At 57.2% G+C, this 57,671-nt stretch carries 55 protein-coding genes and 3 tRNA genes (1 of these 58 running past the window's edge); 27 read left to right on the forward strand and 31 right to left on the reverse strand.

Annotation, left to right across the window (positions count from 1 at the left end; translation table 11 throughout):
* The 3 genes from tuf to GH722_18520 all read right to left on the reverse strand — a co-directional run.
* Positions 1-124 (reverse strand): elongation factor Tu (tuf, locus tag GH722_18510; protein MRG73760.1); only part of this gene is annotated, 124 nt, incomplete at its 3' end.
* A 56-nt stretch (positions 125-180) separates the two neighbouring features.
* A tRNA-Gly gene (locus GH722_18515) sits at positions 181-254 on the reverse strand.
* A 37-nt stretch (positions 255-291) separates the two neighbouring features.
* Positions 292-376, reverse strand: a tRNA-Tyr gene (locus GH722_18520).
* A gap of 147 nt (positions 377-523) precedes the next feature.
* Between GH722_18520 and rlmB the strand changes: the two genes are divergently transcribed.
* Genes rlmB through GH722_18535 form a run of 3 tightly spaced genes read left to right on the forward strand, consistent with a single transcriptional unit; the run spans position 524 to position 2,856 of the window.
* Positions 524-1,348 carry a 23S rRNA (guanosine(2251)-2'-O)-methyltransferase RlmB gene (rlmB, locus tag GH722_18525; GenBank protein MRG73761.1) on the forward strand — a complete coding sequence of 275 codons (825 nt, stop codon included), beginning with the start codon at positions 524-526 and terminating at the stop codon, positions 1,346-1,348.
* A 9-nt stretch (positions 1,349-1,357) separates the two neighbouring features.
* Positions 1,358-2,137, forward strand: a complete 780-nt coding sequence (locus GH722_18530) for a phytanoyl-CoA dioxygenase family protein (protein MRG73762.1) — start codon at positions 1,358-1,360, stop codon at positions 2,135-2,137.
* A gap of 14 nt (positions 2,138-2,151) precedes the next feature.
* On the forward strand, positions 2,152-2,856 hold the full coding sequence (locus tag GH722_18535) for a DUF1194 domain-containing protein (GenBank protein ID MRG73763.1): 705 nt from the start codon (positions 2,152-2,154) through the stop codon (positions 2,854-2,856).
* Between the two features lie 43 nt (positions 2,857-2,899).
* On the opposite strand, the gene GH722_18540 is transcribed toward GH722_18535, so the two are convergent.
* From GH722_18540 to GH722_18560, 5 genes are all read right to left on the reverse strand, one after another.
* Positions 2,900-4,450, reverse strand: a complete 1,551-nt coding sequence (locus tag GH722_18540; protein ID MRG73764.1) for an ABC transporter substrate-binding protein — start codon at positions 4,448-4,450, stop codon at positions 2,900-2,902.
* A gap of 117 nt (positions 4,451-4,567) precedes the next feature.
* Positions 4,568-5,737, reverse strand: coding sequence for a hypothetical protein (locus GH722_18545; protein MRG73765.1), 1,170 nt, complete (start codon positions 5,735-5,737; stop codon positions 4,568-4,570).
* Positions 5,738-5,751: 14 nt separating this feature from the next.
* On the reverse strand, positions 5,752-6,048 hold the full coding sequence (locus GH722_18550) for a DUF1244 domain-containing protein (GenBank protein MRG73766.1): 297 nt from the start codon (positions 6,046-6,048) through the stop codon (positions 5,752-5,754).
* Positions 6,049-6,112: 64 nt separating this feature from the next.
* Complete coding sequence (locus tag GH722_18555; GenBank protein ID MRG73767.1) at positions 6,113-7,249, reverse strand: carboxylate-amine ligase; 1,137 nt, start codon at positions 7,247-7,249, stop codon at positions 6,113-6,115.
* Positions 7,249-8,070, reverse strand: a complete 822-nt coding sequence (locus GH722_18560) for an N-formylglutamate amidohydrolase (protein MRG73768.1) — start codon at positions 8,068-8,070, stop codon at positions 7,249-7,251. Before GH722_18560 ends, GH722_18555 begins: the two co-directional genes overlap by 1 nt.
* A 147-nt stretch (positions 8,071-8,217) precedes the next feature.
* Here GH722_18560 and pyk point away from each other — a divergent pair, with 147 nt between their 5' ends.
* Positions 8,218-9,636 carry a pyruvate kinase gene (gene pyk, locus GH722_18565; protein ID MRG73769.1) on the forward strand — a complete coding sequence of 473 codons (1,419 nt, stop codon included), beginning with the start codon at positions 8,218-8,220 and terminating at the stop codon, positions 9,634-9,636.
* Between the two features lie 42 nt (positions 9,637-9,678).
* Here pyk and GH722_18570 read toward each other — a convergent pair whose 3' ends face one another.
* From GH722_18570 to GH722_18595, 6 genes are all read right to left on the reverse strand, one after another.
* Positions 9,679-10,287, reverse strand: coding sequence for a hypothetical protein (locus tag GH722_18570; GenBank protein MRG73770.1), 609 nt, complete (start codon positions 10,285-10,287; stop codon positions 9,679-9,681).
* Positions 10,288-10,339: 52 nt separating this feature from the next.
* Positions 10,340-11,626 (reverse strand): glycolate oxidase subunit GlcF, encoded by a 1,287-nt coding sequence (gene glcF, locus GH722_18575; protein ID MRG73771.1) that lies wholly within the window; start codon positions 11,624-11,626, stop codon positions 10,340-10,342.
* Positions 11,626-12,828, reverse strand: coding sequence for a glycolate oxidase subunit GlcE (gene glcE, locus GH722_18580; GenBank protein MRG73772.1), 1,203 nt, complete (start codon positions 12,826-12,828; stop codon positions 11,626-11,628). The genes glcF and glcE overlap by 1 nt, the downstream gene beginning before the upstream one ends.
* 2 nt (positions 12,829-12,830) lie before the next feature.
* Positions 12,831-14,318 (reverse strand): FAD-binding protein, encoded by a 1,488-nt coding sequence (locus GH722_18585; GenBank protein ID MRG73773.1) that lies wholly within the window; start codon positions 14,316-14,318, stop codon positions 12,831-12,833.
* Positions 14,319-14,453: 135 nt separating this feature from the next.
* The gene (gene rpmJ, locus GH722_18590; GenBank protein MRG73774.1) at positions 14,454-14,579 is read right to left on the reverse strand and encodes a 50S ribosomal protein L36; all 126 of its coding nucleotides are present in this window, start codon (positions 14,577-14,579) and stop codon (positions 14,454-14,456) included.
* 91 nt (positions 14,580-14,670) lie between these two features.
* Positions 14,671-15,666 carry a methyltransferase domain-containing protein gene (locus tag GH722_18595; GenBank protein ID MRG73775.1) on the reverse strand — a complete coding sequence of 332 codons (996 nt, stop codon included), beginning with the start codon at positions 15,664-15,666 and terminating at the stop codon, positions 14,671-14,673.
* A 184-nt stretch (positions 15,667-15,850) separates the two neighbouring features.
* Between GH722_18595 and GH722_18600 the strand changes: the two genes are divergently transcribed.
* The 3 genes from GH722_18600 to GH722_18610 all read left to right on the forward strand — a co-directional run bounded on the left by GH722_18600 (position 15,851) and on the right by GH722_18610 (position 19,228).
* Positions 15,851-16,765, forward strand: a complete 915-nt coding sequence (locus tag GH722_18600; protein ID MRG73776.1) for an EamA family transporter — start codon at positions 15,851-15,853, stop codon at positions 16,763-16,765.
* 13 nt (positions 16,766-16,778) lie between these two features.
* A complete protein-coding gene (locus GH722_18605; protein MRG73777.1) occupies positions 16,779-18,533 on the forward strand; it encodes a tetratricopeptide repeat protein in 1,755 nt (584 codons plus the stop codon).
* A gap of 86 nt (positions 18,534-18,619) precedes the next feature.
* Complete coding sequence (locus GH722_18610; protein ID MRG73778.1) at positions 18,620-19,228, forward strand: hypothetical protein; 609 nt, start codon at positions 18,620-18,622, stop codon at positions 19,226-19,228.
* Here the strand turns inward: GH722_18610 and GH722_18615 are convergent.
* The gene (locus tag GH722_18615; protein MRG73779.1) at positions 19,217-19,729 is read right to left on the reverse strand and encodes a hypothetical protein; all 513 of its coding nucleotides are present in this window, start codon (positions 19,727-19,729) and stop codon (positions 19,217-19,219) included. The two genes, GH722_18610 and GH722_18615, sit on opposite strands and share 12 nt — an antisense overlap.
* Before the next feature lie 161 nt (positions 19,730-19,890).
* On the opposite strand from GH722_18615, the gene dgoD reads away from it, so the two are divergent.
* On the forward strand, positions 19,891-21,054 hold the full coding sequence (dgoD, locus tag GH722_18620; protein MRG73780.1) for a galactonate dehydratase: 1,164 nt from the start codon (positions 19,891-19,893) through the stop codon (positions 21,052-21,054).
* A 60-nt stretch (positions 21,055-21,114) separates the two neighbouring features.
* Here the strand turns inward: dgoD and GH722_18625 are convergent, their stop codons facing one another.
* Complete coding sequence (locus tag GH722_18625) at positions 21,115-22,077, reverse strand: GNAT family N-acetyltransferase (GenBank protein MRG73781.1); 963 nt, start codon at positions 22,075-22,077, stop codon at positions 21,115-21,117.
* A gap of 17 nt (positions 22,078-22,094) precedes the next feature.
* Between GH722_18625 and GH722_18630 the strand changes: the two genes are divergently transcribed.
* Positions 22,095-22,292 (forward strand): hypothetical protein, encoded by a 198-nt coding sequence (locus tag GH722_18630; GenBank protein ID MRG73782.1) that lies wholly within the window; start codon positions 22,095-22,097, stop codon positions 22,290-22,292.
* Positions 22,293-22,295: 3 nt separating this feature from the next.
* On the opposite strand, the gene GH722_18635 is transcribed toward GH722_18630, so the two are convergent.
* Complete coding sequence (locus GH722_18635) at positions 22,296-22,889, reverse strand: amino acid synthesis family protein (protein MRG73783.1); 594 nt, start codon at positions 22,887-22,889, stop codon at positions 22,296-22,298.
* 212 nt (positions 22,890-23,101) lie between these two features.
* Between GH722_18635 and GH722_18640 the strand changes: the two genes are divergently transcribed.
* From GH722_18640 to GH722_18650, 3 genes are all read left to right on the forward strand, one after another.
* Complete coding sequence (locus GH722_18640) at positions 23,102-26,287, forward strand: MMPL family transporter (GenBank protein ID MRG73784.1); 3,186 nt, start codon at positions 23,102-23,104, stop codon at positions 26,285-26,287.
* 191 nt (positions 26,288-26,478) lie between these two features.
* Positions 26,479-27,957, forward strand: coding sequence for an alkaline phosphatase (locus GH722_18645; GenBank protein MRG73785.1), 1,479 nt, complete (start codon positions 26,479-26,481; stop codon positions 27,955-27,957).
* A gap of 140 nt (positions 27,958-28,097) precedes the next feature.
* Positions 28,098-28,781, forward strand: coding sequence for a hypothetical protein (locus GH722_18650; GenBank protein MRG73786.1), 684 nt, complete (start codon positions 28,098-28,100; stop codon positions 28,779-28,781).
* A gap of 44 nt (positions 28,782-28,825) precedes the next feature.
* Here the strand turns inward: GH722_18650 and GH722_18655 are convergent.
* Both GH722_18655 and GH722_18660 read right to left on the reverse strand, forming a co-directional pair.
* A tRNA-Val gene (locus tag GH722_18655) sits at positions 28,826-28,900 on the reverse strand.
* Between the two features lie 79 nt (positions 28,901-28,979).
* Positions 28,980-29,645, reverse strand: a complete 666-nt coding sequence (locus tag GH722_18660) for a hypothetical protein (protein ID MRG73787.1) — start codon at positions 29,643-29,645, stop codon at positions 28,980-28,982.
* Here GH722_18660 and GH722_18665 point away from each other — a divergent pair.
* The 8 genes from GH722_18665 to GH722_18700 all read left to right on the forward strand — a co-directional run bounded on the left by GH722_18665 (position 29,644) and on the right by GH722_18700 (position 38,363).
* Entirely contained in the window at positions 29,644-30,189 is a 546-nt protein-coding gene (locus GH722_18665; GenBank protein MRG73788.1) for a hypothetical protein, read from the forward strand. The genes GH722_18660 and GH722_18665 overlap by 2 nt on opposite strands.
* A gap of 167 nt (positions 30,190-30,356) precedes the next feature.
* Positions 30,357-31,064, forward strand: coding sequence for a cobalamin-binding protein (locus GH722_18670; GenBank protein ID MRG73789.1), 708 nt, complete (start codon positions 30,357-30,359; stop codon positions 31,062-31,064).
* A 21-nt stretch (positions 31,065-31,085) separates the two neighbouring features.
* Entirely contained in the window at positions 31,086-31,742 is a 657-nt protein-coding gene (locus GH722_18675) for a DUF1638 domain-containing protein (GenBank protein MRG73790.1), read from the forward strand.
* Positions 31,743-31,755: 13 nt separating this feature from the next.
* Positions 31,756-32,664 (forward strand): methyltetrahydrofolate cobalamin methyltransferase, encoded by a 909-nt coding sequence (locus GH722_18680; protein ID MRG73791.1) that lies wholly within the window; start codon positions 31,756-31,758, stop codon positions 32,662-32,664.
* Between the two features lie 3 nt (positions 32,665-32,667).
* The gene (locus tag GH722_18685) at positions 32,668-34,695 is read left to right on the forward strand and encodes a DUF4445 domain-containing protein (GenBank protein MRG73792.1); all 2,028 of its coding nucleotides are present in this window, start codon (positions 32,668-32,670) and stop codon (positions 34,693-34,695) included.
* Between the two features lie 11 nt (positions 34,696-34,706).
* Positions 34,707-35,639, forward strand: coding sequence for a metFprotein (locus GH722_18690; GenBank protein ID MRG73793.1), 933 nt, complete (start codon positions 34,707-34,709; stop codon positions 35,637-35,639).
* A 20-nt stretch (positions 35,640-35,659) separates the two neighbouring features.
* The gene (locus GH722_18695) at positions 35,660-37,222 is read left to right on the forward strand and encodes a trimethylamine methyltransferase (protein ID MRG73794.1); all 1,563 of its coding nucleotides are present in this window, start codon (positions 35,660-35,662) and stop codon (positions 37,220-37,222) included.
* 106 nt (positions 37,223-37,328) lie between these two features.
* Positions 37,329-38,363 carry a helix-turn-helix domain-containing protein gene (locus GH722_18700; protein ID MRG73795.1) on the forward strand — a complete coding sequence of 345 codons (1,035 nt, stop codon included), beginning with the start codon at positions 37,329-37,331 and terminating at the stop codon, positions 38,361-38,363.
* A 39-nt stretch (positions 38,364-38,402) separates the two neighbouring features.
* Here the strand turns inward: GH722_18700 and GH722_18705 are convergent, their stop codons facing one another.
* The 4 genes from GH722_18705 to GH722_18720 all read right to left on the reverse strand — a co-directional run bounded on the left by GH722_18705 (position 38,403) and on the right by GH722_18720 (position 42,935).
* Positions 38,403-39,464 (reverse strand): isocitrate/isopropylmalate dehydrogenase family protein, encoded by a 1,062-nt coding sequence (locus GH722_18705; GenBank protein ID MRG73796.1) that lies wholly within the window; start codon positions 39,462-39,464, stop codon positions 38,403-38,405.
* Positions 39,465-39,582: 118 nt separating this feature from the next.
* On the reverse strand, positions 39,583-41,328 hold the full coding sequence (locus tag GH722_18710; protein ID MRG73797.1) for a HAMP domain-containing protein: 1,746 nt from the start codon (positions 41,326-41,328) through the stop codon (positions 39,583-39,585).
* Positions 41,329-41,657: 329 nt separating this feature from the next.
* Positions 41,658-42,584, reverse strand: a complete 927-nt coding sequence (locus GH722_18715) for a 3-phosphoglycerate dehydrogenase (protein ID MRG73798.1) — start codon at positions 42,582-42,584, stop codon at positions 41,658-41,660.
* A gap of 3 nt (positions 42,585-42,587) precedes the next feature.
* On the reverse strand, positions 42,588-42,935 hold the full coding sequence (locus tag GH722_18720; GenBank protein ID MRG73799.1) for a DUF427 domain-containing protein: 348 nt from the start codon (positions 42,933-42,935) through the stop codon (positions 42,588-42,590).
* 71 nt (positions 42,936-43,006) lie between these two features.
* Here GH722_18720 and GH722_18725 point away from each other — a divergent pair, with 71 nt between their 5' ends.
* Both GH722_18725 and GH722_18730 read left to right on the forward strand, forming a co-directional pair.
* Positions 43,007-43,477 (forward strand): winged helix-turn-helix transcriptional regulator, encoded by a 471-nt coding sequence (locus tag GH722_18725; protein MRG73800.1) that lies wholly within the window; start codon positions 43,007-43,009, stop codon positions 43,475-43,477.
* Positions 43,478-43,632: 155 nt separating this feature from the next.
* Complete coding sequence (locus tag GH722_18730) at positions 43,633-45,027, forward strand: aminotransferase class III-fold pyridoxal phosphate-dependent enzyme (GenBank protein ID MRG73801.1); 1,395 nt, start codon at positions 43,633-43,635, stop codon at positions 45,025-45,027.
* A 141-nt stretch (positions 45,028-45,168) separates the two neighbouring features.
* On the opposite strand, the gene GH722_18735 is transcribed toward GH722_18730, so the two are convergent.
* The 3 genes from GH722_18735 to GH722_18745 all read right to left on the reverse strand — a co-directional run bounded on the left by GH722_18735 (position 45,169) and on the right by GH722_18745 (position 47,608).
* Complete coding sequence (locus GH722_18735; protein ID MRG73802.1) at positions 45,169-46,407, reverse strand: hydantoinase/carbamoylase family amidase; 1,239 nt, start codon at positions 46,405-46,407, stop codon at positions 45,169-45,171.
* Positions 46,407-47,372 (reverse strand): agmatinase, encoded by a 966-nt coding sequence (speB, locus tag GH722_18740; protein MRG73803.1) that lies wholly within the window; start codon positions 47,370-47,372, stop codon positions 46,407-46,409. The genes GH722_18735 and speB overlap by 1 nt, the downstream gene beginning before the upstream one ends.
* A 74-nt stretch (positions 47,373-47,446) precedes the next feature.
* Positions 47,447-47,608 (reverse strand): hypothetical protein, encoded by a 162-nt coding sequence (locus GH722_18745; protein ID MRG73804.1) that lies wholly within the window; start codon positions 47,606-47,608, stop codon positions 47,447-47,449.
* Between the two features lie 172 nt (positions 47,609-47,780).
* On the opposite strand from GH722_18745, the gene cobA reads away from it, so the two are divergent.
* The 4 genes from cobA to GH722_18765 are packed head-to-tail and all read left to right on the forward strand — an operon-like array spanning position 47,781 to position 51,678.
* Positions 47,781-49,217: a uroporphyrinogen-III C-methyltransferase gene (gene cobA / locus GH722_18750; GenBank protein MRG73805.1), complete on the forward strand. Its 1,437-nt coding sequence runs from the start codon at positions 47,781-47,783 to the stop codon at positions 49,215-49,217.
* Positions 49,218-49,219: 2 nt separating this feature from the next.
* Positions 49,220-49,519 (forward strand): DUF2849 domain-containing protein, encoded by a 300-nt coding sequence (locus GH722_18755; GenBank protein MRG73806.1) that lies wholly within the window; start codon positions 49,220-49,222, stop codon positions 49,517-49,519.
* A 1-nt stretch (position 49,520) separates the two neighbouring features.
* A complete protein-coding gene (locus tag GH722_18760; GenBank protein ID MRG73807.1) occupies positions 49,521-51,176 on the forward strand; it encodes a nitrite/sulfite reductase in 1,656 nt (551 codons plus the stop codon).
* Complete coding sequence (locus GH722_18765; protein ID MRG73808.1) at positions 51,163-51,678, forward strand: DUF934 domain-containing protein; 516 nt, start codon at positions 51,163-51,165, stop codon at positions 51,676-51,678. Before GH722_18760 ends, GH722_18765 begins: the two co-directional genes overlap by 14 nt.
* Before the next feature lie 116 nt (positions 51,679-51,794).
* Here the strand turns inward: GH722_18765 and GH722_18770 are convergent, their stop codons facing one another.
* The 4 genes from GH722_18770 to potA form a co-directional block, all read right to left on the reverse strand.
* Positions 51,795-52,646, reverse strand: a complete 852-nt coding sequence (locus GH722_18770; GenBank protein ID MRG73809.1) for an ABC transporter permease subunit — start codon at positions 52,644-52,646, stop codon at positions 51,795-51,797.
* 15 nt (positions 52,647-52,661) lie between these two features.
* The gene (locus GH722_18775) at positions 52,662-53,894 is read right to left on the reverse strand and encodes an ABC transporter permease subunit (GenBank protein ID MRG73810.1); all 1,233 of its coding nucleotides are present in this window, start codon (positions 53,892-53,894) and stop codon (positions 52,662-52,664) included.
* A gap of 121 nt (positions 53,895-54,015) precedes the next feature.
* Positions 54,016-55,110, reverse strand: a complete 1,095-nt coding sequence (locus tag GH722_18780) for an extracellular solute-binding protein (protein MRG73811.1) — start codon at positions 55,108-55,110, stop codon at positions 54,016-54,018.
* 86 nt (positions 55,111-55,196) lie between these two features.
* Positions 55,197-56,291: a polyamine ABC transporter ATP-binding protein gene (gene potA / locus GH722_18785; protein MRG73812.1), complete on the reverse strand. Its 1,095-nt coding sequence runs from the start codon at positions 56,289-56,291 to the stop codon at positions 55,197-55,199.
* Between the two features lie 235 nt (positions 56,292-56,526).
* On the opposite strand from potA, the gene GH722_18790 reads away from it, so the two are divergent.
* Positions 56,527-57,309 carry a DUF1194 domain-containing protein gene (locus GH722_18790; GenBank protein ID MRG73813.1) on the forward strand — a complete coding sequence of 261 codons (783 nt, stop codon included), beginning with the start codon at positions 56,527-56,529 and terminating at the stop codon, positions 57,307-57,309.
* On the opposite strand, the gene GH722_18795 is transcribed toward GH722_18790, so the two are convergent.
* Positions 57,303-57,671: the final stretch of an amidase gene (locus tag GH722_18795; protein MRG73814.1), read on the reverse strand. 1,053 nt of this gene lie beyond the right edge of the window; the window shows 369 of its 1,422 coding nt (coding positions 1,054-1,422); its start codon lies off the right edge, out of view; it ends in the stop codon at positions 57,303-57,305. The two genes, GH722_18790 and GH722_18795, sit on opposite strands and share 7 nt — an antisense overlap.

Raw genomic sequence — 57,671 nt, forward strand, 5'->3', positions numbered from 1 at the left:
CACCACCGGCTTCCGCCAGTACCTTCGTGATCGCCGCCGTCAGCGACGTCTTGCCATGGTCAACGTGACCAATCGTGCCGATGTTGCAATGCGGCTTCGTGCGCTCAAACTTTGCCTTACCCATGTGTCAATTCTCTCGTTTTGGCGGCCGATACAAAAATACGAATCTACCCGGGGAACTGGAGCGGGTGATGGGAATCGAACCCACATAACCAGCTTGGAAGGCTGGGGCTTTACCACTAAGCTACACCCGCCCAAATACCGGGCTCCGCACACCAGGTCGAAAGGCGATGGTGGAGGAGGTTGGATTTGAACCAACGTAGGCATAGCCAACGGATTTACAGTCCGTCCCCTTTAACCACTCGGGCACTCCTCCGCACGCCGCGCTTTCGTCCAGCGAAACGGAATGGCGCAATATGATGATTTCGGAAGTCATGTCAACAGACAAAGGACACTTGCATGCCGGATATTCCCGGATGTATTTGCGGTGGCGATTCAGCGCCCTTTCAGCAACATTACCGTCATGGCTAAACGATCAAGATCTTCTCACAAATCCGGCGGTGCTCATAGGCAGGCCGGTCGTGGCAATTCTCCCCGCAACAGTCGAGCGGCCTCAGACGGGCGGATAATGCTCTATGGCCAGCATGCGGTACTGGCTGCGCTCGCAAACCCGAAACGCCGCAACTGCCGCCTGTCAGCGACCCGTCCGGCACTGGCAAACCTGTCAGTTCCCGACAACTGTGAGGTACAGGTCGTCGAACGCAGCGATCTGGACAGCATGCTGCCGCCGGACACCCCGCATCAGGGGCTGGTTCTGCAGGCGACACCTCTTGAAGACGATTCGCTGTATGACGTTCTCGAAGCTCTGGGTGAAAATGAACCGGCGCTGATCGTTGTACTTGATCAGATCACAGACCCGCAGAATGTCGGCGCAATTCTGCGCTCTGCCGCAGCATTTGGCGCGACGGCTGTCGTCGCGACAGAACGCAACAGCGCCCTTGCCGGAGGTGCCCTGGCCAAGGCTGCATCCGGGGCTCTGGAAATTGTCCCCTTCTGCCGCGAAACCAATCTGGCCCGGGCCCTTGACCAGCTTGCAGATGCCGGTTTCTGGCGGATCGGGCTTGACGGTGAAGCCGGAAGGGTTTTCAACGGCGATGCAAAAACCACACGGCTGGCTCTGGTTCTTGGCGCAGAAGGTGCCGGATTGCGCCGGCTGACACGTGAACATTGTGACGAATTGGCCGGATTACCGATGTCCGGGCATATGGAAAGCCTGAATGTCTCTAACGCAGCAGCAGTTGCAATGTATGAAGCCCGGCGGGACAAGCTGCTCAACACTGATGATTGATTGCCGACAATGACGATCCAGCAAGACCTCAACACCCACCCCACCCTCACCGATGAACAGATCCATCAGTTCCGCGCTGACGGCTACCTGATCGTTCGCGGTCTGTATAATCCCGAGACGATGAAGGCAGTCTCCGACTGGTCGGATGAATTATCTGCCGGACCGGAAGAACCGGGAAAGCAGTGGTTCTACTGGGAACAGGATCAGCGCGGGGGCAACCAAAAGGTACTCTGTCGAATCGAGAAGTTCCTTGAAGTCCATCCCGGCTTCAACCGTTTCAATGACGGCCTGACCGGCATGGTCAGCCAGTTGCTGGAAGAACCTGCCCTCCTGTTCAAGGAAAAGATCAACTTCAAGCAACCGGGCGGAGACGGATTCAAGCCACATCAGGACAGCCAGGCCGGATGGGAACGCTATGCCGGATTCTTCGTCTCCGTGCTTGTCTCCATCGACAAGGCGACGATTGAAAATGGCTGTCTGGAAATCGCCCGTGGCTTCAACAACAGTGGATTGCTGAAGCGCGAGTGGGAGCCGATGACGGATGCAGATATCGCCGGCATGAACATGACCCCGGTTCCAACAGAACCCGGTGATGTCATATTCTTTGATTCCTATGCACCGCACGGGTCAAAACCGAATCTCTCGGACAAACAGCGCCGTATCCTCTATTTTACCTATAACAAGGCCGCAGAGGGCGATCACCGGGCGCAGTATTACGCTGACAAGTTCGAGAGCTATCCCCCGGATATCTGCCGCAAGGCCGGCGAGGAGTATATTTTCAGAGTCTGACATGCGGGGTTCAAATGCGCCTGACTGCCTTACTGCTGTTTCTGATCATTCTGTTCAGTTCGACAGGGTCGCGGGCACAATCCGCTGTGGATCAGGTGGATCTGGAACTGGTTCTGGCCGCTGACGGGTCGGGATCAATTGATGCCGGTGAATTCGCCTTGCAGCGCGCCGGGTATGCTTCCGCCATTACTGACCCTGATGTGTTGTCCGCCATCCAGTCCGGACGTTTTGGGCGTATTGCGCTGGCCTATATGGAATGGGGTGCGCCCGAAAGTCAGGAAACCATTGTCGACTGGATGGTTATCTCAGACCTGGCCAGCGCACAGGTTTTTGCCGACAGATTGCTGGCCGCGCCCCGCGTCGTCTACGGTTACAACTCCATTTCCAATGCTATCATCCATGCCAATGCCATGATCGTCGCGAACCAGTGGGATGCCCCCAGAAAGATCATCGATATTTCCGGTGACGGGCCGCAGATCAATGGGGAACCACTGGGGCCGGTTCGTGACGAGGCTATGAATCAGGGAATTACCATCAATGCGCTGGTGATCAAGACAGCCGGCGGCGGGTTTCGCGGCCCCGGCGGACTGGCCCTGATCGAACATTACCGCCGGGATGTCATTGGCGGTTTCGGCGCTTTTGCCATGGTTGCCGAAAGCCGCGAGGAATTTGCTCTCGCCATCCGCAACAAGATGATTCAGGAAATTGCCGAACGCTGAAAAGCCCTCCCCCGGAAACCGGAGGAGGGTTACTTCAGGTCCGTCAGTTGATCTTCACCCAGCGCAGGATGAAGAAATTATCCGTGCGCTGTGCCAGATCGATATTGGCCTTTGTTGCCCAGACCAGCGGCTGGATATGCAGCGGGACATAAACCGCGTCCGCCTTCAGGATATTGTGGACTTCATCCACCATTGCCTGGCGCTTTTCCGGATCGATCTCGCTCTGGATTTGCGGCAGAAGTTCATCAACCCGGGGGTTTGAATAGGCACCAAAATTCCAGGAACCGAGTTTCTTCTCGGAATTCGGTGTCGCCATCAGGAACCGGAAAGGATGTTCGGCATCGAAGGTTCCCGGTGACCAGCCCAGCAGATACATATCAAACTGGTCTGCCCGCAGTTCCTTCCAGTAATTACGTACCGGGACCGCCGTCAGTTCGACCTTCAGGCCAACCTTTGCCAGCATTCCCACTGCGGCGGCACAGATCGATTCGTCGTTGATATAGCGGTCATTCGGGCAGCGCATGCCAAATGAAAAGCCGTCCGGATACCCTGCTTCAGCCAGCAGGGCTTTCGCTTTGGCCGGATCATAGGCAAGCCGTGTGTCTTCTTCTTTGCGGTATCCGTTATTACCCGGTCCGATCAGCAGACCCGCCGTCTTGGCATTGCCCCGCATGATCTTCTTCACAATCGCATCGGCATCAATCGCGTGATAGACCGCCTGACGCACCCGTGCATCCCTGAACGGATTTCGATCCGTGATGTTGGAATATCGCAGGGCATCCGCTTCATGTTCAAAGCCGAAGAAAATCACCCGCGATTCAACACCTTCGACAACCTTCAGTCCGGACTGCGCCTTGATACGCGGAATATCCTGAAGCGGAAGCGGCTCGAAGAAATCAATTTCGCCGGACAGCAGTGCCGCGACAGCGGTCGCCGCCGAGGTGATCGGCGTAAAGGTTGCCCTGGTGATGTTATGTGCAGGCGTATCCCACCAGCCGTCGAAAGGCACCAGAACGGTCTTCACCCCGGCCTCGCGACTCTGGACTTTGAAGGCCCCTGTACCATTGGCATTCAGGGTGGCGTGATTACCCGTTTCCCGGCTCGGTTTCTCGGACTTGTTGGCCGTCGACCAGCCTTCATCCATCATCATCCAGTTGGCAATGGATCCGGGAAACAGCGGATTCGGCGATGTCGTCATGAAATCGACAGTATAGTCATCAACCTTGCTGACAGCCGTCACCGGGGCAAACCAGGAGCGGACATCGGAATCTTCTGACGAAGCCCGCTGGTAGGAGAAGATGACATCATCGGCGTTGAAATCTTCGCCGTTATGAAACTTCACACCCTTGCGCAGGTTGAACCGCCAGCCCTTGTCGCCGAGAGGTTCCCAGCTTTCCGCCAGTGCCGGTTCAACTCCCATATCCGGGTTTCGCCGAACCAGACCTTCATAAACATTATTCAGAAACCCCAGTACCGGCGATGTGTTCGTCGCATGGGGGTCCATCGTCACCGGGTCGGTTGTCGCCGCCCAGCGAAATTCCTTGGCAAAAGCCGGACCAGCCACCACCGAGCAGGCCAGTGCAGCTGCTATCATTACAGTCTTTCTCAGAGCCATATTGCCCTCCTTTTCACGTTTAAGCGGATGCTACTGCCGGATGCTCATGAAGACCATCCATCGGACATCACAAATCTGTGCAGAGGTCTGTCAGGATCAGTCGCCGGATTGCTGAAGTTCCAGTATCTGTCGCAGATAGTTGGTGTTCGATCGCTGGAGATTGCCGACGCTTGTTTCCAGATGAGCCTTTTCCATCTCCAGCCGTTCCAGACGCTTTTCCAACTGGCGCTGTTTCCGGAACAGCTTCTGATGGCTTCTCTCCGACAGCGAGTCAGCGGCCCTGACTGCCTGAACATCACCTTCATCCGCCAGATAAGGCGCCATCACCGAGCGGACGATAAAATCAACCGCGTCATCCTGAATATGAACCCGGTCACCGGCCCAGACCGCCCAGGGGTCAGACAACAGCGCAATTTCAAAACTTGGCAGGTAATCAACATTCTGATGCTTCTCGACAAACGCACCCGCTGCCGCCCGCAGAATCGATTTCGAATGCATATTCGCAACGGAAGCGTCCATCGGCCGGAAGGTCGCCATCATCTCAATCGGTGAGACTGTCAGCAGGATCTGAAAGTCGGGGTGCCCGTGGATATCCAGCAGAGCATAGATTGATTCGAGTGCTTCACAGACATCTTCAGAGCCTAGCAGATGAAACTCGAATCTGTCCGGTTCCTGATCTATCCAGCGCATCTGCGGTGACCAGTTCAGATAGAGACCAAGTTTGCTGTCCCACCAGGCTTCCGCCAGACCAAGGGTCATGATGATCGTCCGGCACCGGGTAATCGACCGGTTACATTCGTTCAGATAGTCCCGGCGCCCCAGCGCCGTCGCGACCGGAAACCGCCGCATCGCATAATGCATATGGGGATCAAAACAAAGACCGCGGCCAACCTTGTAGAGAGCCGCTTCGTAATCAGTCCGGAAATCCGGGTCGAGCGCCCAGCGAAACTCGTTCAGCATCGAAAACGGTGTGTAGCGGTTATCAATGCCCGGCAGAATCGCCAGACGCTCGGCTTCATCATAAATCCGGCGATTGATGACATCGAAGCCCATCATATCCAGATGACGTTCGACGTTACGGGCAAAGCAGGAACCGATCGTGAAAATCGATTCACCTGCACGCAACCGGTGCGAAGTGGACTGCACCGGTGCCAGCATGAACCGGTCCTCGGCCTTCACATCGCCGTCTCTGAGATGGTTCGTGCGACGGCTGTTATGCTTGAAAGTCCGGATGGCGTCAGAGGCGGATTGTTTCAAAATCGGCATGACGCATCCCCGGGTCAGCTATGTTTGTCGGCTTCCGCAAACTTCTTCTTCTGATCGGCTGTCGCTTCCGTCTGGTACTTATCCTTCCAGTCAGCATAAGGCATACCATAGACGATTTCCCGCGCATCGTCGTAAGACAAATCCAGCCCCTTGTCTTCTGCCGCCGCGCGGTACCATTTCGACAGGCAGTTCCGGCAGAAACCCGACAAATTCATCAGATCAATATTCTGCACATCTGTACGTTCACGCAAATGCGCGACAAGGGTGCGAAAGGCTGCGGCTTCAAGTTCAGTCTGTGTCTGTTTATCCATGATCATTTCCCCGGTTATATCAGCGGTAATCCTTTAGGTAATCGCTGCAATGATATCGACAAGATCAGAGCCCGGTCACCGTTTCCGCCATCAGCATATCGACGATGGCCTCAAGTGCCTCCTGGCGACTGGCACCGGCTGCAATGGCGGCATCAAACGTCTCGATCTGGCGATGTGCACTGGTGCCGCGTGTCAGGATATTCCGTGCATTGTTGACTTCCTCAACACAATCCAGCGCTTCAGCATCTTCGCTGATGAGATCGAGGATTTCATCCAGCAGCGCATCATAACCAATGACCGCCCCTGCCCCGAAATCGATCAGGCCCCCGTCAAAGCCGTAACGCTGGGCACGCCAGCGATTCTCTGCCACCAGCATGCCGCTGTAAATACGCCAGCGCTGATTCTGGGTCCGCAGACGGAACAGCATTCGCAACAGACAGACATAAAGTGCAGCAATCGTGATGGTATCTTCGGCCCGCGTCGCAATATCCGACATCCGCATCTCAAGTGTCGGATAGCGGGCAGATGGCCGGATATCCCACCACAGACGGGTCGCATCCTGAATGATCCCCGCACTGACCATCGAATCCACATGCCGCTCATAGGCCGAGAATGAATCAAAACGGTCCGGCAATCCGGTTCGTGGCAATTCCTTGAAGACGCTCAGCCGGTACGACATCAGCCCGGTATTCACCCCGCGCCAGAACGGTGACGAGGTCGACAGGCACAACAGGTGCGGCAGGAAATAACTGACCTGATTCATCAGATCGATCCGCATATCTGCATCTTCGATACCGACATGCACATGCATCCCGCAGATCAGCAGACGCCGGACCACAGTCTGTAATTCTTCCGCCAGCGCGTTATACCGGTCCTTGTCTGCATGTTCCTGGTCTGCCCATTCCGCAAAGGGATGGGTGGAAGCGGCTATGGGGGCCAGACCAAATTCCCCCGCTGTCTCTGCAACACAGGCCCGAAGGCTTTTCAGTTCGGTAGCCGCCTCCTTGATTGTCCGGCAGGGATTGGTCCCGATCTCAATCTGCGACTTCAGAAATTCCGGGCTGACCTCGGCACAGGCCGACGCATTGCAGCGTTCGACCAGGTCGGCCGGCGGGTCTGACGCCAGATTCCGGGTTTCCTTGTCGACCAGCCAGTACTCTTCCTCAATACCGACGCTGAATGCAGGTTCCGCATGTGCCATCAGAAATGCCTTTGCTGATAGAGACCGGGATCAGCCAGAACCGGCCCGAGGGAATCGAGCAGAATCATTGCCCATTTTTTTGCCCCTTCAGGCGTGGACACCAGATCCTGCCGGATCTCGATTCCCACATGAGGCAGATCATTGGAAAATCCGTGGCTGTTGACCGTATAGGCGACGTTACGTCCGCTGTAGGGCACATTATCCCCGACAATCAGCCCGTCGACCTGCGCCAGATTATCCATCAGCGGCTGTGCGATACGGCCATCATGTCCCCACAGAATACATATCTGCCAGGGCCGCCCGACCCCGGTCTCCCGCAGGGCCGGGGTGAAGGTATGAATTGAGACCAGCGCCGGCGGGCTGGCCTGCTGCCAGCGTCCGGTTATCTGGTCCCGGATCGCCTGATGATAAGGCTCCAGAATTTCCTTCTCCCGGAGACGCTTTTCAGCCGGGGACAATCCCTCGTTGCCGGGGATGGCGATAGCGTCACTGATTTCCGGTATTGACGCCGGTGACCCCGGAGGGCGATTGCAGTCGATCACCAGCCGGGAATAGCCGCAAATCACGGCTGCCGCATTCAGTTCGGCAGACAGATGCCGGGCAATGGCTTCCGCACCGATATCCCAGCCGACATGATCTTCAATCACCGAGCGGTCCAGGCCCAGATTGCCCAGACTGGCGGGAATGCGATTACTGGCATGGTCGCAGCACAATACCGTGCGGGACAGCCCGTCAGGATTAACCACGGTAACGGCCGGACCGTCTTCTGCGCCAAGGAGTGATGACCCGATTGCGCTTAGCTGATCGATATTTCCATCCATCTGAAACAGATAACCCGACTAACAGAGAATTGAAAAGCCGAGGAGTGTGGAGACACAACCGGAAGCCGTGTTATATAGCGTCCGCCCCATCGTAAATAACCTCTCCGCCGGACATTCTCCTGCGGGGTACTGACATGAGGAATTCCTATGCGACGTGCGAGAAATACGAAAATCCTTTCTACTCTGGGGCCGGCAACTGCCAATGAAAAAAGTATCCGCGCCCTCTATGAAGCCGGCGCTGATGTCTTCCGGCTGAATTTCTCGCATGGTTCACATGCCGACCACCGGGCGAATGTCGACACGATCCGCCGGATTGAAGCGGAGGTACAGCGACCGATTGCCATTCTGATGGATCTGCAGGGCCCGAAGCTTCGGGTCGGCAAGATAAAGGATGGCAAGGTTACCCTGAAAGAAGGTCAGAAATACCGTTTCGACCTCGACCCGACAGAAGGTGACGACAAACGCGCTCCCCTGCTCCATCCGGAAGTTTTCGCCGTACTCACGAAAGGTTCAATCCTGCTTCTTGATGACGGAAAGCTTCGGGCACGGGTCGACAAGGCCCTTGATGATGGTGCCGAGGTTACGCTCATGAATGGCGGCGTCCTGTCGAACCACAAGGGACTGAATGTGCCGAATGTGGTGCTGCCATTGTCTGCCATGACCCAGAAAGACCGGGATGACCTGCAGTTCGGTCTGGATATCGGCGTCGACTGGGTTGGCCTGTCCTTCGTGCAGCGCCCCGACGATGTTGCTGAACTGCGCAAGCTGGTTGCCGGTCGTGCCGCAATCATGACGAAAATGGAAAAGCCTGCGGCAATGCTGCGACTGGATGAAATTGTCGACCTGTCCGACGCTGTCATGGTTGCCCGGGGTGACCTTGGTGTCGAATGCCCGCCCGAAGATGTGCCGGCTCTGCAGAAAAAGATCGTCCGGGCCTGCCGGGCCAAGGGGCGTCCGGTCGTGGTCGCCACCCAGATGCTTGAATCAATGATCAATTCTCCGGCCCCAACACGGGCCGAAGCCTCGGATGTGGCAACCGCCGTTTATGACGGTGCCGATGCGGTGATGCTTTCTGCCGAAACCGCCGTCGGGGAATACCCGATTCAGGCCGTGGAAATGATGGACCGGATCATCTGCAAGACCGAGAACGATCCCTATTACCGGGATATCCGGTCTCATGAACAGATCGATCTGGAACGTACAGCCGCCGATGCCATAACCGCTGCCGCCCATCAAGTCGCCAATACGATTGATGCCGCTGCGATCGTCACGTTCTCCAGTTCCGGTTCCACCACCCTGCGTGCAGCCCGCGAACGTCCGGAAAAACCGATCCTCGGGTCAACCCCTTATGAGAACATTGCCCGTCGCATGGTGCTGGTATGGGGTGTCCATTCCAAGATCATGCCGGACGTGGACAATATGGCCGATATGGTGAAAAGCGCCTGTGCCGCAGCCCGTGACGAAGGCTTTGCCCGTCCCGGTCAGCGACTTGTCATTACCGCCGGCGTGCCCTTTGGCACCCCCGGTGCAACCAATACCCTGCGCATTGCCTGGGTTGGCGACTGACCTGCCTCATCCGGGGCCTGCCTGACAGGCCCCGGAATAGTCTCAGATACGCTCGCGCTTCTGAGCTTCCCGGAGCATTTCAATATTCTGGCGTGCGCCGGTGGCGTGTGGATTAACCGCGATTGTCTGCTCAAACGCCGCGATGGCCGCATCCTTGCGATCCAGCGCCATATTGATCAGACCAAGACCCGACAGCGCTCCGAAATGCCGGGGCTCCAGTTCCAGTGTCTTCTGAATATCCAGCACCGAGCGGTCATAGTCACCCATCAGGTAGTACAGTGTCGCCCGCTTGTTCCACCCCTCGGCAAACTGATCGTCCAACTCAGTCACCGCATCAAAAGCGGCCAGTGCAACGGGGTAATCTGCTTCATGCATGGCGCGAATACCGCGATCCATCAGCCTGCTGACATCCGGATCGTCATGCTGATGCCAGATCACCCATATCTGATTCTGAAGTATCTGAGCCTGTATGCCCTCAGTCGAGGTGCGCAGCAGCTTGAAAAGACCCGCAAGAGCAGGATCGTCCTGCCCCGCACTCGTGGGCATCAGCGGGGCGCTGACGAGGGCGAAGACCGCAATCCCCCGTATTGCCACCCTGCGAAGTCGATGAAGCATGGCCTGTATCTGTCCCATGACAGAATAGTTGGTCATGACGCTGTAAATCTCCAAGAAGGAAATTCAGCTATTCACGAACTTATGAGTTTTATCCGGCATTGAGCGGATCAGGCCCGCCCGTTCGCCAGTCGAGCAACTGAACCGTATGAACAATGGGGATTTCCGTGCCGGAACCGATCTGGGTCATGCAGCCGATATTACCGGCGGCAATGATGTCTGGATCAGTGCTCTCGATATTTCGTAGCTTGCGTTCCTTCAGCTGCCCGGCGATTTCCGGCTGCATCAGGTTATAGGTACCGGCTGATCCACAGCACAGATGCGCCTCCGGCACGTCCAGTACGGTGAAGCCCGCACGGGTCAGCAGATCCTTCGGCAGCCGGGTAATCTTCTGGCCGTGCTGTAGCGAGCAGGCCGAATGATAGGCAACCCGCATGGGTTCCGGCGAAGCGTCAACTTTCAGGTCAAGCTCGGCCAGAACTTCGGTAATATCACGGGCCAGTCCGGCGATCTGTTCTGCCGGCCCTGCCATCTCCGGGTCTTCGCGAAACATGAAGCCGTAATCCTTGACCGTCGTCCCGCAGCCCGAGGCATTGATGACAATGGCATCAACCCCGTCGCCTTCGATTTCCCGCATCCAGGCTTCGATATTTGCGCGGGCAGATGCATGGCTGTCATCAATCCGGCCCATGTGATGGGTCAGCGCACCGCAACAACCGGCACCACTGGCGATCACCACCTCGCAGCCATGACGGGTCAGCAGGCGTATCGTGGCTTCGTTGATCTCCGGTGCCAGAACCTTCTGCGCACAGCCGGTCATCAGTACCACCCGCTTGATCCGCTCACCTTCCGCGGGAAAGACATTCGGCTGATCGAAAGACGATGGAGACGGAATCGAGCGGGGCGCAATCCTGACCATACTTTTCAGACGCCCCGGCAGGAATCGGGCAAACGGTCTGGCCAGCATTGCCCCGATCAGCGACAGCCGGAACAGGGTCGGATTCGGCAGCGTGAAGGCCAGCAGGTCACGCAGACGCCGCTCCCAGAATGGCCGGCTGTAGGTCTTCTCGATATGCGCCCGGGCATGGTCCACCAGATGCATGTAGTTCACACCGGACGGACAGGTCGTCATGCAGGACAGGCAACTCAGGCAGCGGTCGATATGCTTCACAAAGCGCGGGCTTGCAGGCCGGTCATTCTCCAGCACATCCTTGATCTGGTAAATGCGTCCCCGCGGGCTGTCCAGCTCATCGCCCAGCAACACAAAGGTTGGACAGGTGGCCGTGCAAAACCCGCAATGAACACATTTCCGCAAAATCGAGTCAGCGACCTGGATATCCGGGTCATTGAGTTGGGTAATCGAAAAATTGGTCTGCATCAGACGCCCTCATACATCCGGCCGGGATTCAGAATTCCCTTCGGATCAAACTGCTGTTTCAGACTGGCCGTGATCTTTGCTGCGACACCGGACAAAGGCTCAAACGGCGGGACATTACGGCGTACCGGGTCCGGAGCACGCATCAATGTTGCATGACCTCCGCAACCGGCAACGGCGTCGCGTATAGCCGATGCACCGGCATCACCCGTCGCATCAACCGCCATCCAGACCAGACCACCGGCCCAGTCGAAATAGACTTCGCCCGGACAGGTTTCGCTGATGGCCGCCGCTGCAGTTGGCGGTACAGAGACGCGCCAGATTGCCTTATCGCTGCCAGCGAACCAGCTGGCGTCACGGACTTCGGTCCATAATGTTGCTGAGTTGTGACTGTGAAGTTCTTCCACCTCGCCAAATGTGCCCAGCAGCGCCTTCAGGGCAGCACATCGTGCCAGCACCGAGGGTGCGAAGCCTTCCACGCGTATCGCTGTCACGGCGCCACCGGCGCCGGAAACATAGGATACCCCGCTGCGTGCTGCGACCGTCGCCGGAAGATGAGCTGCCGATGAGACTTCATGCGAGCTTTGTATGGCTGCGGTCATGGCCGCGATACCACCTGCCCTGTCGAGTCCTTTGACAAGAACCGTGTAGGTCTTCTCCGGTGCTGGCAGAACCTTTACCGTGACATCTGTCATCACCGCCAGCGTGCCCCAGCTGCCGGCCATGACTTTCGGCAGATCAAAGCCGGTCACATTTTTCATGACACGGCCACCGGACTTGAAGTTCTCTCCCCGTCCGCTGATGCCGTGAAAACCGAGGAAATGATCCCGGGCAGCACCTGACTTGATCCGCCGGGGACCGGACAGGTTCGCCCCCAGAATACCCCCGATGGTACCGGCAGAGCTGCTGCCGAGCAGCTTGCTGAAATCAGGCGGGTCGAAATCAAGTTGCTGGTTGTTCTCGACCAGCAGCTGATTGATTTCCGCCATTGTGGTGCCTGCACCTGCCGCCAGAATCAGTTCCCCCGGCTCATACAGCGTCACACCGCTCAGCCCGGACAGGTCAAGCCCGTGTCCCGCATCGACGGTACGCCCAACGCTATCCTTGCTGCCTGTGCCGTGCACTGTCAGCGCCTGCTCGTTTGCCAGCGCCCACTGGATCATTTCCAGCACGGTTTCGGCATTCTCCGGTCGTAATGTCTGCATCTTCAGAACCTCGGCAGGTCAGCGAAGGGGATCTTGCCCCCGGTGATATGCAGACGGCCCATTTCGGCGCAACGGTGCAGGGTCGGATAGACTTTGCCCGGATTCAGCAGCCCGTCCGGATCAAACACACATTTCAGACGTTGCTGATGCTTCAGGTCGTCCTCATCAAACATCTCGCCCATCAGGTCACGTTTTTCCACGCCAACCCCATGCTCACCGGTCAGCACCCCGCCGACCCGCACACAAAGCTTGAGAATATCGGCCCCGAAATCCTCTGCCTTCCGCAGGTCATCCGGCTTGTTGGCATCGAACAGGATCAGCGGATGCAGGTTTCCGTCCCCTGCATGAAACACATTGGCGACGCCCAGACCGTATCTCTTCGACATCTCCCCCATCTCGGAGAGCACCCGCGGCAGCTCGGAGCGGGGAATCGTGCCATCCATACAGAAATAATCCGGCGACAGGCGACCGACCGCCGGGAAAGCGGCCTTCCGGCCCGCCCAGAAGGCCATGCGTTCTTCTTCGCTCTCACTGATTCGCACAGAGGAAGCACCACAGCTCTCGGCAATCTCGCGCACCCGCTCGATCAGATAGTCGACTTCAACCTCCGGCCCGTCCAGTTCGACAATCAGCAGGGAGCCGGCATCAGTGGGATAGCCGACATTCACAAAAGCTTCCGCTGCAACAATAGCCGGGTTGTCCATCATCTCCATACCACCGGGGATAATCCCGGCGGATATGATGTCACCGACACATTTTCCGCCTTCACCCACTGTCGGGAAAGCGATCAGCAGGGCGCGGGCGGTTGACGGTTTCTGGAGAATACGGACCGTCACTTCGGTAATGATGCCCAGCAGCCCTTCGGAGCCGGTGATCATGCCGAGGATATCGTAACCGCCCGAATCGAGATGACGGCCACCGACGCGCATCACCTCGCCTTCCATCGTGACAAATTCCAGCCCCAGAAGGTTATTCGCCGTCAGGCCGTATTTCAGGCAATGCACCCCGCCGGAATTTTCCGCGACATTGCCGCCGATCGAACAGGCGATCTGGCTCGACGGGTCCGGTGCATAGTAAAATCCGCGATGTTCCACCGCCTTGGTAAGCGCCAGATTGGTCACGCCAGGCTGGGTTACGACGCAGCGGTTCTCCCAGTCTGTCTCCAGAATCCGGTTGAACTTGCCAAGGCCCAGCGTAATCGCATCAGCCAGCGGCAGCGAGCCGCCGGACAGCGAAGTGCCCGCACCCCGCGGGACAATCTTGACCTTGTGTTCGTTGCAGTAGCGCATGATCCGGGCCACCTGATCGGTGGTCTCCGGCAGCACGACGATCAGAGGCAGTTGCCGATAGGCGCTGAGACCATCGCAATCATAGGCCCGCAGCTCGTCTTCATCGACGATGACCCCTTCTCCCGGCACGATATCGCGCATTGCGGCGATGATCTGATGTCGGCGGTCAAAGATCGACTGATCTGGTTTGGGCATCTGCATGGTCTGTTCTCCCGACGATGGCCTGAAACTGTAGCCATATTTAGACGAGAGAGATAGGCCACGACATTAATGGCCCCACAAACAAAAAACCGCGCCGTAAGGCGCGGTTTCCGTTCTGCGGAAGGATCCAGCAGTTCAGCCCTGACGAGCCTTGAACCGTGGATTGCGCTTATTGATGACATACACCCGACCATGGCGGCGGACGATGCGGCAATTCTTATCTCGCGCTTTCGCAGACTTAAGCGAATTCCGTACTTTCATTGCAAACCCCTGCGTCAAAACGCGGCTGTGTTCGAGAGCGGCGGAAAATAGGGGGTCGGCCTCGGGCTGTCAACGCCCACTTGACGGAAAGTTACATTACTTCCGCAGATGGCTTCATTGCATGATACCGATAGACCCGCAAAGCCCCGCTATCGAGCGCACTGACACGCGCCATCCAGTATTCACATTCCCGGATCATGTTCATCGCGAAACTGCGGTCAACCTTCCCCGGTGTCAGGCTGTCCAGCAGACGAAGCCAGCCAGTCAGCACCATCGAACGGTACTGATCGGTCATATCCTCGGCTACACGGACGTCGAAATCGCGTTCTGCCAGTGCCGCATGGACCTGTTTTGCCGTCCAGAGCGGGTTAACCACCCGGTCAGCGCTCATCCATTTACGTACCGTCTCTCCGGGATCGCCGGGATGCGCCAGAACAAAATCAGTGAACATGAGATGCCCGCCATGCCGGAGCGTCAGATGGCAGGCATCGAATACAGCCCCCTTATCGGCAAATTTGTAAAAAGTCTCGAAAGCATAAACCCCGTTATATTTCCGGGCTTCAAGCCTGATCCGGTCCGGATCGTACCAGCTGACCGGGGCGCGCCGGCCAAGGCCCTGCTTGATTGAAGTTTCCTTGCCGATTTCCGCCAGCGCCTCGCTCGGCTCCATCCCGGTCATCCAGACCCCGAATTCCTTGTTGATGCCGCGTACTGCGCCACCAATTCCAGCCCCGAGATCAAGAAAGCTTTTCTCTGAAGCCGGCATCATCGCCTTTACGAAATCCGTGGCGTAGCTGAGCCCGCCGGGGGTCAGCAAACCATCACCCCAAAGCCGTTCGGCCATATCCAGACGCCACTCGGGCCAGCGATCATCAAGGTCCGCGACGGAAGGAAATTCAGGTGCAGGCATCGGCAGATACCCGGCAGCCCGGGCCGCCTCGTCATGTTCCGACACTTCCGGCGGACGGTTCTTCGGCGTAAAAACCTCGACCGGCTGTCCGTTTTGCCAGACCGGATCCTGCTCTTCACCTTCCCACCAGGCGCGAAGCCGATCAACAAATCCTGGTCCATCACCTGACAGTTCCATCTGGAGTCGTAACCTTTCCTCTTCTGTCACCGTGTTTCAGGGTAACCCGACCTGCCGGATCATCTTTCCGCACGATTACGGAATCAATAGGGATGATCCACAATCTGCCTTGCAGGCTTGCAGGCCATCATCCGCTCATGCATGGTTTACGAGGTCGATCCCGACCCGCAACCGGATATATATCTTGTCACAGACTGAACCGAATAAGCGCGGATTTTCCGGCGCGGCCAAAGGCGCGCTGTTGATGATCGTGGCGACATTGTTTTTCGCCAGCATGCATACTTCTATCAAATATGTCGGTGAAATGGGAATCCATCCCTTTCAGATTGCCTTTTTCCGTAATCTTTTCGGCATGCTGATCATCATCCCCTGGATTATTCGCTTTGGCCTGCTGCCCTTCAAAACCGAACGGGCCGGGTTGCACGGGCTGCGCGCGATCATCAATGCAGCAGCCATGCTCTGTTTTTTTACCGCCCTGACCATCACACCAGTAACGGAAGTCACCGCACTCGGCTTCTCTGTCCCGATCTTTGCGACAATTCTCGCAACGATCATTTTCGGTGAAAAGGTTGGTATCCGGCGCTGGTCAGCAACCATCGTCGGGTTTCTCGGTGTGCTGCTGATCCTTCGCCCCGGCTTTCAGGAAATCGGCCTGGGTCAGTCGCTGGTCATCTTTGCCTCCCTGGTATGGTCGGCCGCACTGATGGTCATCAAGGTTCTGGGCAAAACCGAATCCAGCGTCACCATCACAGCCTACATGTCTTTGTTCATGACGCCCCTGACCCTTATCCCGGCGCTGTTTGTCTGGGTCGCACCGGAACCGCATCATTACATCTGGTTTATCGGGATCGGGCTCTGTGGCGGGGCCGGACAAATGCTGATGGCTGAAGCCCTCAAATCTGCATCGACCAGCGTCGTCATGCCTTTCGACTTCTTCAAACTGATCTGGGTCGCTGCAATTGCCTTTGTCGTGTTCGGCGAAATCGCCGACGTCTTTACATGGGCGGGCGGGATGATCATCTTTGCTTCGACGGCCTATATTACCTATCGCGAACGCAGGCAGGAACAGGTCATAGCGCCAAAGGCTGACCTGTCCTGAACCGGGAAGCAGAATGAATCGAAAACAACGCAGAGCACTGGAGAAAAAAGGCGGTAGCCCCACCGCCCGGCAACCGGGACAGTTTACCCCCGGCAGCACCGGTGGAACCCTGTCACATCTGCTGGCCGGCACACCGTCAAACACAGGCCCGTCGATTGCCGAAGCCATGGCCCGGGGCTATGCGCTTTATCGTGAAGGGCGGCGTGGCGCTGCAGAAAAACTGTTCGACCAGATTCTTGCCCGGCAGCCGGAAAATGCAGAATCACTGCATATGAAAGGCGTCCTTCGGTATCTCGAAAATGACTTTAACAATGCCGTTCAGTTTATTGAAAAAGCCGAACAATTACAGATTAAAAAAGACCCGAACATTCCTAACAACCTTGGCCTTGCACTGGTTGGCATGAAGAATTTCCGGGAGGCAAGGCATGCCTTCGACCGGGCCCTTTCCCTTGCACCGGACTTTGCCCAGGCCTGGCATAACAAGGCAGCCGCCCTGATCCCCGACGAACGGTATGAAGATGCCATCACGGCCCTCAAGAAAGCGGCCGGACTGCTGCCCGATCACCCGGAAACAGAAGCTGCCCTGGGCGATATCCTGCTCCGTCTGGGACAGCAACAGACCGCAGAGATCCATTTGCGCCGGGCGCTGGAACTGAAACCATCGCTGACAGAAGCACGGGCCAACCTTGCCGCCTGCCTGATCGAACAGATCCGGCTTGATGAGGCTGTTGGCGAGCTGGCAAAAATTATCGCAGCCGAACCTGCACATGCAAAAAGCTGGTTCATGCGCGGCACGGCCGAGGCTCTGGCAGGTCGTAAGGATGACTCGACCAACGCCTTTCAGATGGCGCGCGAACTCCAGGTTCAGGAGTTTGAGCAAAGAGGGTTTCAGCGCGAGAAGGTCTATATTCAGCTTTCCCGCCGCTGCAATCTGCGCTGTACCATGTGCGGCCATCACATATGGGAATCAAATGAAGGCTTCATGACTATGGAGCTGTTCGAGCACGCGCTTGATGAATGCGCGGCAAACGGGCTGTTCGACATTGTGATCCTTGCGGCACAGGGTGAGCCTTTCCTGCATCCGAAGATCTTCGAATTCCTCGAATATGCTGTCGGTCGCGGCTTTCATGTCGGTATCGTCTCAAACGGCACGCCCTTCACGGAAGAGCGTGCCGACCGGCTTGCCGGTACCGGTATCGATTTCATGCAGTTTTCCTTCGCCGGCTGGGACAAGGAGAGCTATGAGACGACCTATGTCGGCGGCAAGTTCGAACAGGTTACCCGGAATCTGCGTCACATCGCCGATGCACTGCAGAAGAAACGTTCCCGAACCCAGCTCACTGTCAAGGCCGTCACCTCCACTGACTCTTCAGACTTTGTCCGCAAGACACAGGAATTTCTCGATAGTCTTGGTGACTTTCGCGTACTTCCGGTCACACCGAACAATTTCGGCGGGACCATGAAAATCGGCAAATATGATGAGGAAACGGAACTCTACAGCTATCGCGACGTGAAACATTCGTCGCTTTCAGTCTGCAAGATCCTGACCCAGTCCGTCGGTATCTATTTCGATGGCCGGGTCACCGCCTGTGGCTGTTACGACGCCAACGGGCAATTGGAGATCGGCAATATCACGCAGGAAAGCCTGAAAGACATCATGCAGGGGAAGAAGTTCCGGCGCATCCTCAAGGCATTCGAGAAAGGCTCCGTCGGGCATATCCCGCTCTGCAACAAGTGCGATGACCCTTACGGCACGGCAAACTTCTGACGCGTGACACGGGCGGCAGCGAAGGAAATTATTTGGTTCTTCCCGGTAGTCTCCTGCCCCGATACCGCTATCAATGGAGATACTGAATGTCAGATGGACTGAATCAGGAACTGCGTGCGAATACATTGCTGTTTGTCTCCTCCAAATTCATGACCGCTTCCGGGATTGCCGGACTGGACGCAGGCAGTGCCCCGTTCAACCTGCACAAGCATACAATCGACGGAAATGTCGTCGCCCGCCTCGCTCCCTGGAGCGCCAATGCCGGCGAATTGCCGCTGCTGGGCTACTGGGTGCCACAGGGCGGGTCCTGTCTGGTTCCCGTGGATCCGGGTGCCCGGATCTTCGTCTTCACGCCGGATTTCAGTGGTTGTCACATCCGTGTCGACCAGATCGATGCCGGAAGCTACCGTGTCTATCATGTCCAGGGCGGCGGAAATTATATGCAGACGGAATATCAAAAGGGTCCTCATGACCACGGCCTAGGACTCGCCGGACAGTTGGATTTCAAGGATTACGGAACGGCACAGTTGCCCCGTGCGTTCGCTTTCCTGAAATTCGAAAATACCGAGTGGAAAATTTACTATCAGAGCCAGAACGGTGTCGGACTCGGATTTGCGGAGGGCGTGTTACGCGCCATCGGGCAGCAGACTGTGCGCGGTGGCGGCATCAAGAATGTGGCAAAGCTAAATGCCTGAACTGTCAGGTCCGGCATTGATCAGGGCGTCGATCTCTGCCTGGGTATTCGGCGGCGCCGCACCGTTGATAATCGACGCAATCTTCTCAAGCAGTCGCTTGATCAGGGTCAGTCGCTCATTGACCAGCAGGCGCAGATGCTCTGGCGGAAGGTCAGCCGGTGCGGCACTGATATCCTCGATGGCCTCAAGGATATATTTATCGACCCGCGCGACCAGTTGTTCAAACGGACCGATGACGATTTTCGGTGCGTTTTCATAGGCCCAGACAGCCAGTTGCCGGTCAGAGAAATTGCTGTCGTTAAAATGGTCGCAATAGCTCTTAGGCTGCCAGTCTCTGGCATCCTCAAGGATTTCAGGCATGTCCGGTGCCATTTCCAGCAACATGACCACCTCGTTAAAATGATTGAGGTAATCTGTCGCCAGCAACGACGTCCGGTTGATGTTCTTCCCTTCCACCAGACGCCGGTAGGTTCTGGTAAAGCGGAAGTCCCCGGGTTTCATGAGGAGACCATAGAATGAGGCAGCATTCCCCGCCATTGTGGAAAACCGTTCATCACGAACCGCATCATGGAAACGTCTGATATGAGTCTTTGTTCTGGCTGCAGCGATAGATTAGGTTCTTCTCAAAGGATATAATGACCGTACAAAAGGGAGGTTACCGAATGAAAATTACCAGCGTAAAGCCACTGCATATTGGCCAGTTCATGTTCGTCCGCATCGATACCGACGCAGGTATCCATGGTGTTGGCGAGGCCGGGGCCTGGGGACAGACAGAAGCATCAGGCGCCGCAATCGCCCGCTTTGCCGAATATCTTGTTGGCAAGGACCCGCGCGCTATCGAGCATCACTGGAACGTCATGCATCGTTTCAGCTATTTTCAGGGACTGGCCATCAATGCCGGCATTTCGGCAATCGACATTGCCCTCTGGGACATCAAGGGCAAGGCGCTGAATGCGCCGGTTTACGAGCTGCTTGGCGGACCAACCCGCGACAAGGTCCGGGTTTATGGCCATGTCTATGGTGAAACCATTGATGACGTGCTGTCCGAATGTGTCCGCAGAAAAGAGGCCGGTTTCACGGCACTTGGTCACCTCAATCCGTTTCTCGATGAAAAAGAAGACGCGACTTATTTCAAATCACATATCACCAAGATGCGGGACGCCATCGACAATGTCCGGCGGATGCGCGAAGCGGTCGGTGATGATGTGGATCTCTGCATCGAACTGCATCGCCGCCTGACCCCGGCTGAAGCCGTCGTCTTTGCCCGCGGTGTCGAGGAATTCACGCCGATGTTTCTCGAAGACCCGATCCGTCCGGAAGGCCCTGACGGAATGGTCCGGGTGGCTGACAAAATTCATATTCCCATTGCCACAGGTGAACGTTTCTCGACGATCTATGAATTCCAGGCGCTGATCGCCAGGGGTGGTGTTGAATATGCCCGCGTTGATCTCTGCCTCTGCGGCGGCATCACCGGTGCCCGCAAGGTTGCGGCACTTGCCGAAGCCTTCCATGTGCAGGTTATCCCGCATAATCCGCTGTCACCGATTGGCCTTGCTGCCTGTCTGCAACTCGATGCATCAATTCCGAATTTCGCCATCCAGGAATATGCAACCGGGTTTGAGGCCGGCATCATGAAGTCAGGGGACACCCATCTCGGGGCCGACATTGTCGATGATCTGCCGGTGCCGGAGAATGGTTTCGTTTCCATTCCGGACCGTCCGGGAATTGGCATTGATCTGGTGGAAGACGCAGAAACCCGTCGTCCTCCCTACGTGAAGCCTATCGTGATGCGGCCGCATCGCGACGGCTTTGTTGTCGATCAGTAAGCAACACTGAACAGCCGCTCCTCATTCCGGGGGGCGGCGTTCATCTCACCCCGGAGATATCTACATCCAGGTTCCGGCCGTCATATAGACGCGACCGCCGGTCCCGATCTTGAAGCGGGCAATTCCCGGCTCGCGCCAGGTATCAATTCCCCCCATATCAAGACTGGTAAAACCGTCTTCTGACAGCTTCAGCATCCCGCGCCACAGAGCCAGATTCTGTGAATTAACCGCCCTGCCGGCTTTCGCGGTCCAGCCCATATAATAAGTTGCTGTCTGGCCATGCCCCAGAAACAGGGCCCCGGACAGAACATCACTCCCCCGGGAGACTGTGACCGCCAGCAGGTCACGCTGGCGACGGACCAGCTGATGGAACGCCGTTGCAGTGGCCCCGGACGGACCGGAGAACCGGCGCTTGCGGCGCATCGCATCATAATGACGGACCGCCTTTTCAACGGCCTTTCCACCACGCGCAAACTTCACCTTCAGCCCGGATTTCTCAGCCTGGGACAGGGCGTTCCGCCACTTCCCGTCCAGTCCGGCCCGCATCTGAACCGTTGATGCCGTCAGGTCGACCAGAACCGTCGGGTATCCGGTGACGACCTGTCGCACACCCAGTTGCCGCAGCAGACTTTGAGCCTCCGGAGTATCCGGCAACTCCGGCATCCAGCGGGGAAACTGCACAAAGCCCCGCCGCCACTGCTGCCTGACCAGCGAGAGTGCAGCCTGTTTCTCATCCTCACTGGTCTCCGGCAGAAATACCGGGCCGCGCAGAATTTCCGGGATGGCAATACAGCCAAAAAATTTATGGATAAAAACCTGCACCAGACCAACCGGGGCCTCACCGGACATGATCAGCCCCCGCGTCACGGACCGGCCAGCCGCCAGCCGGACAGCCTCGCCATATGTCCAGCTCTGCTCCAGAACACTGTCCGGGATGGCATCGAACAGACGTTCCCATGCCGCCTGCCCGATGGCATCGAGTTCAAGCCTGACGGAGGCAGGATGGACAGCACCGCCACTCATGCGATACTGCTCCCGACATGTCGCGCAAACAGACCAAAGCCATCAATGGGGTCATCGCCCCCGGCCCCAGATTCACCCGTTGGGCGCTCTGGTATTTCACACTGCATGTGGCGATTCCCGTGATGTCCGTCGCCAGCCTGCTGGATATCGGTCTCTGGTATCTCTCCCGCTCCGCAGGAACGGGATGTTACGCCCTGCTTTGTTTTTTCCTGTAGCGGTCAACGCAGGCCGTCTTCACCAATAATATCCTCAACCTCAAGGCCCCCAACTCTCGGATGCGGGCGACCACCTGTGGTCATGGCCAGCCAGAATACGATTTCATCCGGTTTCGGGCCATCCGGCACCCCGACCTCAATCGCATCGAAATGACTGCGGACATAGCAGGCATCCTTATGATGCAGCGGAATATCAATCCGTACACCGGCGCCACCCATTTTGACCGACGACGGCACCAGCGACTTGGCGCTCCCCAGCAATTCACGCATGCCGTAGCCACCCGGCACATGCCAGAGCGCACAATGCTCCAGCTCACCGTTCACGCCAACAACCGCGGCCTTGCCATAGCTTTCAATGGCCGAGACATCACCGCCGAGAGCACTGACCAGCCGTTCCGACATTTCAAGGCCGAGCGGGTTCAGTGCCCCCATCATGCCCGTTATGTCCTCGACATACTCACCTGCGAACGGGTTCGCCAGAACCGCGCCTATGGCACCCTTGAGGATCGGGTCATCCCGTTCCGGACCCCCGTCATGGTTGATTTCCTCAACCGTCAGCAGAATTTTTCGGACATTGATCAGGTCACTGGACGTCATGCAGGGGTTCCTTCCAAAATTGCCTAAAAAATATGCCACAATTATGTGTTCACTGAACATGATATTTATTTAGAACTTTGCCCCAAATGTACTACATTTGAGACGATGTCCCGGTTCAGGAGCGTTGGAACCTGCCCGGAGGCAGCATTTCGCCATGATTGTGACATAAAACGCTGCACGATCTGCGCGATCCGGGGAGGTAAACCGCTGCCATGAACATTATCCGTCTGGCTATCAAGCAACCCACGGCGATGGTTGCCATTGTCGCCATGATTGTCCTGTTCGGCTTTGTCGCTCTCAGGACCATTCCGATCCAGCTGACCCCGGATGTCCAGCAGCCTGTCCTTCAGGTCACGGTCAACTGGCCAGGCGCTGCCCCTGCTGATGTCGAGAACGAGGTCACGTCCCGTCTTGAAGAAGAACTGGGTGGCCTTGAGGGCCTGACGGATATGGAAAGCCAGTCACAGCAGGGGCGCTCCCGCGTGACACTGGTGTTCTCTGTTACACAGGACATGGATAAGGCCTTTGTGCTGGTATCCAACCGTCTGATCGGCATTTCCGGCCTGCCTGCCGAGGCAGATCCGCCCTCAATCCGGACATCGGGGTCAGAGGACAATCCGATTGCCCGCATCGCCATTCAGCAACTCCCCGGTAACACACAGAATATCGAGAATTACGGCGACTTTATCGAAGATGTCATCATGGACCGGTTGCAGCGCATTCAGGGCGTCAGCCAGGTCTATCCCTGGGGCGGGACCGAACGCGAACTGCGGATTATAATCGATCCGGAAGCCATGGCGCGTTTCGGACTGACCGTGCCAAACGTCCTGAATGCCCTGCGCGGTGCCAACGCGTCGGTTTCCGCCGGATCCGTGGACGAAGGCAAACGCCGCTATATCGTTCGGACGGAATCAGAGACAACAACGGTCGAGCGGGTCAATCAGGTTGTTCTTCGGACCCAGCAGGACCGGAATCTCGGCGGGCTGAGCCGGGTGACGGTCGCCGATATCGGAAAAGTCGAATTCTCCTACAAGGAATCGACGAGCCAGCGTCGCTATCTCGGCAATGAAACTGTCGCCATCAACGTTGTGCGCGAACGTGGCGCCAATGTCATCGAGACCATGCGCGAGGTCCGTGCTGCCGTCGCCGAAATGAATGCCGGTATTGCAAAGCGGACCGGTCTCGAAATGACCATGATCTATGACGACACTACCTACATCGATCAGGCCATTGAACTCGTCACCGGCAATATCTGGCTTGGCGGTGCGCTGGCCGCGATGGTTTTGATGACCTTCCTGCGCTCCATAAGGGCGACACTGGTTGTCAGCCTGGCCATTCCGGTTTCCGTCATCGGCACGTTCGTCGCAATGTCAGCACTTGGCCTTTCCATCAATGTGATTTCACTCGCCGGGATTGCCTTTGCCGTGGGGATGGTTGTCGACGCAGCCATCGTCGTGCTTGAGAATATCTACCGGCACCGGCAGGAAGGCAAAAGCGCCCCCGAGGCCGCCTATATCGGTGCCAAACAGGTCTGGGGAGCCGTCTTCGCATCGGCGCTGACAACCGTTGTCGTCTTCATTCCTATCCTGCTGCTGGAGCTTACTGCCGGTCAGCTGTTCCGTGATATCGCCGTTGCGATTTCCGTATCGGTGCTGCTGTCACTGCTGGTTGCCATTACGGTCATTCCCGCCCTGTCCAGCCGCCTGCTGGCGAATTCCGGCAGCCTGTCCGGCAAACGGCTGAACCTGCCGGGCATTGATCATTTTGCCCGCTTTTTCGTTGCCTCGCTCAACCGCTATACAGGCTTTGTTTCCCGCCAGAAGCTGGCAGCCATCGCTGTTGTCACGGTCGTCGTCATAGGTGCCGGCAGCGCCACCTATATCTTCCTGCCACAGCTGGATTACCTGCCGGACGGCAACCGCAACTTCGTGATCGGTCGTGTCCAGCCACCGCCCGGCTATAACCTTGATGCCTCCACACGGGTCGCGGAAGAAATCGAGAAGTCGGTAAAATCGCTCTGGGCATCTGAAACCGGTCCGGCCTCCGAACCCGGCAGCCCGCCGAAAATCGAACATTTCTTTGTCGTCTCGTTCCGGGATCAGACTTTCGTTGGTGCAACCGCTGTCGAAGGCAATCGTGTCGGTGAACTTATTCCACTGCTTCGCCAGCCCGTATTCCGGGAGCCGGGCAGCCGCGGATTCATCACGCAGGCGTCTCTCTTCGGCCGGGGCATTGGCGGATCACGTTCGATCGAACTGGATATCACCGGCGAGAATCTCGAAGAACTCATCGCCTATGGACAGCGTGCCGATGAACTGATTGCGAAAATTCTGCCGCGTAAAGACGGTACACAGGTGCGCCCGCTTCCCGGCCTTGAACTGGGGGCCCCGGAAATCCGGGTCATTCCCAACCTTACCCGTGTCTCCGAAGCCGATATGACCGCGCGCGACCTGGCCACTACTGTCGATGCCTTCAATGACGGGGTCCGGATTACCGAAATCACCATTGGAGGCCGGCGCATGGACCTCATGCTGCAGGGGCCGGTGTCCAATGTTACCCAGACTCAGGGCATCAGTAATCTGCCTGTCGTCACCCCCTCCGGCGATATCGTCCCCGTCAGTTCGCTGGCAGAAGTCAGCATGACCGCCGGGCCAACCGAAATCCGCCATAAGGACCGGGCACGGGCAATCACCCTGCAAATTCGTCCCGACAACAAGATACCCCTGGAAACCGCCGTCGAGATGATCCGCACGGAAGTCATCGACAAGATGCGTGCCGAAGGTCTGCCGGACGACGTCAAGCTCCAGCTCTCCGGTGCGGCTGATGATCTGTCGGCAACCTGGCAGGCCCTGCAATACAGCCTCCTTGTCGCCATCATCATTGTTTATCTGGTAATCGCGATTCTGTTCGAAAGCTTCGTCTATCCGCTGATCATCATGCTGTCTGTTCCGCTGGCAACAGCCGGTGGCATCGGCGGGCTGGCTTTGCTGAACATCGGGGGTTATCAGGCACTCGACATGCTGACCATGCTGGGGTTTGTGATTCTGATCGGTATCGTGGTGAACAATGCCATTCTGCTGGTCGACCACAGCCTGTATCTGTTCCGGGAAACCGGGCTGAAAGCGGCCGATGCCATCTGTATGGCAACCCGCCAGCGGGTACGGCCAATCTTCATGTCCTCGCTGACCAGTATCTTCGGTCTGCTGCCGCTGGTCTTCATGCCGGGTGCCGGATCAGAACTGTATCGTGGCCTGGGTTCTGTAGTGCTCGGCGGCCTTACCCTGTCTGCCTTCCTCACCCTGCTGGTCATTCCGCCACTGATGTCACTGTTCATGCGTGAGTCATCCACCTCACCAGCTGTCACAGCCCTGCCGGAAGGCGCAGGCGCCGACGATTAACCTGACAGGCTGCTTGTTTTCAGTCTGACCAGCAGAACCGGCCCGGTGCCGGGCTATAACTGATAGCCCGGCACCGGATGGTGCAGCATCACATCTGACTACAGTGAACAGCCACCACCCTGTCATAAAACCGTCAATAGTATCATGTTTTCTGGCTGCACATTCCTGAACATGAAAGCAGACACAAACTGATGCGTACCATATTTACCGGACTCTGCGGTCTGATACTGTCCACCGGCGCGGCCTCCGCCCTCGATCTTACAGAGATCGGTTCAACACAGGTTGGTGTTGGCGAAGGTTATGCCGAAATGCTGCGATACCAGCCCGCAACCGGCATGATCATCGTGACATCATCCGCCAACGGGCAGCTTTCCCGGATCGACATTTCCAACCCGGCCCATCCGGTGAAAGCATCCCCGCTGGACCTGGACGGAGGTGAAGTCACTGCCGTTGCCGTCCATCGCGATCTGATTGCCGCCAGCGTACCCGGCAAAGCAGCAGGAGATGCCGGGCGTATCGTTCTGTTCGGCAGGGACGGTCAGCCTATGGCCGCAGTTGAAACCGGCCCCCTGCCCGACAATCTTGCTTTCTCATCAGACGGGCGCTTTGTCATCTCAGCCAATGAGGGACAGCCCTCGAAAGACTATAAGACAGACCCGCCCGGCGGCTTCACAATCCTCGATCTGAGCGACGGGGCCGACAGACCGCGCGTCAGCCATGTCTCGCTCTATGGCAGCCATATGCCCACGGGCGCCCGTATTGTAAAACCCGGCGCCAGCTTCGCCAGCGATGCCGAACCGGAATATGTCACCGTCGACAGCAACAACCGGACAGCCTATGCAACTCTTCAGGAAAATAATGCACTCGCTGTGATTGACCTGCCGACCGCCTCGATCACCGGCCTTTATGGTTTCGGGTTCAAGAACATCAGCCATCAGGCACATGACATGTCGGATAAAGACGATGGTGTGAATATGCGAAGCTGGCCGGTCCGCCTGATGTATCAGCCCGATGCTATCCAGTCCTATCGGGTGGGTGGCCAAACCTATCTGGTGACCGCCAATGAAGGCGACTCAAAAGACTATGACGGTTTCTCTGAAGAAACCCGTGTTGCAAAACTGAAACTGGACCCGACAGCCTTCCCTGACGCTGCAACCCTTCAGCAACCGGCGAATCTGGGCCGGATGAAAACCACGATGACCCTCGGCGATACCGACGGCGACGGCGATCATGACCAGATTTATGGTTATGGCGGCCGTTCTTTCTCGATCTGGACGACAAACGGTGAACTGCTGTTCGACAGCGGCAATGCCTTTGAAGCCATCATCGCCGGACGTAACCCGGAATTGTTCAATGCCAATGGTGAAGCTGCTGAACAGGATCAGCGTTCCGACGACAAGGGACCAGAACCGGAAGCCCTGACATTGGGTGCCATTGACGGACGTCACTACGCCTTCATCGGCATGGAACGCAACAACGCCATCTTTGCCTATGACATCACCAACCCGGCCAATCCGAAGTTTGCCGGTTATCTGATGCCGGACACCCGCCACAACTCACCGGAAGGTCTCGATTTTATCCCGGCATCGGAAAGCCCGAACGGCAAACCCCTGCTGATCGCAGCCTTTGAGGTCAGCGGTACGGTCGCCATCTTTGAACTGAAGCCCTGATCTCAGACCAGCATTGAAACGGGTGCAGACAACCCTTTTGTACCGCAGTCCCGGCAAACCTGCAGGCCATCCCGGCTTGCAGGTTTATCCGCAGTTCATTACCACGGGTGAATCTTTCCGGCAGTCTGGATCACCCGCATATGATACGCCGCATTCTCAAGGCCTGGCTGACCTATCTTCCCCTTGATCTGACCCGCCCCGTCCGCGACCAGTTACAGCGCCCGGAACTGTCCGGCATGCCGGTCTGCCCGGTTGATGAAGGGGATCTGCTGTTCCAGCTTGTTCGCAACAATGATTGCCAGAGCTGTCTGGAAACCGGTTTTGGCACCGGCTCAACCGCGCTTTACATGCTTTCTGCCCAGAGCACTCCGGAAGCCACCGTCACCTCAATTGACTGGTCGCCGAAAGCCTTCAACCAGTTGGGCCGCGACACCATCGACCAGTCCGGCATGGCCGGGCGTCATACCCATATTGAAAACGTCTCCCAGAAGGCACTGGCGGAGCTGATGCTGGCAGACCGACGATTCGATTTCATTCTGTTCGACGGCTGGCGCAGAACTGACCATCTGCTCTACGAGACTTATCTGATGGACCAGTTGCTGGCCGTCGGCGGTATTTTCTTTATGGATGACGCCGTCCGTCCCGCCTACCGGCAGGCCGCTGCACTGGTTACCGACATCTATGGCTATCAGGAAATTGACTATGCAGCCTATGGCCTCGGCTGGAAAAACCGCCTTTACCACATTCTCACCCGCCGCCACCTCACCCGCCCCTTCCGGGCCTTCCGGAAACTGACGGATATGCCCGACAGCTTCCACGAATAAAGGCCAGAACGGCGAAAACCCCGGCGTTTCCGCCGGGGTTTTCATGGTGGGCACGACTGGGATTGAACCAGTGACCCCCTCGATGTCAACGAGGTGCTCTCCCGCTGAGCTACGCGCCCTTGCCTTGAGACGATAGTCTGTCGTCGTCGGGAAGCGGGCTTTTACCGGTTCAGGCGGACCATTGCAAGAGCCAGATGATCACCAGTTCTGACATTCTCGCCGGCTCTGGTCGTAACTGGCCGGTGTATCAATAGCGGCATTCTGGGTCCGGCGGTAATCCGACATCTGTTTGATATAGGGGCGCATCATCTCCGTAACCACGCGACCCAGCGCCTGCCGGGCCTGATTCTGGGTTGCCCCGGCGGCGGCACCGCGCAAGCGCAGCCCCCGTTGCAGGGCAGCCCGCATTTCCTCGGCCACCAGATCAACCGATTCCCGCAGAATTTCCACATGCCGGTTTTCGTGATCCAGGATGACCGAATATTCACAGGACCGGGACACATATTTACGGTCAATCAGCACCGTGATCCGGTCATAACCAACAGACAGATTCACCTGACGGGCCCGGAAACACCATTTGCCGTCCACTTTCCCCATCGCACCGGTAAAGGTGAAGCGTGTAGCGAATTTGTAGGACGTCAGACCCGCCGTTGATTGTTTCGGCATGTCCGGCCGTGCCGAATGGGCCTGTGCCCGGGCAGACAGGACGGCGCGGGATTTGCTGCGGTCATAAACCACCTGCGGAAACGGCGTATCAAGCGTGACCACCGGGGTCACATCCACACGGCAGGCTGCCACTGCGAGACCCGGCGCGATCAGAAAAATAACAAGGAACAGAGCGAGACGACTGATATGACAGAACATGCCGTCAGGTTATCTGTCCCCGGCCCGGAGCGCCACAGGTCGCATGGTGAATTTCCCATTAACCATTGATTCAACTGTCAGGGTTAAAACTACTGATGTTAGCCGGCCTGACCGGCGCTTCTGTCATTGGGGACCCGTGATGAAACAGACCAGTCTGAAAATCGAAGCAGGCGCCAAAGCCATCATTGGTGGCATGGTTGTCGAAAACACTTCCGGAAGCAGCGTCGAGCTGCTGGTGCATGGTGATGGGCCGGTGCTGGAAAGCAACGAAATCATCAATGCCAAGGACGCCGACACACCGTCGCTGAAACTCTATTATGTGGTGATGAACATGTATGTCGCGCCGGAGAAGGCTTTCTCTGACTGGAACAAGACATTCCTGCAGCTGTCCCGCGATATCGTCTCCAGCGCCCCTTCCACATCGATCATCATTTCTGAAGTTGGCAATCTGGTTGCTGCCGGCAAGTTTGATGAAGCGATGAAGAAATGCATGTATCTGCTGGCCTATGAAGACCATCTGAGCAAGTACACCGCCCGCACATGACCCCGTCGATTGCGTCAGGCAACCGCCCCTCTATGGTCGGGCCTGACGCTTAATCCCGATGTCGGTCGTGTTTGGTAAATTCCGTGTCGCATTGATGCCCGTCTGAAGGGTCGCGTGACGCGTATATCCTGTTCTCATGACATAGCCTGTCCCCAGGGAGGTTCGGCATGAGCGACGGTATCGAAGACGATCTCATTCTCGCGGATCTGAATGACGAAGAACTCGTCGAACAGATGCATGATGACCTCTATGACGGCATGGCCGACGAGGTTGTCGAAGGTGTCCATATCCTGCTGGACCGCGGCTGGACTCCCTATGATGTACTGACCAAGGCACTGGTCGAGGGTATGCGGATCGTCGGTATCGATTTCCGCGATGGTATCCTGTTCGTCCCGGAAGTCCTCAACGCCGCCAATTCCATGAAAGCCGGAATGTTCGTGCTGCGACCGCTACTGGCGGAAACAGGCGCACCGAAGATGGGCAAGATGGTCATCGGCACCGTGAAAGGCGACATTCATGATATCGGCAAGAATCTTGTCGGCATGATGATGGAAGGCGCCGGCTTCGATGTCATTGATATCGGCATCAACAATCCTGTCGAAAACTACCTTGCCGCGCTGGAGGAACATCAGCCGGACATCCTCGGTATGTCCGCCCTGCTGACCACCACCATGCCCTACATGAAAGTGGTGATCGACACGCTGGTCGAGAAAGGTCTGCGCGACAAATATATCGTTCTGGTTGGCGGTGCCCCCCTGAACGAGGAATTTGCTGAAGCTGTGGGTGCCGACGCCTATTGCCGGGACGCGGCAGTCGCCGTTGAAACTGCGGCCGATCTTATCAAACGAAAACACAACCAGCTGGCGCGCGGCTGAGCCGGACAGGGGCTGACCGCCATGTCCGGACCGCTGGAGGAATTCGACGCCGTCACCGGAGACGATGCCTCGACACTGATTATCGCCTGTGGCGCACTGGCGCGTGAAACCCTTGCTGTTATCAGGGCGGGTGGCTGGTCGCATCTGGATGTCACCTGCATTGCCGCCGAACTGCACAACCGTCCGCAACTGATACCGGCCGCAGTAGAACGCAAAATTCTGGCTGCCCGGGGAAAATATCGCCGGATATTCGCCGCTCTGGCAGACTGTGGCACCGGTGGCGCACTGGACCGGGTTCTTGAGCAGTATGACGTGCCCCGGATCGACGGACCCCACTGCTATCAGTTCTATGCCACTGAACCGGTCTTCACCGCGCTCAGCGATGACGCGCCGGGCACCCTGTACCTGACCGATTTTCTCGCCCGGCATTTCGAGGCCGTGGTCTGGCGCGGGCTCGGTCTGGACCGGTTTCCGCATCTCCTTGAAAGCTATTTCGGCAATTACACCCGTGTCGTCTATCTGGCCCAGACAGAGGATGACGATCTCGATCAGCGCGCCAGAGCAGCTGCCGGCCGGCTGGGACTGGATTACCAGCGGGTCCGGACCGGTATGGGTGATCTGGAACATTTCATCCGGGAGGCGGCCTCTGCGGCCCCCGACAGCACCACACAGAACTGAACGGACAACAGATATGACCGAAACCCGCATCTCATCCGCCTCGAAAGAGATCATCATCGGCTTCGACCACCCGTTCTGCGTAATCGGTGAACGGATCAACCCGACAAACCGCAAACGCCTTTCCGAAGAGATGAAGGGTGGCGATTACAGCCGTGTCGAAATCGAAGCCATCGCACAGGTCGAAGCCGGGGCCACCATGCTCGACGTGAATGCCGGTATCCCGCTGGCGGACGAGCCGAAAATTCTGGCGGACTGCATCAAACTGATCCAGTCGATCACCAATGTCCCCCTGTCGATCGACTCCTCGATCGTTGATGCGCTTGAGGCAGGGCTGTCGGTCTATCAGGGCAAGCCGCTGGTCAATTCCGTGACCGGCGAAGATGAAGTGCTGGAGCGGGTGCTGCCGCTGGTCAAAAAATACGGGGCGGCTGTCGTCGCGATTTCAAATGACGAGACCGGGATTTCCGAAGACCCGGACGAGCGTTTCAAGGTGGCAAAGAAGATTGTCGAACGTGCCGCCGACTTCGGAATTGGTCATGAAGACATCATCGTTGACCCCCTCGTCATGCCGGCCGGTGCCATGGCCTCCGCCGGTCCGTCTGCCATGCGTCTGATCCGCCGACTGCGTGAGGAGTTGCGGGTCAACACAACCTGTGGCGCCTCGAACATCAGCTTTGGCCTGCCAAACCGTCACGGCATGAACGCGGCCTTCCTTGCCATGGCATCCGGTGCCGGCATGACCTCGGCCATCATGAACCCGCTGCATAGCGAGGAAATGGCGGCGGTGATGGGCGCTGATATCCTGATGGGCAATGACCCGGACTGTAAGCGCTGGATCCGGAAGTTCCGTGAACCGCTGGACCCCGCGTCAGAGGCCGCTGGTGCCCGCGGGCGCCGCGAAGGCCGCCGCCGCAGAGGCTGAGCCATGAAAACCGCTGATGCCCTCGTTGTCTTTACACCGTCCGGTCGCCGGGGGCGCTTCCCCCATGGTACACCACTGTTACAGGCCGCACGCAGCCTCGGGGTGGACGTGGACTCGGTCTGCGGCGGACGTGGTCTCTGTGGACGCTGTCAGGTCGATATCAACAGCGGTGAATTCGCCAAGTTCGCCATCAGTTCAGATCCGGGCAATCTGTCGCCGGTGGGGGCCGTTGAACAGCGATACGCTGAAAAACGTGGCCTGAAAGAAGGCCGGCGGCTCAGTTGTTCAGCCCTGATCGAAGGCGACATTGTTGTCGATGTGCCGGAAACCAGCCAGGTGCACCGCCAGATGGTGCGCAAGCGCGTCGAGGCGCGGGCCATTGAAATAGACCCGGTCGTGCGCCTGCATTATGTCGAGGTACGCCAGCCTGACATGCATGACCCTACCGGCGATCTGCAACGGCTGTATCTGGCTTTGTCCGAGCAGTGGGAGGTCGGTGAACTGCGGATCGACCGCCCGGCCCTGCACAGCCTGCAGAAGGTTCTCCGTGCGGGAGACTGGAAAGTGACTGTCGCTGTCCGCAACGAGCGTGAGCTGATCCACATCTGGCCGGGCTTCAAGGATATCATCTACGGCCTTGCGGTTGATGTCGGTTCCACCACCATCGCCGCCCATCTGACGAACCTGTCCAGCGGCGAAGTCGTCGCTGCGGTGGGCGAGATGAATCCTCAGATCCGCTTCGGCGAAGACCTCATGAGCCGCATCTCCTATATCATGATGAATCCCGGCGGTGAGAAAATGCTGACGAGTGTTGTCCGTCAGGCCCTCAACGATCTGGCGCAGGAGGCTGCCACAGAAGCCGGGATCGACCTGACCGATATCATCGAGATGACCATCGTCGGCAACCCGATCATGCATCATCTTGTCCTCGGCATTGATCCGATTGAACTTGGCGGTGCCCCTTTTGCCCTCGCCACCGATGCCCCGCTCACGCTTTGGGCCAGCGAGATCGAGGTCATGGTCAATCCCGGCTGCCGGGCGCATTTCCTGCCCTGCATTGCCGGACATGTCGGAGCTGATTGTGCTGCCGTCATCCTGTCGGAAGCCCCTCACCTTACCGAAGCCCTGACGCTGATCGTCGATGTCGGCACCAATGCCGAGATCGTACTCGGCAATCGTGACGGACTGCTGGCCTGTTCCAGCCCTACCGGCCCGGCCTTTGAAGGTGCCCAGATTTCCTGCGGCCAGCGGGCTGCCCCCGGTGCCATTGAACGGGTGCGCATTGACCCGGAGACACTGGAACCGAAGTTCCGGGTTATCGGGTCTGAATTATGGTCCGACGACCCGGCATTTGACGCCGGAACCGCAAAAATCGGCGTGACCGGAATATGCGGTTCAGGAATCATCGAGGTTATTGGTGAAATGTTCCTGGCCGGTATCCTGAGTGAAGACGGCGTGATTGACGGCTCAAAAGCTGATCAGAGCCCCCGGATCATTCCTGATGGCCGGACCTTTTCCTATCTGCTGAAAGCCGGTGAGCCGGAGATGCGGATCACCCAGAATGACATCCGGGCAATCCAGCTGGCCAAGGCTGCGCTTTATGCCGGAGCCCGGTTGCTGATGGACCGGCTTGGCGTCGATATGGTTGACCGGATCATTCTCGCAGGAGCCTTTGGCAGCCATATTGACCCGAAATATGCCATGCTGCTCGGCATGATTCCGGACTGCGATCTGGCGAATGTCTGGGCTGCGGGAAATGCTGCGGGGACCGGTGCGCGTATCGCCCTGCTCAACCGGGCCTCCCGGTCGGAAATTGCTGAAACCGTCCGCAATGTCGAAAAGGTGGAAACCGCGGTCGAGCCAAAGTTTCAGGATCATTTTGTCGCTGCCATGGCGATCCCTCACAAAACCGCTGACTATGCGAATCTTGCACGTCAGGTGTCGCTTCCAGTCAAATCGCCGGAAGGCGGCAGCGGTATCGATCAGCAGGGGTCAGGGCGTCGTCGTCGCCGCACCCGTGGCACGGTCTGAGGGAGGCGCGAATGCATAATCTGGCCATTGATCCGCATCTCGTCGCAAAACAGGCGATCATCCGTTTTCTGGACGGCTGTTCCGTTGAGGTAACGCCAACTCAGGCAACGAAAGTCGGTGATTTCACCACCCATCTGTCGCCGGGCCAGCGTGTCATGGTGACCTTCCTGCCCGGCTCTGACTGGCGGGCCACGGTCAATACCGCCCGGATGCTGCGTGAACAGGGCTTTGAGCCGGTACCGCATATCGCCGCCCGCTCCATACCGGATACCGCGATGCTGGAAGATTTTCTGAAGGCCCTGCGCGAGGAAGCCGGCATACGCGAAGTACTGGCAATCGGGGGCGGCGTTGACCGGCCTGTCGGAAAGTTCGACTGCACCTTGCAGATGCTGCAAACCGGCCTGTTCCAGAAATACGGTATTTTCCGGATTGGCGTTGCCGGTCATCCCGAAGGCAGTCCCGATATTCCGGAAGCCATCGTGCGTCAGGCGATGATCGACAAGAACCGGTTTGCCGGGCAGCACGGTTTGCAGATGGATATCGCGACCCAGTTCTGTTTTGAAGTCGATCCGATCGTAAAATGGGAACGCCAGTTGCGGGCAGACGGCAACCGCCTGCCGATCTATGTCGGTATTGCCGGCCTTGCCACCCTGAAGACGCTGATGGCCCATGCAACCGCCTGCGGGGTCGGCAATTCGATCCGGGTGCTGATGAAGCAGGCAGGGAATATCACCAAGCTGATGTCGGTCCGCGAACCCGATGCGGTTGTCGGCGGCCTTGCCATGGAAATGGCCCGCGATCCCGACAGTCTGCTGCGCGGCGCGCACTTCTTCCCGCTCGGCGGATTACGCCGGACAGCCGCCTGGATGCAGGCCGTCTCGAACGGTGATTTTGAGGCCAGTGCGGACGGTACAACCATCAGCCTTCACAAGCCCATCGATTAACCCTTGCCGGAGAGTGCGCCATGAGTGACCCCGCAGTTGAACAGGAAAGTGGCCGCAAACGTGGACGCAGTGGCGGTCGTGATGCCCGCCGGGCACTCCGCTCAAAGGACACTTCGGTTTCCGTTCCCTTCATCACGCGGGGCATCCCGACCTTCGATGTACTGAATGACGAAGGGCTGGATCTGATTGAACGCAATACGGATATCCTTCTGCAGGAAGTCGGCATCGACTTCCGGGGTGATGATGAGGTGCTCCGGATGTGGCGCGATGCAGGCGCATCCGTCGATGGCGAACGTGTCCGGTTCGAACCAGGAATGCTCAAGAACATCATACAGGCCACCGCTCCACGGCAATTTACTCAGCATGCCCGAAACCCGGAGCGATCGGTCCAGATTGGTGGCCCGCATACGGTACTGGCCCCGGCTTACGGCCCGCCCTTTGTCCGTGACCTCGATGGCGGCCGCCGCTATGGCACCATTCAAGATTTCCAGAATTTTGTGAAACTCGCCTATCTCTCGCGCGGGCTACATCATTCCGGCGGCACAGTCTGCGAACCGGTTGACCTGCCGGTCAACAAGCGTCACCTGGATATGGTCTATGCCCATATCAAATATTCCGACAAACCCTTCATGGGCTCGGTCACCGCCCCGAAACGGGCTGAAGACACCATGACGATGGTGCGCCTGCTGTTCGGCGAAGATTTCGTTGATCAGAATTGTGTTGTCATAAACCTGATCAATGCCAATTCCCCGATGGTTTTCGATGACACAATGCTGGGAGCACTGAAAGTCTACGCCCGCGCCAATCAGGCCTGCGTCGTCTCTCCCTTCATTCTGGCCGGAGCGATGAGCCCGGTTACCGTCGCCGGCACCCTGACCCAGCTTTATGCCGAGGCGCTGGCCGGAATGGCCCTGACCCAGCTTTGCCGCCCCGGTGCGCCGGTTGTCTTCGGCACCTTCGCCTCTTCAATCTCCATGCAGTCCGGCGCGCCAACCTTTGGCACACCCGAACCTGCGATGGTCCTGCTGGGTGCCGGTCAGCTTGCCCGCCGTCTGGGTGTGCCATTCCGCAGCGGCGGCAATCTCTGTGGATCGAAAATCGCCGATGCCCAGGCTGCTTATGAAAGTGCCCAGACTTTCCAGCCAACCCTGAATGGCGGCGTGAATTTCGTCCTGCATGCCGCTGGCTGGCTCGAAGGCGGGCTCTGCATGAGTTATGAGAAATTCATGATGGATGTCGATCAATGCGCCGCCGCACGCACCTATCTCGGTGGCGTTGATCTGAGCGAAAACGGGCAGGCAATGGATGCCGTGCGTGAAGTCGGACCGGGATCGCATTTCCTTGGCTGCGCCCATACCCAGGCGAACTTCGAGACCGCTTTCTTCCGGTCGACGCTGGCTGATAACAATTCGTTCGAACAATGGCTGGCCGAAGGATCACAAGATATTCAGCAGCGCGCCAACGCTGCCTGGAAGAAAGCACTGGCCGAATATGAGGCCCCGCCACTGGCCCCGGAAATCGATGCAGCAATTCTTGACTTCATCAACCAGCGAAAAGCTTCCGAACCGGATTCAGATGTCTGAAAACCAGTGTCGCCGGCTATCCGAAACGGATTGACAATATACGCCACAGCATCAACGGTCTGTGTAACAGGATTGTCTAGTGCCTGGATCCTTTGATGCTGGTTTCATGACTGAACATGCGTTTCTGAAGGGCTCGACTGCTGATGGACCCGTTAAAGTCCATTTCCTTCTGTTGCCTGATTTCTCTCTGACCGCCTTTACCGCAGCTATCGAACCGCTTCGGCTCGCCAACTATGTCAGTGGCCGGGAAGTTTATTACTGGGAGACCTGCGCCCTGCAGGGACAGCCGGTGAAGGCCAGTCTCGGCGCCACCATTCTGCCGACCAGCGCTGTGGAGAACGTGCGCTATCCTGATAATGTCGTGCTCTGTGGTGGCATGGGGGGACACAAATTCCATGACCGTGATCTGATACGGACCGTCAAACGCTGGGCAAATGCCGGCACCCATCTGGGCACGCTGGATTCCGGCACTTTCATCCTCGCCCGGGCTGGCCTGCTGGATGATCACCGTTGCACCCTGCACTGGGAATTCCTCGATTCCTTTGTTGAGGAATTCCCTGAGGTTGATGTGCGACCGTCATTGTATGAAATCGACCGGAGAATGTTCACCTGTGCCGGTGGTGACGCGGCCGGCGACATGATGCTGAATGAAATCGTGGGCCGTCTTGGCCCTGAAGTCGCTGGCGCCGTCAGCGAACAGCTGATGCATGAGCGCATCCGCGACGGCAGCGATATCCAGCATCTGCCGGTTCATGCCCGGATGCGGATCAGCCATCCGCAACTTGTGAAAGCCATCCGCGAGATGGAGCAGAACATGGAAGACCCGCTGACGCGTGAGGAAATCGCCCGCCGTGTCGGCCTGTCCCAGCGCCAGCTTGAGCGCCTGTTCAGGCGCTATCTCAACACCACACCGGCCCGGCATTATCTGCGGCTCAGGCTGCTGCGGGCGCGGCACCTGCTGTTACAGACAACCCTGTCGATCACAGGGATCGCGGTTGCCAGCGGCTTTTGTTCAACTTCACATTTTTCGCGATGCTACCGGGAAGTCTTCGGACATTCACCCCGGGACGAACGCCGGTGGAGTGATGACAGCACAGTCTTCCCTGTCAACGAACCCGAACAGCAGGCAATCGGTTTCTGATTGCCTGCTGCCGGGACCATGCAGGTTATCCTGTAATCGTCAGGCCATGATCGCCTTCACAAGCTGTTCCCCGAATGAACGGGTGCCTGCCGTACCACCCAAATCGCCGGTCCGGCCTGCCGGATCCTGCAACTGGCGGGTCACCGCACTATCAATTGCCTGCTGTGCCTGATGGTATTCAGGCCGGTTATGGCGATCGCCCAGCCAGCCCAGCAGCATTGCCACGGACAGAACGATCCCGCCGGGGTTGGCCTTGTCCTGACCCGCAATATCCGGTGCAGAACCATGCGATGCCTGCGCCAGACCAAACTGATCACCGACATTAATTGACGGCCCCATGCCCAGCCCGCCTGAAAGCTCGCAAGCCAGGTCGGAGAGAATATCCCCATACATATTGCTGGTCAGAAGAACATCAAAACTGGCCGGACGGCGCACCAGATGGGCCGCCGCTGCATCAATGATCAGTTCTTCGACCTCAACATCCGGAAACTCTTTCGCAACATCGAACGAAATATCCCGGAACATGCCGCAGCTCATTTTCAGCACATTTGCCTTATGGACAACGGCGACCTTCTTGCGCCGGCGCTGTGCCAGCGTAAAGGCGCTGCGGGCGATCCTTTCGCATCCCGCCCGTGTAATTTTCCGGACGGCAAGTGCCACGTCTTCCGTCGGCATGAACTCGCCGGAACCGGCAAACATGTTACGGTCCGCATAAAAGCCTTCGGTATTCTCCCGGGCCACAACCATATCCATGGCTGTTACCGTGGAAGGTACACCCTGATAGGTTTTTGCCGGGCGCAGGTTGGCATAGAGGTCAAGTGCCTTGCGGAATCCACCGGATGGATTGATGCCGCCTTCTTCCTTTGGCGGATAGGCATAAGTGCCCAGAGGCCCGAGAATCACACCATCATGTGCTTTTGCCTGCGCCACCAGCGCGTCCGGCATCGTCGAGCCGCTTTCCGCATAAGCCTCCATCCCGACTTTCGCATAGGTCAGTTCGACCCCCAGGCCAAACTTGCGGTTGACCGCCTCCAGTACTTCGACGGCGACAGGTACAATTTCCGGACCGATATCATCGCCGGGCAAAACAAGCAGCTTCATCAACGTTTCCTAATTCCTGATTTTTGAGTTGCCCTACTTTCGCCATTCGGCAGACAAAAGAAAAGGGCCTGTCTCCATATGGAAACAGGCCCCGTTACAGATTAACAGATATGAAGCGTCAGTTTCGTATCTGTGACAGAAAGCCGCTCAGCTTTTCACGCATTTCCTGTGCGACTGTTTCAAGCCTTTCCGTTGCATCCCGCATCTCTCGTGCCGAAGTATCTGTGATAGCAACGATATCCTTCACCTCGCCAATCCGGGATGATGCCGTCATGACACTTTCCGAGCCCCGGTGAACACTGCTCGCGATCTCTGAAGTTGCAGCGCCCTGCTGATCAATCGACGATGTCAGCTCACCGGCAATCTGTTCGATCTCCCGGATGATCGTGGAAATCCCGGCAATGGCTTCCGCCGCACCGGTAGTCGCTGTCTGAATTGTACCGACCTGTTTGCTGATATCTTCGGTCGCCTTGGCAGTCTGTGACGCCAGCGTTTTCACCTCACTGGCGACTACCGCAAACCCCTTGCCCGCATCACCTGCCCGGGCAGCTTCAATCGTTGCATTCAGGGCCAGCAGATTGGTCTGCTCTGCGATATCCGCAATAAGGCTGACCACCTCACCCACACGCTGTGCAGCGGTAACCAGTCCATCCATGCGTTCCTGGGCACTGCCTGCTTCATTGACAGCCCGCGTGGCAATGTCACTTGATCGGGCCACCTGCTGGCGAATTTCCTCGATCGAGGATGACAGTTCTTCTGCAGCAGCACTTACCGACTGAACATTTGCATTCGCTTCAACCGCAGCACTATTCGCCTGGTCGGTGCCTGTCCTTGCCTGATCCGTTGTCTGGCTGACCTTGTCTGCCGAGAGCCGCATCCCGGAAGCAGCTTCAGACACGGTTCCGACCAGGCCCCCAACCTGTTCTTCAAAAGAATCAGCCAGCCTGCCACGTGATTCCCGGTTGCGCTGTTCGGTCTGTTCCCGCTCCATATGCTGCTGTTTCTCCAACTCGTCTTTTTCCAGCATGTTGGCCCGGAATACATCAAGTGCGCGTGCCATACCGCCAATCTCGTCTCCGCGGCTGTCAAACGGGATATCGATATTCGTTTCGCCACCAGACAGGCGTCGCATGAGTGCGGACAGGGCCGGTAACGGTGCGGTTATCAGCCTTGTCATCAGAACAGCAATCAGAATGCCCAGTGCGGTCGCAATCAGCGCGGAAACAGCGACACCACGGACAATATTCCACAATGCTGAATCCAGATTTGATTTCAGGACCCCGGCATACAGAATTCCGACAACCTGCTTTTGCGGTGAGAATATTGGCTCATAAATTGTGTAGTAGTCTTTACCCAGAATCGTCGCTTCACCGTTATAGGTCCTGCCAGAGGTAAGAACCGGATACACCCGGCCTTTCTGCCCCAGCGGCGTCCCGACGGCCCGTGCACCATCATCCTTGATGATGTTGGTGGTTTTGCGCCAGAAGTCTTTCGTGTCCTCTTCCCATTTGAAAACCGTTGCCGTCTCGCCGGTAACAAGACCGATTTCGTCAATCATCGTATGATCAGAAAATTCCGGAATTTCCGACATCCTCAGCCCCTCAACCCTACCTGAAGCGGAGATGCTGAAAGTCGTCTCGGGGAAGTTCTTGCGGAGGAGAATAGCCGCAGCACGCAAGCTCGCATTCTGACGGGCGACCACTTCTGCCTTGAGGTCGATGCTGACGATGTAGCAGGCGATAACAGCAACGGTCAGGGTCGACAAAGCCAGCAACACACCGGTCGCCAGCGTCAGTTGCATTCGCAATCCAGGATTAAATCTCATTGTTTTCCTCCCCCGAATTCGGCACGACGCCAAAATCATGAAAGAATGATATTAAGAGGAGGACCGTAATCCCGATATTCGTATTTCCACTTAGTCAAACCGCAAACAAAATTTGTCACATTCGACATACAATTACTTAGATTATACTTTAGTAAAAATCAGCTAACCACCTGATATAAAAAGAAAAGGCTGACCGACGGCAGGGGACGTCGATCAGCCTCAGGAAATCTGCCGTCTGAACGGCATCGGTCTCAGAGTCTGCTGACCGGGGGAGACCGCTTTGGGGAAGGCCGGTCATCCAGTTCAGGTCAGCTATACAGTGCAACCATACAAAATCCGGATTACAGGTTTATGGCACCCATTATCGGTCAGTTGCTTTCCAGAACCCGCAGGACATTCGAAACCGTCATTGTACTGACCCGGTCAAGTGCTTCATCCGTCAGGCCCGCAATATGGGGCGTGAGAATCAGGTTCGGGGCATCGCGGAGCGGGAAAGCCTGTTCTGCACTGAGCGGCTCACCTTCAAATACATCCAGCGCCGCCCCGCCGAGCTTTCCGTCACGCAGACGAGTTGCCACGGCTTCGTTATCAACAACACCACCACGTGCGGTATTGATCAAAAAGGCTGTGGCTTTCATCTGGTCGATTTCTGCCGCACCAATCATGCCGCGTGTGCTGTCGGTCAGGGGCACATGCAGGCTGACCGTATCCGCCTCTGCCAGCAGTGCCGGAAGATCGCGTCGCTCTGCTTCCGTCCAGGCCGGGTCGTGATCATCAAGAAACGGATCGCAGGCGATGATCCGCATACCCAGGCCACGGGCCAGACCCGCCGTCATTCGTCCGATATGGCCAAATCCGATAATTCCCAATGTGCGACCGGCCACTTCCCATTCCCGGGTTTTCGTACGCGGCCAGGCACCGGCAAGAACCGCCGGCGTGTTCGACAGCGACAGCCGAGAAAGATGAAAGATGGAGCCGATGACATATTCTGCCACCGCCAGTGCATTTGCACCGCTGGCCGGACAGACCGTCACGTCATGTTCAGCACAGGCCGGCAAGTCGATCTGATCAAGTCCAACCCCCAGCCGTCCGACAACTTCGAGCTTTGATGCTGCCTCCAGCAAGGCACGGGTAACCTTCGTACGATTGCGGACAATCAGCCCGCGGGCACCCCGGCAGGCTTCAATCAGATCCTCAGGGTGGTCCACCAGGTCAGGATCATAATGCACTTCATAAGCAGCAAGCCGCGCCAGCGCGGCGTCATCCAGAAATTCCGAAACGACGATATCAGCCATCAGTTACTCCACAGGTCCAATTTTCTCCATTCTGTTGGCATAGAACGCCATATGACCGGCGATTTCCATCACCTCTTCCAGCGGATCCGCATAACTCCAGACAGCATTTTCAGATGACTTCCCGTCGACCGTAACTGACCAGTAACTCGCCTCCCCCTTGTAGGGACAGGAAGTACGATGATCGGTGGCAGCCAGCCGGCTGTGATCGACAGAATCGAGGGGAAAATAAGGCACCGGGTCATGACCCGCCTCCACCAGCATCTGTACCCTGTCGCTGCTGGCAATGACCGCACCATTATAACGAACTTCAAAGGTTGTCTTTGCCGGGGTAATGGTTATCCGTCGTGACATATGAGGGGCCTCCTACCAGACTGTGTTTCAGTGTGTTGCGGGAGATATGGGAAAGGACGGGGCAACCTGCCATGGCCGGTTTGAAGCTCGACGAAATTGATCTGAAGATGCTGGCCGCATTACAGCAGGATGGCCGGCTGACCAATCGCCTGCTGGCAGAGCGTGTCGGACTGACACCAAGCCCCTGTCACGCCCGCCTGAGACGCCTGATTGATGCCGGTGTCATCGCCGGATTTCACGCTTCCCTGAATCTCGCAAAAGTCGGCCCGGTTGCCATCTTCTTTGTCGAGGTGACATTGCGTGAACATACAGCCCAGACCTTCCGGAAGTTTGAAGCCGCCATGCAGCAGGCACCGGAAGTGATTGAATGTCACGGTACCGGCGGCGGGTTCGATTACCTGCTGAAAGTCGTTGCCCGAGACGTTTCCCATTATCAGGCATTCATTCAGCATCACCTCGATGCCGATGTCGGTATCGGTAAATATTTCAGCTATGTGGTCACCAACACGGTCAAGAGCGACAGCGCAATTCCCCTCTCCTGAAACAACCCTGACCCGATCAGAATTAAATACCCGAAAATTTGAATTATCAGAATTTAATTCTGTTCCACGGGCGCAAATCAACAGCACTTTCGAGCCTGCTGCGACTATCCTGTCGCCATCATTCATTCAGGAGACCGCAGATGCCCGACGACAAGCTGAGAAACATTCCGCTCGAACAGATCGACCGGGATACGGTGATCCACCCGATGACCCAGATGGGCGCGTTCTCCCGCGGGGAACTGGGTGATCCGCGAATCATCGAAACGGCATCGGGCATCCGCATCCGTGACAGCAAGGGCAAGGAAATGATTGATGCCTTTGCCGGTCTTTATTGCGTTAATATCGGCTATGGCCAGACCAGGGTTGCTGATGCCATCGCTGAGCAGGCACATAAGCTGGCTTACTATCATGTCTATGCCGGTCATTCGCATGAACCGGTGATCCGCCTGTCCGAAAAAATCATCGAACTCGCGCCGGAAGGCATGTCGCGGGTTTATTACGGTCTGTCCGGGTCTGACGCCAACGAGACTCAGGCAAAGCTGGTCTGGTATTACCACAATGTCCGGGGCAAACCGGAAAAGAAGAAGATCATTTCACGCCATCGCGGCTATCATGGCAGTTCCGTCATGGCCGGATCACTGACCGGCCTGCCGATTTTCCACAAGATGTTCGACCTGCCGCTCGACATGGTCCGCCACACCACGGCACCACATCACTACTGGGAAGCCGCCCCCGGCATGTCCGAACGCGACTTCTCGAAGAAATGTGCCGCAGATCTCGAAGCCATGATTCAGGCCGAAGGTCCGGAGACCGTCGGGGCTTTCATCGCTGAGCCCATGCTCGGCACGGGTGGTATCGTTCCCCCGCCGGAAGGTTACTGGGATGAAATCCAGCCGGTTCTGAACAAGCACGACATTCTGCTGATTGCTGATGAAGTGGTCTGCGGGTTTGGTCGTCTCGGCTCCAACTTCGGATCGCAGCATTACAATATGAAACCCGACCTGATGAGCGTCGCCAAAGGCCTGACCAGTGCCTATCTGCCGCTTTCAGGCTGCATCGTCGGCGACCGGGTCTGGAAGGCCATCGAAGAAGGCTCTGACGAACTCGGCGTGTTCAACCATGGCTGGACCTACTCGGCCCACCCGATCTGCGCTGCTGCTGCCATTGCCAATCTTGAACTCATCGAAGAACAGAAGCTGACCGAAAATGCTGCCACAACCGGTGCACATTTCATCAAGGGCCTGAAAGATGCCTTTGCCGGTCACAGCCATCTCGCAGAAGTTCGCGGCGAAGGCCTGCTGGCTGCCGTCGAATTTGTTGCCGATCCGGGCAGCAAGAAACCTTTCGAAAAGGGCCAGAAGGTTGCCGCAAAGCTGGCCATGGCCTGTGCCGACGAAGGTGTCATCTGCCGCGCCATGCCGCATGGCGATGTGCTCGGCTTCGCACCGCCCCTGATCCTGACCCCGGCAGAAGCCGACGAAATCGTCGACAAGGTCAGCCGCGGCGTCAAGAAAGGCTTCGACCGTCTCATCGCTGACGGCGTCATCTGACACCAGCCTCTGAAGCGACAGCCCCGCCGACCTCTTCAGGCTGGCGGGGCTGTTTCATTCCAACCTGGGTCCCCGCTTTCGCGGGGATGACATCTGTATGATGGGCTCTTTTGCGTTGAGAGGCGCAACTGCAACGGATGGCTAATCCTGCCCCGCTGCCTGCAACATTGCAGCCAGCAGGACATTGGTTCCGGCGGTGATGTCGTCAGGGGTCGCGGATTCTGCCTCGTTGTGGCTGAGACCATTCTCGCAGGGAATGAAGATCATGGCTGTTGGTGCAATAGCCGACAGGTAAATGGCGTCATGTCCCGCACCGGAGACGATATCCATATGTGCCAGCCCCAGTTTCTCGGATGACCGGCGCACCAGATCAACCATTCCCTTGTCAAAAACCGTCGGTGCCTTGCGGGCCAGCAAGGTACAGGTGACGTCCAGACCAAGGTCTCTGGCGATGTCTCTTGCCGCTGCTTCCATATCACGCCCCATTGCCTCAAGCGCATCCTGACTGAAGGCCCTGATATCCGCATCCAGACTGACAGCGCCCGGAATGGTGTTGCGACTGTTCGGTTCGACATCAAGACGACCAACCGTGGTGACGCCGACCTCCTGATTCCTGAGCCCGATCTCGTTCACCGCCACGACCAGACGCGCCGCCCCCAGCAGCGCATCCCGACGGACATTCATCGGGGTTGTTCCGGCATGGCTGTCCTGACCGCTGAAGGTCACCTCGAACCAGCTTGATCCCTGCCCGCCGGTAACCACACCAATGGTTTTTTCGGCCCCTTCAAGAATCGGCCCCTGTTCGATATGCGCTTCAAAGTAGGCGGCAACCGGACGAGGCGCGCAGGGTTCCCCGCCATTATGCCCGATACGCACAAGCTCACTGCCAAGGGTTATCCCGTCAGCGTCAGTTCGCGCCAGACCGTAATCAAGGGTGAACTGTCCGACGAACACGCCCGAGCCGACCATTGCCGGTGAAAACCGGGAGCCTTCTTCATTCGTCCAGCAAACCACCTCAACCGGTGCACGGGTCTGAATATTCATGTCGTTCAGGGAGCGGATAACCTCCAGCCCGGCCAGCACACCATAGACGCCGTCAAACTTGCCGCCATGTGGCTGGGTATCGAGATGGCTGCCTGTCATCACTGGCGCGGCATCCGGGTCTGTTCCCTCACGACGGGCGAAGATATTGCCCATCTGGTCAATCCCGATGCGACAGCCGGCCTCCCGGCACCAGCTGATAAACAGCTCACGCCCGGCCAGGTCTTCATCTGTCAGGGCAAGACGGCGACTGCCACCCTCTGTGCCCGGTCCGACTTCAGCCATCGACATCAGGCTGTCCCAGAGGCGATCGCGGTTGGTCAGCAGGTTGGTCGACATCAGCCCCTCCGTGCCGCAAGTGAGTCGGCAACAATGCAAAGAATTTCAAACATGATGGTCGCCCCGACCAGAGCTGTATTTCCTGTCGGGTCGAAAGGTGGGGCCACCTCCACCACATCCCCGCCGACCAAGTTAAGCCCGCGCAGCCCGCGAATCATCAGCTGCGCCTCCAATGTAGAGAACCCGCCGCATTCAGGGGTGCCCGTTCCCGGCGCATAAACCGGATCGAGGCCATCAACGTCAAAACTGACATAGGTCGGACCATCACCGACAACACGCCGGGCTTCCTCGATCACCCCCTTCACGCCGATCTCGTAGAATTCCTCGATATAGATGACCCGCATGCCGCTATCATGGCTGAACTTCCAGATATCCGTATCATTCACGCCACCGCGAATGCCAATCTGGATGGTCCGTTTGGGGTCCAGCAGACCTTCCTCAACAGCCCGGCGAAACGGCGCACCGTGATGAAATTTGGATCCGAGGTAATCATCGCCGGTATCGCAATGTGCATCGAAATGTACCATGCCGACCGGCCTGTCGGCGCAAATGCCGCGGAAAATGGGCAGGGTGACTGAATGGTCGCCACCAGCTGAAATCGGTGTAATCCCGGCCTGATGAACCCGCTGATAAAATTCTCCGATCTCTGCCAGACTTTCTTCCAGATGGAACGGGCTGGCGACCCAGGCATCGCCGATATCGGCAACGCGGCAAAGATCGAACGGCGCAATTTTCGAGGCCTGATTAATTTTGCGCATCAGGCTCGACTGATTGCGAATCTCGCGCGGACCATGCCGGGCACCGGTGCGATTGGTCACGCCGCCATCATAGGGAATACCGATCAGACCAATATCCACATCCGCGAAGGTTTCGCGGTAAGGGGCACGCATAAAAGTTGGCAGCCCGGTATAGCGGGGACGGGCCTGAGGATCAGCAAATTCCGGATAGTTTTCGATATTCGGCATAACGACCTCTCTGTCTTTCAGAAAGCCAACATTACCCGTCAGCCCTGTCACGTCCAGCGTCGGACAGGCCAATATCACGACATATCCATACCTGCAGAAAAACTATTGCTCCCACTATCCGGGTCGCCTGGATAACTGCCCGCAGACATCCGCGCCTGAGGCTGATAGTCAGTCACACCGTGATAGGCAACAATCAGTAATCCCAGAACAATAAGCTTAATCATAAGCTTAAACATTGAGGCGTTCTCCCGTCAGGGTATTTCAGCTGCCGTTTTTATATCCGGCAGCCCGCACACAAAGATATGAACCGGATCACATATATTTCACATAAAAATATTGATAATTAAATATATTTAGACATTTTTTATGCGTGAATTAAGTTGTTTCACGAACCAAATGTGAAAAACCATGACTCATATCGCTTTACCAATCTTTCTGCCGCTTCAGGGCAAAACCGCTGTCATCGTTGGTGGCAGTGCACTGGCTGTCCGTAAACTGCGACTGGTCCTGAAATCAGCCGCCGCTGTGCGTGTCGTGGCACCTGACCCTGATGCAGAAATGACCCGGCTGGCTGACAACCCGCGCATCACCCTCATCCGCCGCCCCTTCAGTGATGAAGATATGCAGGATGCAGCGGTCGTGTTTGCTGCCACGGGTGATGAGCAGACCGACAGCGCGGTCTCCCGGGCCGCGATCAGGGCAGGCGTTCCCGTTAACGCCGTCGACCGGCCGGAAATCTCCACCTTCACCATGGGCTCAATCATTGACCGGGCACCTGTCGTCATCGGGATCTCGACAGATGGCAGCGCCCCGGTCCTTGCCCGACGGATCAAGACCCTGATTGAAGCCGCTGTACCGGAGCAACTGGGCAGGGTTGCCAGTTTTGCCGCCCGGTTCCGTGACACGGTGAAGCGTCTGAAACCTTCGGAACGCGATCGCCGGGCCTTCTGGGAACGTTTCTTTGACGGCCAGATCAGTGAACTGGTCCTCGCCGGTAAAGAACCGGAAGCAAGGGCTGCGATGATTGCCGACCTCAACGGCATCCAGTCCCCCCAATCCCATGGCAAGGTACTCCTTGTCGGTGCAGGTCCCGGCGATCCGGAACTGCTGACCATCAAGGCCGCCCGTGCCCTGCAGGAAGCAGATGTCATTCTGTATGACCGGCTGGTTCCGGAAGCCGTGCTGGAACATGCCCGTCGTGATGCCGACCGGATCAGCGTCGGTAAAATGGCCGGCGGGCCATCCGTTCCGCAGGAAGAAACCAATCAGCTGATGCTCGATCTTGCCCGTTCCGGCAAAACCGTTGTTCGCCTGAAAGCCGGAGACCCGTTTGTTTTCGGTCGTGGCGGCGAAGAACAGGCCTGGCTTGCAGATCATGACATCCCTGTCCAGATCGTACCCGGCATCACCGCTGCCGTGGGTTGTGCAGCCGAGGTTGGCCTGCCACTGACCCACCGCGATCACACACAATCCGTTACCTTCGTAACGGCCCATGGCAAAGACGGCGAACCCGGTGTGAACTGGCAGGCACTGGCTGACCTGAACGGAACGCTGGCGATTTATATGGGTGTACGTCAGGCAGCCTCAACACAGGCACATCTGCTTGAGGCCGGCCTTTCCGCTGCAACACCGGTTGCGATTACCCAGAGCGGCACACAGCCCGGCCAGAGACTCGTCCGCGGCCAGCTGGGCGCCCTCACGGACCTGATCGGTCAATATGACATCACGGGCCCGGCAATCATCTATGTCGGTGAAACAGCTGCTCTCGGCATTGCCGGAGAAGAAGCCCGCTTTACCCCCCTTACCCACGCGCAGGATGCCCCGCGCGCCGCAGCAGGAGCCTGATCATGGCAAAAGTTTTTACCGCAAACCGCCTTGTCGACGGCGCTGTTGTCTATCTTGACCCGCAGGGTGTCTGGACCACTGACGTGTTGTCCGCTCATCTGCTGGAAAGCGATGAAGCGATAGAAAAGGCTGAAGCAGCCGGTCGCGATGCCGTTGCCCGGCACCATGTCGTCGATGCCTACCCGATAGATGCAGAGCTGCGTGACGGCTCTGTCTACCTCACCCGATTCCGTGAACGTATCCGCGCCCAGGGACCGACCATCCTGTTTGGTACCGCGGGTCTGAAAAAGAAGGCCGCCTGAAATGTATCAGTATGATCAGTATGACCACGCGTTTGTGGCAAATCGTGTAGAACAGTATCGCGGTCAGGTCAGCCGCCGTCTTGCTGGCGACCTCTCAGAAGACCAGTTCAAGCCGCTGCGCCTGATGAACGGCCTCTATCTGCAACTGCATGCCTATATGCTGCGGGTTGCCGTTCCCTACGGCACCCTGTCCTCCGGACAGATGCGGAAACTGGCTGAAATTTCGCGGAAGTATGACCGTGGCTACGGACATTTCACCACCCGCCAGAATATCCAGTTCAACTGGATCAAGCTGGAACAGTCACCGGACATTCTGGCCGAACTGGCATCGGTCGAGATGCATGCAATCCAGACCAGCGGCAACACTATCCGCAACACCACATCCGATCCGTTCGCGGGTGCCGTGGCCGGTGAAATTGATGACCCCCGGGTCTGGTGCGAAATCATTCGCCAGTGGTCAACCCTGCATCCCGAATTCTCGTTCCTGCCCCGCAAGTTCAAGATCGCAGTAACCGGCAGTGAAGACGACCGCGCCGCCATCAAGGTGCATGACATCGGACTGGCGCTGCGACGCAATGAAGCTGGCGAGATCGGCTTTGAAGTACTGGTTGGCGGCGGCCTTGGCCGTACCCCGATGATCGGAAAGACAATCCGGGAATTTGTCAGCCAGCGTGACCTGCTGTCCTATCTTGAGGCCATCCTGCGGACCTACAACCTGATCGGACGCCGGGACAACAAGTACAAGGCCCGGATCAAGATCATGGTGCATGAGCTTGGCATAGATGAAGTACGCCGTCAGGTTGATGCCGAATGGGAACATCTGCGTAATGGCGCGCTGGTATTGCCCGATGAAGAAGTCGCCCGCATCCGCGCCTTCTTTGCAGCGCCGGCTTTCGAGACCATCGAAACCCCGGTTCGCAGTTATGAAGTCGCCCGTTTCGAGGATCAGGCATTCGCCCGCTGGACCAGGACGAACGTCGCCGCCCACCGTCAGCCAGGTTACGGCATTGCCGTGATCTCCCTGAAGCCGATTGGTGGCGTCCCCGGTGATGCAACCGCAGAGCAGATGGAGAAAGTCGCAGAACTGGCCGAGCGCTACAGCCTTGGTGAGATCCGCGTTACGCACACCCAGAATCTGGTGCTGCCGCATGTCCGGCTGTCCGACATGCACAGCCTGTGGCAGGCGCTGGAAGAAGCCGGCCTCGGTACAGCGAATATCGGTTTGATTTCCGATATCATCGCCTGCCCCGGCCTGGATTACTGTGCGCTTGCCAACACCCGGTCTATCCCGGTGGCACAGCGTATTCAGCACCGGGTTGATAACATTGACCGCCAGCATGACCTGCGGGACCTGTCGGTGAAAATATCGGGCTGTATCAATGCCTGCGGGCATCATCACATCGGCAATATCGGCATTCTGGGCGTCGATCGCCGGGGTGAAGAATATTACCAGATCACGATCGGCGGCCGTGCAGATGAGAATGCCCGTCTGGGTGATGTCATCGGTCCGGCAGTCTCTTACGACAACGTTTCAACCGCCGTCGAGCGCCTGCTGGATGCTTATGTCCAGGAACGCAAAGACGACGAGACTTTCATCGACACCTACGACCGTGTCGGTCTGAAACCCTTCAAGGAGGCGGTTTATGTCACTGATTAGAAATGGCGTTGCGATTGATGACGCCTGGGTTCGGCTGGATGATGATACACCGGCAGCACCCGGATCACGGGCCATTGTTTCCCTGCAACGCTGGAAAGCTGAAAAATCCCGACTGACTGAAATTCTGGCAGGCGTCGGGGTACTGCTGAAAAGCAGTGAGTCAGCAGAAGATATCGCTGATGACCTCTCAGTCCTCGAAGTCGTGGCCGTCGATTTCCCGGCTTTTACCGATGGCCGGTCCTATTCCACGGCCCGTATCCTGCGGGAACGATATCGCTATCTCGGCGAAATCCGGGCTGTCGGGGATGTCCTGCGCGATCAGTACGGTTTCATGGTCCGCTGCGGTGTTGATGCCTTCGAATTGTCGGATGCTGTGGACACGGCTGAATGGATAAAGGCGGTCAACGAAATCCCGACCGCCTATCAGCCTGCCGCGGATGGCCGCAGCCCCCTGTTCCGGGTCCGTGCAGAAACCCCGCAGGATGCCTGGCTCGCATACTGAGCCACGCCCCCGAACATCTTTCCCACTTATACCGGAATACAAAAAACAGGGGCCTGCTGCATGAAGCAACAGGCCCCTCCCCCTGACGGCGGTCTCCCCCAACGCACCGTCTGAAACTAATGTGGCGTGATACCCCGCAACCGCTCGTTACGGCGTCGCAGAATTTCCAGCGAGGCCAGCAGGGCAATTGATATCGCCACCAGAACCGTTGCCACCGCAAGAATAGTCGGACTGATCTGCTCCCGCAGGCCCGAGAACATCTGACGCGGGATCGTGCGTTCTTCATATCCAGCCAGGAACAGCACAACAACAACCTCGTCGAACGAGGTAATGAAGGCGAACAGGGCTCCGCTGATAACACCCGGCAGAATCAGCGGCATTGTCACCTTGAAGAAAACAGTTCGCGGATTTGCCCCGAGACTGAGTGCTGCCCGGTTCAGCGACTGGTCAAAGCCCACCAGCGTTGCCGTCACCGTAATGATGACGAAAGGTGTCCCCAGCGCAGTATGCGCCAGCACAATCCCGGTCAGCGTCGAGGACAACCCGACATCTGAATAGAAGAAAAACATCCCGGCTGCCGAGATGATCAGCGGCACGATCATCGGTGAAATCAGAATGCCCATGAACAGTGAGCGGAACGGCATGTAGGATTTCGACAGACCAAGTGCAGCAAGCGTACCAAGACCGGTCGCCAGAATGGTCGAGAAGAATGCGATGATCACACTGTTCTTCGCCGAATGGGTCCACTGAACGTTGGTGACCATATCCTCATACCAGCGGAGCGAAAAAGCGTCCGGGTCGAGCGACAGCATACCGGGTGTGAACGTGAAGTAGGGCTCTGCATTGAAGCTGAGCGGGATGATCACCAGAATCGGCAGGATCAGAAACAGAAAGATCAGACCGCAAATGAACCGGTAGCCATAGTACCAGGCGGTTTCAAGCGGACCGGCATAGGATGGAAGTGACATGATTCAGGCCTCCCCTCAGCCGAACTTCATATTGTCGATACCGACAATCTTGTTGTAGAGCCAGTAGAGCGCCAGCACACCGGACAACAGGATTGCGCCAAGTGCCGCAGCCAGTCCCCAGTTCAGCGATTTCTGCATGTGATAGGCGATCAGGTTCGAAATCATCTGGCCATCAGACCCGCCGACCAGTGCCGGCGTGATGTAGTAACCAATCGCAACGATGAAAACGAGGATAGATCCCGCTCCGATACCCGGCACCGTCTGCGGTACATAGACCCGCCAGAAGGCAAGTGCCGGATTGGCCCCGAGAGATCGCGCTGCCCGCATATAGGTTGGCGGAATGGTTTTCATCACGCTGTAGAGCGGCAATACCATGAACGGCAGCAGGATATGGGTCATCGCAATGACCACACCTTTTTCGTTGAACATCAGTTCCAACCGGGAATCCGTACTTATGATACCGAGCCAGACCAGCGTCTCGTTCAGCACACCTTCCTTGCCGAGAATGACAATCCAGGATGTCGTCCGCACCAACAGTGATGTCCAGAACGGCAGCAGGACCATGATCATCAGCAGATTACTGGTTCGCATCGGCAGGGTCGCAAGCAGATAGGCGATCGGGTAGCCGAGGATGATACAGGTGATCGTCACCATAATGCTCATCCAGATCGTACGGCCAAACAGCTTCACGTATATCTGTTTGTATTCCGGCTGTTCGATCAGTTCGCCATCGCCATTGTAGCGCATGTCGATTGCTGCCGCGAAATAGGCAGTCGTATATTGTTTCCCCATCCGGTCGATGTTCTTCCAGAGCTCAACATCGCCCCAGTCCTTGTCGATCTTGAGGAAAGCTTCCTTATAGGGGCCGGTCTCCATTCGCTTGACGCGACGGATAGTCTTGTTGAACAGACTGCGGGAACCGGCGAATTCCTGATTCAGGCGCGCGCCGACCTTACCGATCGACCGGTCCTCGGAGCCCCGGATCATTTCACGTGCCAGTGTCGCAAAAACCTCTTCCGAGGGGACATCCTGACGATCCCATTCTTCCAGCAGGGCAAGAGTTTCGGGGATCCCCTCTACCAGCGCCGGATTATCGATACTGCGCAGCAGCATCTGACCGATGGGAAGGATAAAACTGAAAAGAATAAACAGAAAAAGTGGTGCTACGAGCAGCATGGCGCGCATCTTGTTGCGCATCATCGCCCGGGCGAGGCTGACCTTGAGCGGAATACCGTCCGCGGTGATCATCTGACCGGCGTCGTTCTGATTTGACTCGGCTGCCGTCGCGCTCATTGCAAAAATGTCCTAATGAATTTCAGGCTGAACGGAGTGAGGGGCAGATTTCTCTGCCCCTCATCAAACCGGTCAATCAGTTGGCCAACCAGGCGTTGAAACGCTCGTTCAGCTCGTCCGAATTATCCGCCCAGAAGATAAAGTCGTTCTGCAGCGCAGTCTTGAAGTTGTCCGGTGCCGTCGGCATGTGCGGCAGCATCGGAATACCGGCTGTGGCATGCTTGCCAATCAGCGGCACAGAGGACTTGCGGGTCGGGCCATAGGAAATCCATGAAGCCTGATCAGCAAGACGCTGGGTATCCGTGGAGAATTTCACGAATTCCCAGGCTTCCTTGAAGCGCGGCGTACCAGCCGGAATACCCCAGAGATCGATATCCCAGATCTGACCGTCCCATGAGATTTCAAAGGGCTTCTTCTCAACCGCAATGGCGTTGAAGATACGACCGTTATAGACGGAAGTCATGACGACTTCGCCATCAGCAATCATCTGCGGCGGCTGTGCACCGGCTTCCCACCAGATCACGTCATTCTTGATCTTGTCGAGAGTTGCGAAAGCTTTATTGATGCCTTCTTCCGTGCCCAGCTCGTCATAGACCTTGTCGGCCGGCGTACCGGACGCCATCAGAGCCCACTCAAGATTGATCTTCGGGGTCTTGCGCATACCGCGCTTGCCCGGGAACTTCTTCGTATCGAAGAAATCAGCGATGGTCTTGTAGCCTTTCACCTTGTTGGTGTCATAGGCAATAACTGTCGACCAGACGATGGTGCCAACAGCACAGTCGGTGACCGTACCAGCGAGGAAATCATCGGCAGCTGGTGTTCCGTCTGCACCCTTGGGCAGTTCATCAATCGGCAGTTTGGCAAGCATGCCTTCATCGCAGCCACGAACCGCATCAGCGAGTTCCAGATCAACCACGTCCCAGGTCACGTTCTTGGCTTCAACCTGCGCGCGGATCTCGGCCAGACCACCGTTATAATCAACGGAATTGATCTTCATGCCGGTCTTCGCCGTGTAAGGCTTATGATAGGCCTCCTGCTGGCTCACCGTGTAGGAACCACCCCACGAGACCGCCGTGATGGCGTCCGCTGCAACGGCCGGACCGGCCGCAACGAAACCCATCGCAGCAACGCCGGCAACGATGGCCGTTGTATGTTTGAGCAAATGCTTCATATCAGATTGTCTCCCAATTGTGCCGGCTGAGCCGGCGTTACAGTTAGCAGGACCCGAAATTCAGTCCTGCTCTCCATTTACCCTGCTCACGCATCAAGTGCGCGGCAGTCCTCCGTCGCCCAGCCAACATTCACCTCGTCCCCCCGGTTGAGAAGAATATGGCCATGAGCATTCGGAACTTTCACGATGAACTGGTCATTACCGGAAACGGTCAGCCGTGTCCGGATATGGTCACCGAGGTAAATCAATTCTTCGACGCGGGCCGGACAGGCATTGTCCGTCGCCCCGGCAGCCGGCGAGATGGTCACACGTTCCGGCCGCAATGACAGGGTTGTCCGGTCGCCGACCGCATCGACATTGACCCGCAGCGCCTGAACCGCACCGCCGCCGCCTTCAAGCTCGACGTTGCAGATGTCACCTTCGATGGCAGTGACCTTGCCCATCAGCCTGTTGTTCTCACCGATAAACCCGGCGACGAAGGCATTATCCGGCTTTTCATACAGCACGTCCGGTGCAGCAAGCTGCTGAACAATACCGTCATCAAACACGGCAATACGGTTCGACATGGTCAGGGCTTCCGCCTGGTCATGCGTTACATAGACAACCGTAACACCGAGGCTTTCATGGATATGCTTGATCTCGTACTGCATTTCCTCGCGGAGATTCTTGTCGAGCGCGCCCAGAGGCTCATCCATCAGGACCAGTTGCGGATCGAAGACCAGCGCGCGGGCAACCGCCACACGTTGCTGCTGTCCACCTGACAACTGACCGGGACGACGATCGCCGAACTCCGGCAACCGCACCATTTCAAGGGCACGCTGCACCCGGCTTTCTACTTCAGATCTGTCCATTTTCCGGACCTGAAGCGGGAAAGCGAGATTCTCGCTGACTGTCATATGTGGAAAGAGGGCATAGTTCTGAAAAACCATACCAATACCGCGCTTGTGCGGCGGTACATTATTGATCGGTACGCCATCAAGGTAGATTTCGCCATGCGTCGCGGGCTCGAAGCCAGCCAGCATCATCAGGCAAGTTGTCTTGCCTGATCCCGACGGCCCCAGCATCGTAACGAATTCACCAGCCTCGATATCGAGGTTGAAATTCTTTACGACGAGAATTTCGCCGTCATAGCTCTTCTGTACACCCTTGAAGCGAACGAATGCGTCGTTCGTTTCGGCCATTACGGCTCCCTGCGTTTTTATTCCCTGCCGGTGCGGCGTTTCGCCACCATCCGGGTCGCTCCCTTGTTCGGTTGATCCGAACTTTGATGACTCATCATAACAAGCACCTGCCCTAGTCTGTCAAAACCTATTAATTTCACAAACCGGATCAATGCGACATAGCTGATGGACAAATGCGACACAATCACCGGTTTCCCCCGTTGCGCGGCCTGTCCCGGCAGGTCATCATATTTTCATGAACAGGCTCTTTCGCAGATTACGCGAAGCCACCGGCATCCTGGCTGGTGCTTTTTGCGCGACTGTCGGAACGTTTACATCTGCTCCGGCGCAGATGCCTGTGGATATCGAACTGGTGCTTGCACTGGACTGTTCCTACAGCGTCGATTCAGAGGAATTCTCGCTTCAGGTGCTGGGGCTTTCCGATGCCTTTCGCTCACCTGAGGTGATCAGGGCGATCGCAGACGGACAGTTTGGCCGGATCGGTGTCAGCGTGATTCAGTGGTCAAACTATCAAAGTCAGGAACAGGCGATTGGCTGGAGCCTGGTCACCGGTCAGGATTCAGCCATCGCGCTTTCCGCCCGAATCGCCAATATGCCACGGGTAACTGCCGAGGGGGCGACATCCATATCTGGCGCGCTGGCCGCCGCGCTGGACGCCTTTCAGCGATCTCCCTTCTCTGGCAGCCGCCGGGTCATCGATGTTTCCGGCGACGGACGAAATAACAGCGGACCTGAACTCGCTATCCTGCGGGCACAGGTTCTGGCGCAGAACATTACGATCAACGGCCTGGCGATTCTGAATGATGTTCCGACGCTGGATTACTATTACCGCCAGCAACTGATCGGCGGACCGGCGGCCTTTGTCATACCGGCCAATGATTATGACGACTATGTCCGGGCAATCCGTCTGAAATTGCTGAAGGAAATTCGCAGCTTTCCGATCTCTGACAGCGGTGACGATGAGACTGACGACCTCGCCTACCTGCTCTCCCGCCCCCATATGCCTCCGGCTCAGTGACAGATGCGGGGATCAACCGGGAGCAATTTTGAATAACCTGTCATCTCATCAAGCAAAGCCACTGCTGCAAGCACCCGGCCGTCACCATGCATCGGGCCGATGATCTGGATACCGACAGGCAGCCCCTCGTCAGTAAAACCAGCAGGAGCCGACGCTGCCGGGCAACCACTGACCGAAATCGCGGAGGTCGCCGTAACCCAGTCAATATAGTTATCGAACTTAACACCCGCTGCCTCCTCGACATACCGGACATCTACGTCAAACGGCGGCACAATGGTGGTCGGGCACAGCAGCAGGTCATAACGCCGGAAGAAATCCTGCATGCTGCGATAAATTGCTGATCTCTGACGCTCAGCCTGGCC

This window comes from Alphaproteobacteria bacterium HT1-32 (assembly GCA_009649675.1).
GTDB lineage: Bacteria > Pseudomonadota > Alphaproteobacteria > Rhodospirillales > HT1-32 > HT1-32.

Bases quoted from the DNA above. Each gene is read 5' to 3' on its own strand.
- rlmB (MRG73761.1), top strand. From the start codon at position 524: ATGGCTAAACGATCAAGATCTTCTCACAAATCCGGCGGTGCTCATAGG.
- GH722_18530 (MRG73762.1), top strand. From the start codon at position 1,358: ATGACGATCCAGCAAGACCTCAACACCCACCCCACCCTCACCGATGAA.
- GH722_18535 (MRG73763.1), top strand. From the start codon at position 2,152: ATGCGCCTGACTGCCTTACTGCTGTTTCTGATCATTCTGTTCAGTTCG.
- GH722_18540 (MRG73764.1), bottom strand. From the start codon at position 4,450: ATGATAGCAGCTGCACTGGCCTGCTCGGTGGTGGCTGGTCCGGCTTTT.
- GH722_18545 (MRG73765.1), bottom strand. From the start codon at position 5,737: ATGCCGATTTTGAAACAATCCGCCTCTGACGCCATCCGGACTTTCAAG.
- GH722_18550 (MRG73766.1), bottom strand. From the start codon at position 6,048: ATGGATAAACAGACACAGACTGAACTTGAAGCCGCAGCCTTTCGCACC.
- GH722_18555 (MRG73767.1), bottom strand. From the start codon at position 7,249: ATGGCACATGCGGAACCTGCATTCAGCGTCGGTATTGAGGAAGAGTAC.
- GH722_18560 (MRG73768.1), bottom strand. From the start codon at position 8,070: ATGGATGGAAATATCGATCAGCTAAGCGCAATCGGGTCATCACTCCTT.
- pyk (MRG73769.1), top strand. From the start codon at position 8,218: ATGCGACGTGCGAGAAATACGAAAATCCTTTCTACTCTGGGGCCGGCA.
- GH722_18570 (MRG73770.1), bottom strand. From the start codon at position 10,287: ATGACCAACTATTCTGTCATGGGACAGATACAGGCCATGCTTCATCGA.
- glcF (MRG73771.1), bottom strand. From the start codon at position 11,626: ATGCAGACCAATTTTTCGATTACCCAACTCAATGACCCGGATATCCAG.
- glcE (MRG73772.1), bottom strand. From the start codon at position 12,828: ATGCAGACATTACGACCGGAGAATGCCGAAACCGTGCTGGAAATGATC.
- GH722_18585 (MRG73773.1), bottom strand. From the start codon at position 14,318: ATGCAGATGCCCAAACCAGATCAGTCGATCTTTGACCGCCGACATCAG.
- rpmJ (MRG73774.1), bottom strand. From the start codon at position 14,579: ATGAAAGTACGGAATTCGCTTAAGTCTGCGAAAGCGCGAGATAAGAAT.
- GH722_18595 (MRG73775.1), bottom strand. From the start codon at position 15,666: ATGGAACTGTCAGGTGATGGACCAGGATTTGTTGATCGGCTTCGCGCC.
- GH722_18605 (MRG73777.1), top strand. From the start codon at position 16,779: ATGAATCGAAAACAACGCAGAGCACTGGAGAAAAAAGGCGGTAGCCCC.
- GH722_18610 (MRG73778.1), top strand. From the start codon at position 18,620: ATGTCAGATGGACTGAATCAGGAACTGCGTGCGAATACATTGCTGTTT.
- GH722_18615 (MRG73779.1), bottom strand. From the start codon at position 19,729: ATGAAACCCGGGGACTTCCGCTTTACCAGAACCTACCGGCGTCTGGTG.
- dgoD (MRG73780.1), top strand. From the start codon at position 19,891: ATGAAAATTACCAGCGTAAAGCCACTGCATATTGGCCAGTTCATGTTC.
- GH722_18625 (MRG73781.1), bottom strand. From the start codon at position 22,077: ATGAGTGGCGGTGCTGTCCATCCTGCCTCCGTCAGGCTTGAACTCGAT.
- GH722_18630 (MRG73782.1), top strand. From the start codon at position 22,095: ATGTCGCGCAAACAGACCAAAGCCATCAATGGGGTCATCGCCCCCGGC.
- GH722_18635 (MRG73783.1), bottom strand. From the start codon at position 22,889: ATGACGTCCAGTGACCTGATCAATGTCCGAAAAATTCTGCTGACGGTT.
- GH722_18640 (MRG73784.1), top strand. From the start codon at position 23,102: ATGAACATTATCCGTCTGGCTATCAAGCAACCCACGGCGATGGTTGCC.
- GH722_18645 (MRG73785.1), top strand. From the start codon at position 26,479: ATGCGTACCATATTTACCGGACTCTGCGGTCTGATACTGTCCACCGGC.
- GH722_18650 (MRG73786.1), top strand. From the start codon at position 28,098: ATGATACGCCGCATTCTCAAGGCCTGGCTGACCTATCTTCCCCTTGAT.
- GH722_18665 (MRG73788.1), top strand. From the start codon at position 29,644: ATGCCGTCAGGTTATCTGTCCCCGGCCCGGAGCGCCACAGGTCGCATG.
- GH722_18660 (MRG73787.1), bottom strand. From the start codon at position 29,645: ATGTTCTGTCATATCAGTCGTCTCGCTCTGTTCCTTGTTATTTTTCTG.
- GH722_18670 (MRG73789.1), top strand. From the start codon at position 30,357: ATGAGCGACGGTATCGAAGACGATCTCATTCTCGCGGATCTGAATGAC.
- GH722_18675 (MRG73790.1), top strand. From the start codon at position 31,086: ATGTCCGGACCGCTGGAGGAATTCGACGCCGTCACCGGAGACGATGCC.
- GH722_18680 (MRG73791.1), top strand. From the start codon at position 31,756: ATGACCGAAACCCGCATCTCATCCGCCTCGAAAGAGATCATCATCGGC.
- GH722_18685 (MRG73792.1), top strand. From the start codon at position 32,668: ATGAAAACCGCTGATGCCCTCGTTGTCTTTACACCGTCCGGTCGCCGG.
- GH722_18690 (MRG73793.1), top strand. From the start codon at position 34,707: ATGCATAATCTGGCCATTGATCCGCATCTCGTCGCAAAACAGGCGATC.
- GH722_18695 (MRG73794.1), top strand. From the start codon at position 35,660: ATGAGTGACCCCGCAGTTGAACAGGAAAGTGGCCGCAAACGTGGACGC.
- GH722_18700 (MRG73795.1), top strand. From the start codon at position 37,329: ATGACTGAACATGCGTTTCTGAAGGGCTCGACTGCTGATGGACCCGTT.
- GH722_18705 (MRG73796.1), bottom strand. From the start codon at position 39,464: ATGAAGCTGCTTGTTTTGCCCGGCGATGATATCGGTCCGGAAATTGTA.
- GH722_18710 (MRG73797.1), bottom strand. From the start codon at position 41,328: ATGATTTTGGCGTCGTGCCGAATTCGGGGGAGGAAAACAATGAGATTT.
- GH722_18715 (MRG73798.1), bottom strand. From the start codon at position 42,584: ATGGCTGATATCGTCGTTTCGGAATTTCTGGATGACGCCGCGCTGGCG.
- GH722_18720 (MRG73799.1), bottom strand. From the start codon at position 42,935: ATGTCACGACGGATAACCATTACCCCGGCAAAGACAACCTTTGAAGTT.
- GH722_18725 (MRG73800.1), top strand. From the start codon at position 43,007: ATGGCCGGTTTGAAGCTCGACGAAATTGATCTGAAGATGCTGGCCGCA.
- GH722_18735 (MRG73802.1), bottom strand. From the start codon at position 46,407: ATGTCGACCAACCTGCTGACCAACCGCGATCGCCTCTGGGACAGCCTG.
- speB (MRG73803.1), bottom strand. From the start codon at position 47,372: ATGCCGAATATCGAAAACTATCCGGAATTTGCTGATCCTCAGGCCCGT.
- GH722_18745 (MRG73804.1), bottom strand. From the start codon at position 47,608: ATGTTTAAGCTTATGATTAAGCTTATTGTTCTGGGATTACTGATTGTT.
- cobA (MRG73805.1), top strand. From the start codon at position 47,781: ATGACTCATATCGCTTTACCAATCTTTCTGCCGCTTCAGGGCAAAACC.
- GH722_18755 (MRG73806.1), top strand. From the start codon at position 49,220: ATGGCAAAAGTTTTTACCGCAAACCGCCTTGTCGACGGCGCTGTTGTC.
- GH722_18760 (MRG73807.1), top strand. From the start codon at position 49,521: ATGTATCAGTATGATCAGTATGACCACGCGTTTGTGGCAAATCGTGTA.
- GH722_18765 (MRG73808.1), top strand. From the start codon at position 51,163: ATGTCACTGATTAGAAATGGCGTTGCGATTGATGACGCCTGGGTTCGG.
- GH722_18770 (MRG73809.1), bottom strand. From the start codon at position 52,646: ATGTCACTTCCATCCTATGCCGGTCCGCTTGAAACCGCCTGGTACTAT.
- GH722_18775 (MRG73810.1), bottom strand. From the start codon at position 53,894: ATGATCACCGCGGACGGTATTCCGCTCAAGGTCAGCCTCGCCCGGGCG.
- GH722_18780 (MRG73811.1), bottom strand. From the start codon at position 55,110: ATGAAGCATTTGCTCAAACATACAACGGCCATCGTTGCCGGCGTTGCT.
- potA (MRG73812.1), bottom strand. From the start codon at position 56,291: ATGGCCGAAACGAACGACGCATTCGTTCGCTTCAAGGGTGTACAGAAG.
- GH722_18790 (MRG73813.1), top strand. From the start codon at position 56,527: ATGAACAGGCTCTTTCGCAGATTACGCGAAGCCACCGGCATCCTGGCT.